General features: G+C 73.1%; 59 protein-coding genes and 1 tRNA gene (2 of these 60 cut by a window edge). 36 read left to right on the top strand and 24 right to left on the bottom strand.

Going from position 1 to position 53428, the window contains the following annotated elements; all coding sequences use genetic code 11:
* The 3 genes from FF100_RS16385 to FF100_RS16375 all read right to left on the bottom strand — a co-directional run.
* Window positions 1-353: the beginning of a methyl-accepting chemotaxis protein gene (locus tag FF100_RS16385; protein ID WP_139036754.1), read on the bottom strand. Its footprint begins 1300 nt before the window's first position; only the first 353 of its 1653 coding nucleotides appear in the window; it begins with the start codon at window positions 351-353; its stop codon lies beyond the left edge, outside the window.
* Window positions 354-378: 25 nt separating this feature from the next.
* On the bottom strand, window positions 379-1380 hold the full coding sequence (locus FF100_RS16380) for a cytochrome-c peroxidase (RefSeq protein ID WP_139036753.1): 1002 nt from the start codon (window positions 1378-1380) through the stop codon (window positions 379-381).
* 238 nt (window positions 1381-1618) lie between these two features.
* Window positions 1619-1855 (bottom strand): DUF6894 family protein, encoded by a 237-nt coding sequence (locus FF100_RS16375; protein WP_171070195.1) that lies wholly within the window; start codon window positions 1853-1855, stop codon window positions 1619-1621.
* A 423-nt stretch (window positions 1856-2278) separates the two neighbouring features.
* Between FF100_RS16375 and FF100_RS16370 the strand changes: the two genes are divergently transcribed.
* A complete protein-coding gene (locus FF100_RS16370; protein ID WP_139036751.1) occupies window positions 2279-2740 on the top strand; it encodes an RrF2 family transcriptional regulator in 462 nt (153 codons plus the stop codon).
* 135 nt (window positions 2741-2875) lie between these two features.
* Here FF100_RS16370 and FF100_RS16365 read toward each other — a convergent pair whose 3' ends face one another.
* Window positions 2876-3496: a cation efflux transmembrane domain-containing protein gene (locus tag FF100_RS16365; RefSeq protein ID WP_246102118.1), complete on the bottom strand. Its 621-nt coding sequence runs from the start codon at window positions 3494-3496 to the stop codon at window positions 2876-2878.
* 227 nt (window positions 3497-3723) lie between these two features.
* Here FF100_RS16365 and FF100_RS16360 point away from each other — a divergent pair, with 227 nt between their 5' ends.
* Window positions 3724-4857 (top strand): alpha/beta hydrolase, encoded by a 1134-nt coding sequence (locus FF100_RS16360; protein ID WP_139036749.1) that lies wholly within the window; start codon window positions 3724-3726, stop codon window positions 4855-4857.
* A 46-nt stretch (window positions 4858-4903) separates the two neighbouring features.
* Here FF100_RS16360 and FF100_RS16355 read toward each other — a convergent pair whose 3' ends face one another.
* Window positions 4904-6574 carry a methyl-accepting chemotaxis protein gene (locus tag FF100_RS16355; protein ID WP_139036748.1) on the bottom strand — a complete coding sequence of 557 codons (1671 nt, stop codon included), beginning with the start codon at window positions 6572-6574 and terminating at the stop codon, window positions 4904-4906.
* A 372-nt stretch (window positions 6575-6946) separates the two neighbouring features.
* Between FF100_RS16355 and croR the strand changes: the two genes are divergently transcribed.
* Together croR and FF100_RS16345 are read left to right on the top strand one after the other, a co-directional pair.
* On the top strand, window positions 6947-7408 hold the full coding sequence (gene croR / locus FF100_RS16350) for a 3-hydroxybutyryl-CoA dehydratase (RefSeq protein ID WP_139036747.1): 462 nt from the start codon (window positions 6947-6949) through the stop codon (window positions 7406-7408).
* 14 nt (window positions 7409-7422) lie between these two features.
* Window positions 7423-8223 carry a TrmH family RNA methyltransferase gene (locus FF100_RS16345; RefSeq protein ID WP_139036858.1) on the top strand — a complete coding sequence of 267 codons (801 nt, stop codon included), beginning with the start codon at window positions 7423-7425 and terminating at the stop codon, window positions 8221-8223.
* Here the strand turns inward: FF100_RS16345 and FF100_RS16340 are convergent.
* Window positions 8220-8519, bottom strand: a complete 300-nt coding sequence (locus tag FF100_RS16340) for a type II toxin-antitoxin system RelE/ParE family toxin (RefSeq protein WP_139036746.1) — start codon at window positions 8517-8519, stop codon at window positions 8220-8222. The genes FF100_RS16345 and FF100_RS16340 overlap by 4 nt on opposite strands.
* Complete coding sequence (locus FF100_RS16335) at window positions 8519-8806, bottom strand: type II toxin-antitoxin system ParD family antitoxin (protein ID WP_139036745.1); 288 nt, start codon at window positions 8804-8806, stop codon at window positions 8519-8521. Before FF100_RS16335 ends, FF100_RS16340 begins: the two co-directional genes overlap by 1 nt.
* Window positions 8807-9142: 336 nt before the next feature.
* Here FF100_RS16335 and FF100_RS16330 point away from each other — a divergent pair, with 336 nt between their 5' ends.
* The 4 genes from FF100_RS16330 (at window position 9143) to FF100_RS16315 (ending at window position 13407) form a co-directional block, all read left to right on the top strand.
* Window positions 9143-10714, top strand: coding sequence for a phytoene desaturase family protein (locus FF100_RS16330; protein WP_139036744.1), 1572 nt, complete (start codon window positions 9143-9145; stop codon window positions 10712-10714).
* A complete protein-coding gene (locus tag FF100_RS16325; protein ID WP_246102117.1) occupies window positions 10711-11157 on the top strand; it encodes a DUF2141 domain-containing protein in 447 nt (148 codons plus the stop codon). The genes FF100_RS16330 and FF100_RS16325 overlap by 4 nt, the downstream gene beginning before the upstream one ends.
* 61 nt (window positions 11158-11218) lie before the next feature.
* On the top strand, window positions 11219-12199 hold the full coding sequence (locus FF100_RS16320; RefSeq protein WP_139036856.1) for an ABC transporter ATP-binding protein: 981 nt from the start codon (window positions 11219-11221) through the stop codon (window positions 12197-12199).
* Entirely contained in the window at window positions 12196-13407 is a 1212-nt protein-coding gene (locus FF100_RS16315; RefSeq protein WP_139036855.1) for an ABC transporter permease, read from the top strand. Before FF100_RS16320 ends, FF100_RS16315 begins: the two co-directional genes overlap by 4 nt.
* A gap of 28 nt (window positions 13408-13435) precedes the next feature.
* Here the strand turns inward: FF100_RS16315 and FF100_RS16310 are convergent, their stop codons facing one another.
* Window positions 13436-13846 (bottom strand): hypothetical protein, encoded by a 411-nt coding sequence (locus tag FF100_RS16310; RefSeq protein WP_139036743.1) that lies wholly within the window; start codon window positions 13844-13846, stop codon window positions 13436-13438.
* A 222-nt stretch (window positions 13847-14068) separates the two neighbouring features.
* Between FF100_RS16310 and FF100_RS16305 the strand changes: the two genes are divergently transcribed.
* Window positions 14069-15340, top strand: a complete 1272-nt coding sequence (locus FF100_RS16305) for an O-antigen ligase family protein (protein WP_139036742.1) — start codon at window positions 14069-14071, stop codon at window positions 15338-15340.
* A gap of 136 nt (window positions 15341-15476) precedes the next feature.
* Here the strand turns inward: FF100_RS16305 and FF100_RS37100 are convergent, their stop codons facing one another.
* Window positions 15477-15647, bottom strand: a complete 171-nt coding sequence (locus tag FF100_RS37100; protein ID WP_165084683.1) for a hypothetical protein — start codon at window positions 15645-15647, stop codon at window positions 15477-15479.
* Between the two features lie 259 nt (window positions 15648-15906).
* On the opposite strand from FF100_RS37100, the gene FF100_RS16300 reads away from it, so the two are divergent.
* The 9 genes from FF100_RS16300 to FF100_RS16260 all read left to right on the top strand — a co-directional run bounded on the left by FF100_RS16300 (window position 15907) and on the right by FF100_RS16260 (window position 25997).
* Window positions 15907-16218, top strand: coding sequence for a polyhydroxyalkanoic acid system family protein (locus FF100_RS16300; RefSeq protein ID WP_139036741.1), 312 nt, complete (start codon window positions 15907-15909; stop codon window positions 16216-16218).
* Between the two features lie 485 nt (window positions 16219-16703).
* Window positions 16704-16973 (top strand): hypothetical protein, encoded by a 270-nt coding sequence (locus tag FF100_RS16295; protein WP_139036740.1) that lies wholly within the window; start codon window positions 16704-16706, stop codon window positions 16971-16973.
* Between the two features lie 249 nt (window positions 16974-17222).
* Window positions 17223-17312 (top strand): K(+)-transporting ATPase subunit F, encoded by a 90-nt coding sequence (locus FF100_RS16290; protein ID WP_099905332.1) that lies wholly within the window; start codon window positions 17223-17225, stop codon window positions 17310-17312.
* A 10-nt stretch (window positions 17313-17322) separates the two neighbouring features.
* A complete protein-coding gene (gene kdpA / locus FF100_RS16285; RefSeq protein ID WP_139036739.1) occupies window positions 17323-19041 on the top strand; it encodes a potassium-transporting ATPase subunit KdpA in 1719 nt (572 codons plus the stop codon).
* A 33-nt stretch (window positions 19042-19074) separates the two neighbouring features.
* Entirely contained in the window at window positions 19075-19263 is a 189-nt protein-coding gene (locus tag FF100_RS16280; protein ID WP_139036738.1) for a hypothetical protein, read from the top strand.
* 297 nt (window positions 19264-19560) lie between these two features.
* A complete protein-coding gene (gene kdpB, locus FF100_RS16275; RefSeq protein ID WP_139036737.1) occupies window positions 19561-21690 on the top strand; it encodes a potassium-transporting ATPase subunit KdpB in 2130 nt (709 codons plus the stop codon).
* Window positions 21691-21704: 14 nt separating this feature from the next.
* On the top strand, window positions 21705-22328 hold the full coding sequence (locus FF100_RS16270; RefSeq protein WP_139036736.1) for a K(+)-transporting ATPase subunit C: 624 nt from the start codon (window positions 21705-21707) through the stop codon (window positions 22326-22328).
* Window positions 22325-25051: a sensor histidine kinase gene (locus FF100_RS16265; protein ID WP_139036735.1), complete on the top strand. Its 2727-nt coding sequence runs from the start codon at window positions 22325-22327 to the stop codon at window positions 25049-25051. The genes FF100_RS16270 and FF100_RS16265 overlap by 4 nt, the downstream gene beginning before the upstream one ends.
* Before the next feature lie 256 nt (window positions 25052-25307).
* Complete coding sequence (locus FF100_RS16260) at window positions 25308-25997, top strand: response regulator transcription factor (protein WP_139036734.1); 690 nt, start codon at window positions 25308-25310, stop codon at window positions 25995-25997.
* Here the strand turns inward: FF100_RS16260 and FF100_RS16255 are convergent.
* Together FF100_RS16255 and FF100_RS16250 are read right to left on the bottom strand one after the other, a co-directional pair.
* Complete coding sequence (locus FF100_RS16255; protein WP_139036733.1) at window positions 25973-26173, bottom strand: hypothetical protein; 201 nt, start codon at window positions 26171-26173, stop codon at window positions 25973-25975. The genes FF100_RS16260 and FF100_RS16255 overlap by 25 nt on opposite strands.
* Window positions 26174-26331: 158 nt before the next feature.
* Window positions 26332-26967: a hypothetical protein gene (locus FF100_RS16250; protein ID WP_139036732.1), complete on the bottom strand. Its 636-nt coding sequence runs from the start codon at window positions 26965-26967 to the stop codon at window positions 26332-26334.
* Window positions 26968-26984: 17 nt separating this feature from the next.
* Between FF100_RS16250 and FF100_RS16245 the strand changes: the two genes are divergently transcribed.
* On the top strand, window positions 26985-27281 hold the full coding sequence (locus FF100_RS16245; protein WP_139036731.1) for a hypothetical protein: 297 nt from the start codon (window positions 26985-26987) through the stop codon (window positions 27279-27281).
* Window positions 27282-27297: 16 nt separating this feature from the next.
* On the opposite strand, the gene FF100_RS16240 is transcribed toward FF100_RS16245, so the two are convergent.
* Window positions 27298-27900: a helix-turn-helix domain-containing protein gene (locus tag FF100_RS16240; protein ID WP_139036730.1), complete on the bottom strand. Its 603-nt coding sequence runs from the start codon at window positions 27898-27900 to the stop codon at window positions 27298-27300.
* A 200-nt stretch (window positions 27901-28100) separates the two neighbouring features.
* Here FF100_RS16240 and FF100_RS16235 point away from each other — a divergent pair, with 200 nt between their 5' ends.
* Window positions 28101-29078 (top strand): hypothetical protein, encoded by a 978-nt coding sequence (locus FF100_RS16235; RefSeq protein WP_246102116.1) that lies wholly within the window; start codon window positions 28101-28103, stop codon window positions 29076-29078.
* 206 nt (window positions 29079-29284) lie between these two features.
* On the opposite strand, the gene FF100_RS16230 is transcribed toward FF100_RS16235, so the two are convergent.
* Window positions 29285-30838: a Do family serine endopeptidase gene (locus FF100_RS16230; protein ID WP_139036728.1), complete on the bottom strand. Its 1554-nt coding sequence runs from the start codon at window positions 30836-30838 to the stop codon at window positions 29285-29287.
* A gap of 216 nt (window positions 30839-31054) precedes the next feature.
* Here FF100_RS16230 and FF100_RS37095 point away from each other — a divergent pair, with 216 nt between their 5' ends.
* From FF100_RS37095 to FF100_RS16220, 3 genes are all read left to right on the top strand, one after another.
* On the top strand, window positions 31055-31225 hold the full coding sequence (locus FF100_RS37095) for a hypothetical protein (RefSeq protein WP_167858657.1): 171 nt from the start codon (window positions 31055-31057) through the stop codon (window positions 31223-31225).
* 8 nt (window positions 31226-31233) lie between these two features.
* Complete coding sequence (locus FF100_RS16225; RefSeq protein ID WP_139036727.1) at window positions 31234-31731, top strand: peptide deformylase; 498 nt, start codon at window positions 31234-31236, stop codon at window positions 31729-31731.
* Between the two features lie 145 nt (window positions 31732-31876).
* On the top strand, window positions 31877-32164 hold the full coding sequence (locus FF100_RS16220) for a hypothetical protein (protein WP_171070207.1): 288 nt from the start codon (window positions 31877-31879) through the stop codon (window positions 32162-32164).
* Window positions 32165-32173: 9 nt separating this feature from the next.
* Here the strand turns inward: FF100_RS16220 and FF100_RS16215 are convergent, their stop codons facing one another.
* A complete protein-coding gene (locus FF100_RS16215) occupies window positions 32174-33004 on the bottom strand; it encodes a hypothetical protein (RefSeq protein ID WP_171070206.1) in 831 nt (276 codons plus the stop codon).
* Window positions 33005-33404: 400 nt separating this feature from the next.
* Between FF100_RS16215 and FF100_RS16210 the strand changes: the two genes are divergently transcribed.
* The 3 genes from FF100_RS16210 to FF100_RS16200 are packed head-to-tail and all read left to right on the top strand — an operon-like array spanning window position 33405 to window position 35490.
* Window positions 33405-34010 carry a LemA family protein gene (locus FF100_RS16210; protein ID WP_139036726.1) on the top strand — a complete coding sequence of 202 codons (606 nt, stop codon included), beginning with the start codon at window positions 33405-33407 and terminating at the stop codon, window positions 34008-34010.
* A 17-nt stretch (window positions 34011-34027) separates the two neighbouring features.
* Window positions 34028-34852, top strand: coding sequence for a TPM domain-containing protein (locus FF100_RS16205; RefSeq protein WP_139036725.1), 825 nt, complete (start codon window positions 34028-34030; stop codon window positions 34850-34852).
* Window positions 34852-35490, top strand: coding sequence for a TPM domain-containing protein (locus tag FF100_RS16200; RefSeq protein WP_246102115.1), 639 nt, complete (start codon window positions 34852-34854; stop codon window positions 35488-35490). The genes FF100_RS16205 and FF100_RS16200 overlap by 1 nt, the downstream gene beginning before the upstream one ends.
* A 316-nt stretch (window positions 35491-35806) precedes the next feature.
* Here FF100_RS16200 and FF100_RS16195 read toward each other — a convergent pair.
* A tRNA-Pro gene (locus tag FF100_RS16195) sits at window positions 35807-35884 on the bottom strand.
* 148 nt (window positions 35885-36032) lie between these two features.
* Here FF100_RS16195 and FF100_RS16190 point away from each other — a divergent pair.
* The 3 genes from FF100_RS16190 (at window position 36033) to FF100_RS16180 (ending at window position 38779) form a co-directional block, all read left to right on the top strand.
* Window positions 36033-36938, top strand: coding sequence for a class I SAM-dependent methyltransferase (locus FF100_RS16190; RefSeq protein ID WP_139036724.1), 906 nt, complete (start codon window positions 36033-36035; stop codon window positions 36936-36938).
* A gap of 110 nt (window positions 36939-37048) precedes the next feature.
* Window positions 37049-37327, top strand: a complete 279-nt coding sequence (locus FF100_RS16185) for a hypothetical protein (RefSeq protein WP_139036723.1) — start codon at window positions 37049-37051, stop codon at window positions 37325-37327.
* A gap of 120 nt (window positions 37328-37447) precedes the next feature.
* The gene (locus tag FF100_RS16180) at window positions 37448-38779 is read left to right on the top strand and encodes a leucine-rich repeat-containing protein kinase family protein (protein ID WP_139036722.1); all 1332 of its coding nucleotides are present in this window, start codon (window positions 37448-37450) and stop codon (window positions 38777-38779) included.
* 121 nt (window positions 38780-38900) lie between these two features.
* Here FF100_RS16180 and FF100_RS16175 read toward each other — a convergent pair whose 3' ends face one another.
* The gene (locus FF100_RS16175) at window positions 38901-39812 is read right to left on the bottom strand and encodes a manganese catalase family protein (protein ID WP_139036721.1); all 912 of its coding nucleotides are present in this window, start codon (window positions 39810-39812) and stop codon (window positions 38901-38903) included.
* A 275-nt stretch (window positions 39813-40087) separates the two neighbouring features.
* Here FF100_RS16175 and FF100_RS16170 point away from each other — a divergent pair, with 275 nt between their 5' ends.
* Window positions 40088-40636 carry a hypothetical protein gene (locus FF100_RS16170; RefSeq protein WP_139036720.1) on the top strand — a complete coding sequence of 183 codons (549 nt, stop codon included), beginning with the start codon at window positions 40088-40090 and terminating at the stop codon, window positions 40634-40636.
* Between the two features lie 25 nt (window positions 40637-40661).
* Here the strand turns inward: FF100_RS16170 and FF100_RS16165 are convergent, their stop codons facing one another.
* The gene (locus tag FF100_RS16165; RefSeq protein ID WP_139036851.1) at window positions 40662-42053 is read right to left on the bottom strand and encodes an MFS transporter; all 1392 of its coding nucleotides are present in this window, start codon (window positions 42051-42053) and stop codon (window positions 40662-40664) included.
* 173 nt (window positions 42054-42226) lie between these two features.
* Here FF100_RS16165 and FF100_RS16160 point away from each other — a divergent pair, with 173 nt between their 5' ends.
* Together FF100_RS16160 and FF100_RS16155 are read left to right on the top strand one after the other, a co-directional pair.
* The gene (locus FF100_RS16160; RefSeq protein ID WP_139036719.1) at window positions 42227-42817 is read left to right on the top strand and encodes an ABC transporter ATP-binding protein; all 591 of its coding nucleotides are present in this window, start codon (window positions 42227-42229) and stop codon (window positions 42815-42817) included.
* Complete coding sequence (locus tag FF100_RS16155; RefSeq protein ID WP_139036718.1) at window positions 42814-43593, top strand: ABC transporter permease; 780 nt, start codon at window positions 42814-42816, stop codon at window positions 43591-43593. The genes FF100_RS16160 and FF100_RS16155 overlap by 4 nt, the downstream gene beginning before the upstream one ends.
* 18 nt (window positions 43594-43611) lie before the next feature.
* Here the strand turns inward: FF100_RS16155 and FF100_RS16150 are convergent, their stop codons facing one another.
* A complete protein-coding gene (locus FF100_RS16150) occupies window positions 43612-44328 on the bottom strand; it encodes a cell wall hydrolase (RefSeq protein WP_139036717.1) in 717 nt (238 codons plus the stop codon).
* Window positions 44329-44579: 251 nt separating this feature from the next.
* Window positions 44580-44876, bottom strand: a complete 297-nt coding sequence (locus tag FF100_RS37090; RefSeq protein WP_171070194.1) for a YjiS-like domain-containing protein — start codon at window positions 44874-44876, stop codon at window positions 44580-44582.
* A 169-nt stretch (window positions 44877-45045) separates the two neighbouring features.
* On the opposite strand from FF100_RS37090, the gene FF100_RS16140 reads away from it, so the two are divergent.
* Window positions 45046-45771 carry an ArsR/SmtB family transcription factor gene (locus FF100_RS16140; RefSeq protein WP_139036715.1) on the top strand — a complete coding sequence of 242 codons (726 nt, stop codon included), beginning with the start codon at window positions 45046-45048 and terminating at the stop codon, window positions 45769-45771.
* A 3-nt stretch (window positions 45772-45774) separates the two neighbouring features.
* Here FF100_RS16140 and FF100_RS16135 read toward each other — a convergent pair whose 3' ends face one another.
* From FF100_RS16135 to FF100_RS16125, 3 genes are all read right to left on the bottom strand, one after another.
* Window positions 45775-46086 (bottom strand): hypothetical protein, encoded by a 312-nt coding sequence (locus FF100_RS16135; protein WP_139036714.1) that lies wholly within the window; start codon window positions 46084-46086, stop codon window positions 45775-45777.
* 47 nt (window positions 46087-46133) lie between these two features.
* Window positions 46134-46757, bottom strand: coding sequence for an acyl-homoserine-lactone synthase (locus FF100_RS16130; protein WP_139036713.1), 624 nt, complete (start codon window positions 46755-46757; stop codon window positions 46134-46136).
* Between the two features lie 251 nt (window positions 46758-47008).
* Entirely contained in the window at window positions 47009-47737 is a 729-nt protein-coding gene (locus tag FF100_RS16125) for an autoinducer binding domain-containing protein (protein ID WP_139036712.1), read from the bottom strand.
* 296 nt (window positions 47738-48033) lie between these two features.
* Between FF100_RS16125 and FF100_RS16120 the strand changes: the two genes are divergently transcribed.
* Window positions 48034-48513, top strand: a complete 480-nt coding sequence (locus FF100_RS16120) for a hypothetical protein (RefSeq protein ID WP_139036711.1) — start codon at window positions 48034-48036, stop codon at window positions 48511-48513.
* A gap of 33 nt (window positions 48514-48546) precedes the next feature.
* Here the strand turns inward: FF100_RS16120 and FF100_RS16115 are convergent, their stop codons facing one another.
* Complete coding sequence (locus FF100_RS16115) at window positions 48547-49266, bottom strand: substrate-binding domain-containing protein (protein WP_139036710.1); 720 nt, start codon at window positions 49264-49266, stop codon at window positions 48547-48549.
* Between the two features lie 166 nt (window positions 49267-49432).
* Here FF100_RS16115 and FF100_RS16110 point away from each other — a divergent pair, with 166 nt between their 5' ends.
* Complete coding sequence (locus FF100_RS16110; RefSeq protein ID WP_139036709.1) at window positions 49433-50731, top strand: solute carrier family 23 protein; 1299 nt, start codon at window positions 49433-49435, stop codon at window positions 50729-50731.
* Between the two features lie 1112 nt (window positions 50732-51843).
* Window positions 51844-52143, top strand: coding sequence for a hypothetical protein (locus tag FF100_RS16105; protein WP_139036708.1), 300 nt, complete (start codon window positions 51844-51846; stop codon window positions 52141-52143).
* A 142-nt stretch (window positions 52144-52285) separates the two neighbouring features.
* On the opposite strand, the gene FF100_RS16100 is transcribed toward FF100_RS16105, so the two are convergent.
* Window positions 52286-53428, bottom strand: the 3' portion of a protein-coding gene (locus FF100_RS16100) for an ABC-F family ATP-binding cassette domain-containing protein (protein WP_139036707.1). It continues 426 nt past the right edge of the window; the window shows 1143 of its 1569 coding nt (coding positions 427-1569); its start codon lies beyond the right edge, outside the window — the gene reads right to left on this strand; its stop codon occupies window positions 52286-52288.

Raw genomic sequence — 53428 nt, 5'->3', positions numbered from 1 at the left:
GCCGTCTCGGCCCGGGCCGCGCGCACCAGGGCGGCGACCTCCTCCGACTGCGCCGTCCCGGCGAGCCGGTCGAAGGCGGCGGCGAGGCCCGCGGTCTCGGCCCGGAAACCGGCCTCGATCGCCCCCTGGTCGAGGAAGTCGGTCATCGCCAGGACCCGGCCGAGGATCCGCTCGGCCTGACCGAAACGGAGCCGCGCCTCCTCGCCGGCGCCGCCCGAGGCGAGGCTGAGGCCGGTCACGGTGCCGAGGCGGCCGACCGCGGCGATGCCCTGCCAGCCGACGAGACCGGCCAGCACGAAGCCGGCGACGAGGAAGCCGAGGAGCGGCAGCAGGAGCTTGGTTCTGATCGACATCGCGGGGGGCCCGGGCGCTTTCTCGTCAGTTCGGCAGGTTGGGCAGGGCCGTCTCGGTCTGCTCGGCCGTCAGGGAGCGCAGGAAGGCCAGAAGGTCCTCGCGCTCGGTTCCGGTCAGGGCGATGCGCCGCATCAGCGGCGACTTCGACGGTCGGTCGACCCCACCGGTCTCGTAGAAGGCCAGGATGCTCTCGAGGTCGGCGAACTGGCCCGCATGCCCGAACGGCGCCCGGTAGGTCAGGTTGCGCAGGCCCGGGGTCTTGAAGGCGTGGCGCGCCCCCGGCTCGTCCGGGGCGATCCCCGCCCGCCCTGGATCCCGGGTCGGGATGCCGAGATCGTGGAACCTGTTGTCGGTGAAGGTCCAGCCGGTATGGCAGTCGGCGCAAGCCGCCTTGCCGGCAAACAGCGCGAAACCGCGCTTGGCCGACGGCGTGATGGCGTCCTCGTTGCCCTCGATCCAGCGGTCGAACGGTGCCCAGCCGGCCACCACGGTGCGCTCGTAAGTGGCGATGGCGGTCAGCACGGCCTCGCGGCTCACCCCGGTGCCGGGAAACAGCCGGCGGAACTGCGCGTCGTAATCCGGGATCGCCTTGAGGCGGGCGACGATCTCGGGGAACTTGCCGTTCATCTCGACGGCGGCGGTGATCGGACCCTGCGCCTGCGATTCGAGGTCCGGCGCGCGCCCGTCCCAGAACAGGACCGGCATCCAGGCGGCGTTGAGGATGGTGGGCGCCTTGCGGGCGAGCGGCGTGTTGGTCGCCCCGATGGCGCCGGGGACCGGCACCTCGTAGCCGAAGGACGGGTTGTGGCAGCTCGCGCAGCTCAGGTTCTGCATCCCGCTCAGGCGCGGGTCGAAGAACAGCATCTTGCCGAGGGTCGCGAGCTGCGGCGAGTAGGGCGCGGCCTCGGGAAACGGGATGCGGGCCGGCCGCCGATAGAGCGACTTGAGCGCGGACAGATCCGGCTCCGCTGCGGAGACGGTGCCGCCGACCAGGAGCGCGGCGAGCGTGAGGAACCTGAGCTTCATCATGATCCAGAGAGGTGCCCGAGATGCCGTCCGCCCGGCGCCCCTCACGACTGATGGATCATCGTGAATATAGGATTAAAAATCTACCGTTCTCTCCGGTCCTCTGGGTCACCTCCAGGATATCCGACCCGAGCCCCTGCGTAAGACGCGGACCAGGGGCGTCGGCGTCTCCGAGCCCCGCTCCGGCCTCATGCGCCCGGATCCGGCCAGGCCAGGTCCGGACGGGGTCCGGCGGGGCTCAATCCAACCACGTGCAGGCGACGGCCAGGGAGGCGACGGCGAGGACGGCGCGCTCCCGGTCGCGGATGGTGACGAACAGGTTCAGCCGGTCCTGGCGGCGGGCCTCGTCGCGGGCGATGTCGGCCAGGATCCGCATGGCATGCGCCCGGGCGGCGTCGCGGCTCGGCCATTCGCTGCCCTCGTCATCGCGGTGGGACAGGTCGTGGTCGTTGATGTCGAAGAAGTAGCGCGGCATGGGTTGCCCCAATGATGTGAGGGGGCGGCCGGACCGAAGCCCTTAGAACCCCCCGTTCAGCCCTGCCGATCGGGGCCGTGACGACGATTTTCTAGGCTGCAGCGGCAGGACTCGCCCTCGCAAATGTTTATCAAAATCCGATTTCTCTCGGGAAACAAACAAGTAATCTATTTACCAGATAGCCGGGATGTTCCGGATGCGCGCGCCCGGCCTGGGCGCCGCACGGATCGATACACCCTGGCCGAATCCCTTCGGTCGCGATACGATCGCGCCTGCGCGCCTCATCGGGGCCCGACTCGTGCCGGTCCATCTCCCAGGCCCATGCCCACGGACGCCGCACCCCGATCGCGCCACCATGGCGGCCGGGGCGGCGCGCATGGTCCTTGCGTAAGGATGGCGCCTGCATAAGGGAAGGACAGCGCCCTGCGGCTCTCGCTCTACACCGACCTGTCGCTGCGCCTGCTGCTCTATCTCGCGGCGCTCGAACCCGACGCCTGGACGACGACCCCTGCCGTCGCCCGGACCTTCGGGGTATCGCTGAACCATCTCCAGAAGGTGGCGCGCGGCCTTGCCGGTGCGGGCTACATCGAGGCGCGGCAGGGCCGGACCGGCGGGGTGCGCCTGGCCCGTCCGCCGGCAGAGGTCCGGCTCGGCGCGGTGGTGGCGGAGCTCGAGGGGCTCGGCTGCCTCGTCGAGTGCGGACGCGGCCCCTGCCCGCTCGCCGGGCGCTGCCTGCTCAAGACCGCCCTCGACGCGGCCGAGCGCGGCTTCATCCGCGAGCTCGACCGCTTCACCCTGGCGGACGTGCTGGCCGGTCCGACCGGGGCGGCCCTGCGCGAGCTCATCGCGCGCGAGGCCGACAGGGCGGATCCGGGGTCGCCCTAGCGCATCGTCCGATCAAGCGGAGACCGGTTCGTCGGAGACGATACGGCGAGATCGAAGACCGAGATCAGGGACCGAGATCGGGGACCTGGAGCAGGGTCCGATTGCGACGCGATCGGGCGATGCTCTCGCCCCGGCTCAGGCCGCCTCGCGAGCGGCGCGGCGCTCGGCCGCGGCCGCCTGCCAGATCTCCAGGGCGGCGTCGGCGTTCATCGCCGCGATGCCGAGGCCGACCACGAGGTCGGGCCAGGGCGCGAAGCCGGGCCAGGTCGACAGGGTCGCGGCGGTGACGAGCCCGGCCGCCACGATGGCGACGTTGGCGACCGCGTCGTTGCGGGCCGACAGGAAGGCCGCCCGGGTCAGGCTGCCGCGCCCCTCGCGGTGGCGGGCCAGCATCGCCGCGCAGGCGACGTTGACCGCGAGCGCGCCGAGCCCCGTGAGCGTCAGCGGCACCGGGTCCGGGGCCGTGAAGGCCCCGATCTTCTGCCAGGCGGTCCACAGGGCGGCGAGCCCCGGCAGCAGCAGGATGCCCGCCATCACGGCACCGAGCCGCGCCCGCGCCGCCGGCCGCCAGCCGAGCCCGGCGACGATCAGGAGGTTCAGCGCCGCATCCTCCAGGAAGTCGACGCTGTCGGCGACGAGCGCCACCGAGCCGATCGCCACCGCCACCACCGCCTCGATCCCGAAATAGCCGAGATTGAGCAGGGCGACGCGCTGCACGGTGGCGCGCAGGCCGGGATCGGTGTCGGAGGAGGTCACGGGCGTCAGGCCTCGCCGCCAGGAAGGGACCGGGCGTCTATGCCCCGGTCGGGCGGATCGGGCCAGAGGATCCGGCCAAGGGGATGCGGCCAAGGGGATGCGAGCAAGGGGATCCGGGCGGGGGAATCCCGCATCCGTGCCATGCCGGGCCGGCGCTTGTGCCGCGCGGCCGCTCCGGCTTGACTGCACGCATCCGCCGACGAACAGGCGGGCGGGAGGACACGACCATGACGGGATCATCACGGACGCCGCCCGGACCGGGGCGGATACCACGCCGAGTCGTGCTCGGCGGGCTCGCCGGCCTCGCGGCGGCCTCCGCCGCCGAGGAGGCCGGAGCCCAGACGGGGAGCGGCGCGCCGGCAGCCCCTCCGCGCCCTGCCCCGGCCCGGCTCGAGACGGAGGAATTCCGCCTGCCCGGCCCGGAGGACGGGGTCACGGTCTACGTCCGCAACAAGCGCCCGGCCGGCACCGCGCGCTTCGCGGCCGACCGCATCCTGCTCTACGTCCACGGCGCGACCTACCCGGCCTCGACCGCCTTCGACCTGCCGCTCGCCGGCCTGTCGATGATGGACTACCTGGCGGGCCTCGGCTTCGACACCTACCTCGTCGACCTGCCGGGCTACGGCCTCTCGGGCCGCCCCGCCGCGATGAACCGCCCGGCCGCCGAGGGGAAGCCCTTCATGCGCACCCGGGACGCCGCCGCGGTGGTCGGGCAGGTCGTCGACTTCATCCGGCAGCGGCGCGGGGTCGATCGGATCGACCTGATGGGCTGGTCCTGGGGCACCTCCACCATGGGGCTCTACACCAGCACCCACGCCGACACGGTCAACCGCCTCGTCCTCTACGCGCCGCAATGGCTCTCGCGCACGCCCTCGCTCATCGGCGCCGATGGCGGGGCCCTCGGGGCCTACCGGAGCGTGAGCCGGGACAGCGCGAAGGCGCGCTGGCTCAAGGGCGTGCCGGAGGACAAGCAGGCGGGGCTGATCCCGCCCGGCTGGTTCGAGCAATGGGCCGACGCCACCTTCGCGACCGACGCCGCCGGCGCCGCGCAATCGCCGCCGGTCTTGCGGGCGCCGAACGGCGTCGTCGCCGATTCGCAGGAACACTGGCAGGCCGGCAAGCCGCTCTACGACCCCGGCGAGATCCGGGTGCCGACGCTGGTCATCCACGCCGAGTGGGACGCCGACCTGCCGAGCTACCAGGCGCAGGACTACTTCGCCCGGCTCACCCGCACGCCCTACAAGCGCTTCGTCGAGCTCGGAGAGGGCACCCACACGGTGATGATGGAGAAGAACCGGATGCAGTTCTTCCGCGAGGTCGCGGCCTTCCTGACCGAGGCGGACCCGCAGGCGCTGAACTGACGGGGAGCCGCCCCGGGGGAGACCGGGGCGGCTTGAGACGCGGCCGTCAGGCAGCCCGCACGCCGTCGAGGAAACGCGCCACCTCCGCCGAGAGGTGCTCGGACTGGCGCGACAGCTCCGAGGCCGAGGCGAACACCTGGGCGGCCGCCGCGCCGGTCTCGTCGGCGGCGCGGGCCACGCCCGCGATGGTCGCCGTCACCTCGCCGGTGCCGACGGCCGCCTGGGAGACGTTGCGGACGATCTCCTGGGTCGCCGCCCCCTGCTCCTCGACCGCCGCGGCGATCGAGGTCGCCACGCCCGAGATCTCCTCGATCCGCGCGGTGATCCCGCTGATCGCGCCGACCGCCTGACCGGTCGAGGCCTGGATCGCCGCGATCTGGCCGGTGATTTCCTCGGTGGCGCGGGCCGTCTGGCCGGCCAGCTCCTTGACCTCGGCGGCGACCACCGCGAAGCCGCGGCCGGCGGCGCCGGCCCGTGCCGCCTCGATGGTGGCGTTCAGCGCCAGCAGGTTGGTCTGGGCCGCGATCGACGAGATCAGCCCGACCACGTCGCCGATGCGGGCGGTCGCCTCGGTCAGCGTATGCACCTGCGCCGCGCTCTCGCCGGCCTCGGCGACGGCGGCGCCGGCGAGCCGGGCCGAGCCGTCGACCTGGCGGCCGATCTCCTGGACCGAGGCGCCGAGCTCCTCGGCCGCCGCCGCCACGGTGCCGACATTCGCGGCGGCCTGGGCCGCGGCGGCGGCGACGCCGCCCGACTGGCCGGCGGTCTGCGTCGCGGTCGCGGTCATGACCTGGGCGGTGGCCTGCAGCTCGGTGGCCGCCGCCGTGACGGCGCCGACGATGCCGCCGACCGCCCGCTCGAAGCCGTCCGCCATCTCGCGCATCGCCTGCCGGCGCTGCGCCTCGGCCCCGGCCCGGGCGAGCGCGGTCTCCTCCTCGAGCCGGCGGGTCCGGAGGAGGTTGTCGCGGAACACCGCCAGCGCGCCCGCCATGGCGCCGAGCTCGTCCCGCCGCGCCGCGCCGGGAATCGCGGTCGCGGCCTCGCCCCCGGCGAGGCGGCGCATCGCGCCGGTCATGGCGCCGAGGGGCCGGGTGACGCGCACGAGGCAGAACAGCACCGCCCCGAGGGTGACGAGGACCGAGACCGCGAGCGCCGCCGCGGTGAGGCGGGTGGCCTCCGCCCCCTCGTCCCGGGCCGCGGCGCCCGCGGCGGTGCCGGCCGCGACGTTGACGGCGACGAGCTTGCCCGCGATGTCGATCGTCGCCCGGTAGGTCGCGTTCATCGGGCCGCGGAAGAAGGCGTCGATCTCAGCCTGGCCCGGCAGCGCCTTGAGGCGGGCCCAGTCGGCCCGGAACGCCGCGAGCGTCGCGCTCAAGGCGTCGAAGGTCTCCCGCTCGGCCGCCGAGCTGATCAGCGCGGGGTAGTGCCCCATCCGCTCGCCCAGGGCGGCGTCCATCTCGCCGAAATTCTTGGCCGACAGCGCCTTCTCGGCCTCGCCGTCGGCCGTGATGAAGCGGAACTGCCAGAGCCGGGCGCGCATCACCAGGGTGTTGATCGCCTGCGCCTCGTTGATCGAGGGCACCGCGTCGTCGGCGAGCTTGGCGATGCGGGTCTCGATCGCGGCGAGCTTCCACAGGGAGGCGCCGCCCTGCGCGAGGGTCAGCACCAGGAGGATCCCGAACAGGCCGGTGAGGCTGCTCTTGAGGGAGAGACGCATGGGAGGGGGCCGCCGATCAGCGTATGGAAACAGACGTCTCTTCTCTGTACCCGTATCGCTAAAATTTCATTAATGATATGACATTTTGAAATACACAAATGACATCCATCGTCTCGTATCGCATCGATGCTTGATGGCGACAGGAGACTTGCAGATCATGTCCTGACTCTGCGGCATCGAAGAGATGTGGGCCGCCTCGGACGAGGACAGACCGGCATCCGCACCGCCCTGCTCCGCCCCCCTTCCGACCTTTCGCCACTGGATTTCCGCCCCCGTCCCGTGCGACCCCGGGGATCCCGGCCGGGGCGACGGCGCCGGGAGCCCCTCGAGCCCCGCGGCCGCGGCACTCAAACGGAAGCGGGAGCGACGCCGATGATGCCCGAACTGCGCGTGCTGTATTTCGAGGACCTGAGCATCGGCCTGTCCGAGACGCTGTCGAAGACCATCGCGGCCTCCGACGTGGTCGGCTTCGCCGAGATCACCGGCGACCGCAACCCGATCCACCTCTCCGAGCACTTCGCCGCCCGCACGCCGTTCGGCACCCGCATCGCCCACGGCCTCTACACCGCCGGGCTGATCTCGGCGGTGCTCGGCACCCGCCTGCCCGGGCCGGGCGCGATCTACATCAGCCAGAGCCTCAACTTCCGCGCGCCCGTGCGCATCGGCGACACGGTCGACGTCACCGTCGAGGTGGCCGAGCTGGTGCCGGAGCGCCGCCGTGCCCGGCTGAGCTGCACCTGCTCCGTCAACGGCGAGACGGTGCTCGACGGCGAGGCCCTGGTGAAGGTGCCGACGAGGGCCGAGGCCGACCCGCTGGCCGCCCGCAAGGCATGACCCGTCGGGGCGAGATGACGCCGATCCCGATCGAGGATCCCGACGACCCACGTCTTGCCGCCTATACCCGGATGCGCGAGCGCGACCTCGTCGGACGCGAGGGCCGGTTCATCGCCGAGGGCGAGGTGGTCTTGCGGGTGCTGCTGTCGCCCCGGGCCCGGTTCCGGGTCGAGTCGGTGCTGCTCTCGCCCGAGCGCCTGCCCGGGCTCGCCCCGGCGCTCACCGGTCTCGACGCCCCGGTCTACCTCGCCGCCAAGGCGGTGATGGGAGCGGTGGCGGGCTTTCCGATTCATCGCGGCGTGCTGGCGGTCGGCCTGCGTGGGCCGGACCCCGCCCCCGACGCCCTGGTGCCGGCGGGCCCGGCCCTGCTCGTCGGCTTGGTGGGGCTGGCCAACCACGACAATGTCGGCGGGCTGTTCCGCAACGCCGCCGCCTTCGGGGCCGACGCGGTGCTGCTCGATGCCGAGACCTGCGATCCGCTCTACCGCAAGGCGATCCGGGTCTCGGCCGGCACGAGCCTGACCGTGCCCTTCGCCCGGCTGCCCACCGGGGACGGCCTGCTGGACCTCTGCGAGCGCCAGGCGCTCGTGCCGGTCGCCCTCTCGCCCCGGGGCGAGGCCATCACGGGGCTGCCGCCCCTGCCCCGCGCGCTCCTGCTTCTCGGCACCGAGGGCCCCGGCCTGCCCGAGGCGCTGATGGCCCGCGCCCGCCGGGTGGCGATCCCGATGGCGCCGGGGGTGGATTCGCTCAACGTCGCGGTGGCGGGAGCGGTGGCGTTGCACCGGCTCGGGGGTGAGCGGCTGGCTCGCCTCTAGTCCGGCGGCAAGACCAGGGACCGTCCGGCATAGAGCAACCGCAGGATGACGACCGCATCCTCGCTCACCGTGAACGCGATCGTCACGCGACGCTCGAAGCCCGTGATGCGCAGGCCGGGCCGGACGTGATCATGGCGGGTGCCCCGCTCGGGAAAGTCACTGAACGAGCGTACGTATCGATCGAGTCGCGCCGTGTAGGCATCCGCGATCGAATGTCCCGCGCTGTCGGCGATGTAGTCGTAGAGGTCGTCGACATCCGCCTGCGCCTGAATCGAGAACAGGACCCGGCGCGGCATCAGGTTTTCGTGATCCCGGCCTTCCGCGCCCGATAACGGCGGGCCGCCCCGCCCAGAACTTCGTCGACGGGCACCAGCGGCTCCGTCCCGGACGCCACCCGGTCGAAGACCGGCGCGACCTCCTCGAGCAGCCACCGCTCGACTGCCGCATCGCGAGCCTGAAGAGCACGCAGGCCGTCACGGATGACCTCGCTCTCCGTGGCGTATTCTCCCGACGCGACCTTATCCTTGACCATTTGCGCCATCTCATGAGGCAGCGTGATGCTGAGGGCTTGGGTGGTCCGCATGGCTTCCATCCTTCGAGCCGAGCGTACTACGGAGTACGATTTAATCCTACACACTTGCTGCTCGATCATGCATCGCGGCCGACGGCCGGCCCAGCCCGGCGGCTCGCCCCACGAGCTCGGCGGAATGTCTTAGGAAGCGGACGGCCGACGTTCGAATCACCGCACGGCCCGACGATCCGAGCTGCCGGTCTCGTCGACGCACCACCCCGCCACACCCCAGCGAAAACACCCCGCCATCCCCACCGCGACAATGCGCAGCCATTGCCGGCTTACCGAAGCGCACCACAACTAGGCCGTACGCACGGGCAACCGGCGGGTCTGGCAGGAGGTGGGGCGTTGTTGCAGCCGCGGGATGGGTACCGCACCCTGTCGGGGCGCCGGGCGGTGGTGGTCGGAGCGGGGCCGGGCGGCCTCGCGGTGGCGTTGATGCTCGCCCGCGACGGCGTGCAGGTGACGGTGATCGAGAAGGAGGAGAGCGTCGGCGGGCGCACCCGGACGGTGACCGCCCCGGGCGGCTACAAGTTCGACATCGGGCCGACCTTCTTCCTCTATCCGCGCATCCTGGCCGACATCTTCGAATCCTGCGGCGAGCGGCTGGAGGACCACCTCACCCTCGAGCGGCTCGATCCGCAATACCACCTCGTCTTCGAGGGCGGGGGCGAGATCCGGGCGACGCCGGACGTCGCGCGGCTCGAGGCCGAGATCGCCCGCATCGCGCCGGACGACGCGAAGAACGTCCGCCGCTTCCTGGACGACAACCGCCGCAAGCTCGCGGCCTTCATCCCGGTGCTGCAGCAGGCCTGCGACTCGATCCGCAGCTTCGCCTCGCCGGCGATGCTGGCGGCCCTGCCGCTCCTGCGCCCGCACGCCACCGTCGACCGCGACCTGACGCGCTACTTCAAGGACCCGCGGGTCCGTCTCGCCTTCTCGTTCCAGACCAAGTACCTTGGGATGTCGCCGTTCCGGTGCCCGAGCCTGTTCACCATCCTGAGCTTCCTCGAATACGAGCACGGGGTGTACCACCCGGTCGGCGGCTGCGGCGCGGTGTCGGAGGCGATGGCGGGCCTTGCCCGCCGCCTCGGCGTCGAGATCAAGCTCGGCACCTCGGTCGACCGGGTGCTGTTCGAGGGCAAGCGGGCCGTCGGGGTCGAGGCCGGCGGCGAGCGCATTGCCGCCGACGCGGTCGTCATCAACGGCGACTTCGCCAAGGTGGTGCCCGAACTCGTGCCCGAGGCGCGCCGGCCGCGCTGGCGGAACGCCAAGGTGGCGAAGGCCCGGCTCTCCTGCTCGACCTACATGCTCTATCTCGGCATCGACGGGACGATGCCGGAGAGCCTCGGCCACCACACCATCCTGCTGTCGGAGGATTACGCCCGCAACATCCGCGAGGTCTCCGACGGGGTGCTGCCGATGCAGCCCTCGATCTACGTCCAGCATGCCGGCTACACCGACGGCGGCATGGCCCCTCCGGGCCAGACCAGCCTCTACGTGCTGGTGCCGGTGCCGAACCTGCGCGCCGGGATCGACTGGGCGGCGGTGGGGCCGTCCTACCGGGCGCTGGTGCTGAAGCGGCTGGAGAAGCTCGGGCTCACCGACCTCGAATCGCGCATCCGCTACGAGCGCGTGGTCGACCCGACCCAGTGGCGCGACGAGTTCGCGGTGCACGAGGGCGCGACCTTCAACCTGTCGCACGATCTCGGGCAGATGCTGTACTTCCGGCCGCACAACCGCTTCGGGCCCGGGCTCTACCTCGTCGGCGGCGGCACCCATCCGGGCTCCGGCCTGCCGGTGATCTACGAGGGCGCCCGCATCACCGCGCGGCTGATGGCCGAGGATCTGGCCCTGCAGCCGAGTCCCGCCCTCGGGATGCCGCTCAGCCCGGCGCCGAGCCTCGGGAAGGTCTCGTGAGGCGCACCCGGATCGCCGGCCTCCTGGCCGCCTCCCTGGCCGCCTCCCTTGCCGCCCTGGCGGGTCCGGCCGCCGCGGCGAGCCTCGCGGTCGAGGTCGACGGGGTCGAGCCGGGGGCCGGCCGGGTCTTCGTCGCGCTCTGCACCGGGTCGCTCGCCGAGGAATCCTGCCGCATCGGCCAGAGCGGCCCGGCCGCGGGCCAAAGCCTGCGCTTCGGCTTCTCCGAGGTGCCGCCGGGCACCTACGCGGTGGCGGCGTTCCAGGATCTCGACGGCGACGGCCGCCTCGGCCGCACGGGTCTCGGCCTGCCGACGGAGCCCTACGGCTTCTCGAACGGCGCCGGCCGCCGCGGCCGGCCGGATTTCGCGGGCGCCGCCATCCGCCTCGCCGAGCCGGGCACCGCCCTGCGGGTCCGGCTCACCCGCGCCCTGCCGGCGCGGTAGCGCGTTCCGGCGGGTGGCGGTCCTTTCGAAAGCCGCAAAGCCCTGCTCTCGTGGCGGGATGATGCCAGCTCCCGCGGCGGAGGTCCGCGACCTCGCCTTCTCGTACCGGAACCAGCCCGTCCTCGACGGGATCGACCTCGCTTTGGCGCGGGGCGAGGCCGTGGCCCTGCTCGGCCCCAACGGCGCCGGCAAGACCTCGCTGATGCGGCTCCTGGCCGGACGCCTCGTCCCGTCCCGCGGCGGCGTGCGGGTGGCGGGGGGCGATCCGGCGCGCGATCCGGCGGTCCGGCGCGCCATCGCCTGGGTGCCGCAGGAGATCGCCCTCTACCCGCGCCTCACCGTGCGGGAGAACCTCGAGGTCTTCGCCCGCCTCCTGGGCCTGCCCCGGGCGGCGCGGGGGCCGGCGGTGGCCCGCGCCCTCGCGCGGGCCGGGCTCGACGCGGTGGCGGGCCGCCTCGTCGGCGTGCTCTCCGGCGGCTACCAGCGCCGGGCCAACATCGCCGCCTCGCTCCTCGGCGAGCCCGCCCTGGTGCTGCTCGACGAACCGACGCAAGGGGTCGACCAGGCGGCCCGGGCGGCGATCCACGCCGTGCTCGAGCGCCTGCCCGAGGCCGGGGCGGCCGTGCTGATCGCCACCCACGACTTCGCCGAGGCCGAGCGCCTGGCCGACCGGGTCCTGGTGCTCCAGGACGGCGGCATCCGCCTCGACGGGCGCCTCGCCGACCTGCTCGCCGGATTGCGGGCCGGCCCGCCCGAGCACGAGGTGGCTTTGTCCGAAGCCGCCGGGCCGGCGGCGGCCTCGGCCCTGCGCCAGGCCGGCTTCCACCCGGCCTCGCCCCTCACCTGGCGGGCCGGGAGCCCCACCGTGGCGGGCGGGCGCGACGGCGCGGCGCTCCTCGCGCATCTGCGCCGCCACGGCGTGCCGGTGCGGGAGATCCGGGTGCGCGAGCCCGGCCTCGACGGGCTCTATCGCGACGTGACCGAGGCGCCCGCTCCCGTCCGCGCCCCGTCGGGAGCCCCGGCATGCAAGGTCCCGACATGATCGCCGCGTCGTTCCGGGTGATGCTGCTGAATCTGTGGCGCGACCGGGCCGCCCTGGTGATGGCCTTCGTGCTGCCGACGGTGATCTTCTGCGTCTTCGCGGCGATCTTCTCCGGCGCCGTCGGCGAGCGCATCCGCATCCAGGTCGGGCTCCTCGACCAGGCCCGCACCGCCACCACCGAGCGCCTCGTCGCCGCCCTCCAGGCCGATCCGGCCCTGCGCACCACGCCGCTGCACGGCGATCCCGTCGCGGCGGTGCGCCGGGGCGAGGTCGACGTCGCCCTGGTGCTGCGCGGCGACCTCGCGGCGGGAAGCAACACGGCGGATGCGCCGATCCTGGTCGTCGAGAGCCCGGCCCGGGCGCTCGCCACCCCGATCGCGCTCGGCCAGGTGCAGCGGGTGCTCAACGAGGCCCTGCCCGACGTGGTGCTGTCGCGGGTCGTCGCCGACGTCGAGCGCACCGGCAAGATCGGCCCGGACGAGCGCGCCTTCCTGGACAAGGCCTTCGCCGAGAGCCGCGAGAAGCGCGAGGCGTTCTCCTTCGCCGCCCTGATCGCCCGGACCTCGACGGCGGAGGGCCAAGGGGGCCAGGGCGGCGGAAACGCCCGGGTCGCGTATTATGCCGGGGCGATCGCCGCGGTGTTCCTGATGTTCGCCGCCATGCAGGGCGCCCTGTCCCTGGTCGAGGAGCGCCAGTCCGGCATCGCCGACCGCCTCGCCGCCGCCCCCGGCGGCCTGCCGGTGGTGGTGCTCGGCAAGTTCCTGTTCCTGGTGCTCCAGGGCACCGCGCAGGGCGCGCTGATCTTCGCGGCGGCGGCGCTGGTCTACGGCGTCTCGATCGGGCCGCACGCCGTGTCCTGGCTGGTCACCGGGGTGCTGGTCGCCGCCATGGCGGCGGGCCTGGGGCTCGCCGCCTGCGCGGCCTCGCGCACCCGCCAGCAGGCCCACCTCGTCTCGACCTTCGGGGTGCTGCTGCTCTCGGCGGTCGGCGGCAGCATGGTGCCGCGCTTCCTGATGCCGCCCTGGCTCCAGAGCCTCGGCTGGCTCACCCCCAATGCCTGGGCGATCGAGGCCTATCAGGCGGCCCTGGCGGAGGGCGCGGCCGCGGCCTGGCCGGCCTGGGCGGTGCTGGCGGGGCTCGCCGCGGCGGGGCTCGGTACGGCGGTCGCGCTCACGGCGCGGCCGGCACCCGGGCCGGCGCGGGGGTGAAGGGACGGCGCGCCCGCGCCGGCCCGCCTCAGCCCTTCAGCCGCTTGTTGCACTCCGAGTAGTAGCCGCCGCCCTTCTCGATCCAGTTCATGCCGCCGTTGCCGGCGCCGCCGGCCGCCTTGTTGGCATTGTACTGGTCGAGGCAGGTATGCTGGCGGGCGTTGCCGGCCGGCTCCTTGGCGTATTTCGGCGAGACGGCGGTGGGGTAGACCGTGCTGCCGGCTGGGGCGCGGGCGGCCGGCGAAGGGCTCGCCTGCGCCGCCGGAGCTGCGGGCTGGGCCGCCGGCTTGGCGGGAATCGCCGGCGGGTTCGGCGGCGGCGCCTGGTTCGGCCTGGCGGCGCCGGGGCCGAACGGGTTCGGGGCCGGGGCGGTCGTCTGGGCGAGGGCCGGGGCGGCGAGCGCGCCGACGAGCAGCAGGGAGGCGAGGGAGAGACGCATCGGTGGTGTCCGAACTCGGGTGGCGCCAGCTTAGCAGCACCGCCGCGCCGGGGCGACACCTGACGCAGCGCGACGTGACGGTGCGGGAGCCGGCGCGGCTTACGCCTTGCGGGTGAGGCCTCTCCCTTTTGCGGTTTTCCGCCCCGGTCGGGGCACGGGTAAGCAGGGTGCCTGCGACGGAGGAGCGGGGCATCCGGCTCCGGTCCGGGAGTGTGACGACCCATGCTGATCGCCGCCGGGGCCCTGCTGATTCTCCTCGCCTGGTTCGTCGGGCCGCGGCGCTTCGTCGAGGGGGTGCTCCTGACCCGGGCCTCCCTCGATCCGGTCTTCACCCTGACGAAGCTCGGCGGCCTCGACGAGATGGGCGTCGGCGCCGCGGTCAACCTGGCGGTGCTGGTGGTGGCGGCGGGCTGCGTGGCGACCCGGCCGCGGGTGAGCCCGGGCCCGGCCCTGGTCCTGTGGCTGCCGCTCCTCGTGGTCTGCTTCGTCTCGACGCGCTTCGCACCCGATCCCGGTGCGGCTGTGCGGCTGCTGATGCTGCTGGCGACGCATGCCGCCTTCTGCCTGCTCGCGGTCTACATGGTGCGCGACCTCGCCGACCTGCGCCGCTTCCTGCTGCTCATCGTCGCCGGGTCGATCGCCCCGACGCTCTATGCCGGCCTGCAGCTCGCCATGGGCTGGGCGATGTTCGAGGACGGCACCCGGGTCTTCAGCAGCTTTCCGCACCCCAACATCTACGCCTTCTACCTGATGACGATCCTGGCCGTCGTCCTGACGCTGACGGCCGGTCCCGCCTTCCGCTTGAGCCCGCGGCTGCGCCGGGCGCTGGTGCTCTACGTGCCCATCCTGCTCGGGCTGCTTCTGCTCACCAAGACCCGCAGCGCCTGGGCCGGCGCCGGCCTGATCCTTCTGACCCACGGGCTCCTCTTCGACCGGCGCACCCTGCTCTACTTCCTGGGCCTGCCGGTGGCCCTGCTGGCGGTGCCGGAACTCGCCGAGCGCCTCGCCGACCTGCAGCAGGGCAACACCGCCGACGCCTACGAGAAGCTGAACTCCTACGCCTTCCGGGTGCTGCTGTGGCAGGGCGCCATGACCTGGTTCTGGGAGCGGCCGCTCTTCGGCTGGGGCCTGTCGAGCTTCGGCCACTACGTCGCGCAGTTCTTCCCGCTGCCGCTCGACAACGACACCATCGATTCGCACAGCGTCTACGTGCAGTTCCTGTTCGAGACCGGGGTGATCGGCCTCGCCGCCTATCTCTGGCTCTATGCGCGGATCGTCGCCGCGACGCTGCGGCTGATCCTGCACGGCGAACGCTGGGCCTGGATGCTGCTGGCGATGATCGCCGGCTACCTTTCGATGGCCTATTCGGACAACATGCTCTACTATCTGGTGCCGACGTGGTACATGTGGTTCGTCCTCGGCGGCGCCTGCGCGGTGTTGCGCCGGCGCCGGGCGGTCCGCCGCCGGGCACCGGTCCTGCCGCTGCCGGCCTGACCCGCGCCTCAGCGCAGGTGGAAGGCGATCCAGAGCACCGCGAACCCGACGAGGCCGGCGACGAGCCAGCGCACCAGGCGCAGGACCACCAGGCGCAGGACGAGGGATCGGGCGACCGGTGACACCGGCCCGCCTCTCACCCGGCCGAGCGCCGGACGGCCGCGCCCGCGATGATGGTGGCGAGCGCCGCCGCGCCCAGGCCGTCCTGCAACGCCCGCACCGGCTCGTCCGGCATCGCCAGCCACCACAGGGCGGCCGTGGCCGCGATGCACACGGCGACGGCGCCGAGGATTCCCCGCTCGATCACGCTGAAGACCGGCCTCCGCTCGCGGGGCCCGCCGCCCCGCGCGACGCCCGCTCTACGCCAAGCCGGGCGGCTTGGACAGCGCAGGGATGCCACGGTCGGGCCGGCGACGATCGCCGGCGCCGATCCGTCACTCTCCGCACCCGCCGCCGATTGAATTCCCATGCGTCATGGTGGCATTCAATCGCGGATGATTCGGCAGGGCCGGAGCATCGTGCCTGGAGCCGGCCCGGAGGGGGCGCGGCGGGCCGCGGAGACGGTGATGGCAAACCCCCTGGTCGTCGAGATCCCCCATCAGCTCGGCCGGGCCGAGGCGCGCCGGCGCATCGAGTCCCGCCTCGGCCAGGGCCGGGACCTGGTGCAGAAAGCCGGCCTCACGATGCAGGACCCGGTCTGGACCGGCGATACCCTCGCCTTCGTGGTCGGCGCCATGGGCCAGACGGTCAGCGGCACCATCGCGGTCGAGGACACGACCGCCCGCGTCGAGGTCCAGCTGCCGATGCTGCTCGGCGTGTTCTCGGGCAAGGTGCGGCAGGTCATCGCCGAGAAGGGCGGCGAGCTGCTGGCGGCCTGAGCCGATCGGCGGGACGTCGAGCGCGACCGGCCCGCCTCGCCGCGACGCCGCTCATGCCCTCCCTCGTGCGTCCGGGGCCCGCCGCAGGCGCGAGCCCGGAATTCAGAAGCGCAGGCGGTGCAGGACGAGGCGGCGCATGGTCACCGCCGTCTGGGCAACCGGTGCGTCCGGATCCCGGGCTCCGCTGCGCGGCCCCGGGATGACCCCGTGAGGTGGGAACGGCGGCTCGACCGGTCGTCGCTCTGCGATCGAGCGGGGTCCGGCAGGCGGCCGTTCGGCCGACCCGCCCAGCTTTGATACCCTCGCGCCCTGGCATCGACACGTCGATGCCAGGGCGTCCGGCGCATCGGCGCCGGCGCCCGTTCGGGCTTGCCTTGCGCCGTCGAACCGATCCGTTCGACGGCGCGGCGGTATAATGGAACCTTGATGCCGCGGCCCGGCCGGCCGCATCGTTTCCCTCCTGCCTTCGGCGACACCGCCGGCTCGTGCGCCTTGCGGCGACCGGAGGGTCCCGCCGCCCGGACGGGGCGCAGCGGACGGCCCTCGCCCACCCGGCCCTCGCGCATGTGCGCGCCGCCTGCCGGCTCTGCGGCGTCCCGGTCCACGGCTTCCTGAACGGCACGACCTGCGTGCTGCAGGTCGACGGCCGGGCGCTGCAGGCCAGCTGCCGCGGCGAGGCGCAGGCCTGCCCCGGCCTGCGGGAGGCGGTCCGGGCCGCCAGGACAAGCCGGCAGAAATCCCGGCAGAGACCCTGACGCCCCCGAAACCCGCCGGTCTTTATGCGGCCTTTATGGCGCAGGCCTCCGCCCCCTCTCGAATCCCTATGCGTTCGGGAGGATGTCCCGGTGTCGGGACCGCGACGCGGTCCGATCCGATGCGGCGCCGGTCCGGCGCCCGATGGGGACACCCATGTTCGATTTCCTGATGCTGGCGGGGGGCTTGAGCTTCTTCGCCCTGTCGCTCGGCTACGTCGCCCTCTGCGAACGCCTGTGAGGAGGCCCGCGATGACCCTCGATTACGGGCTCGGCGGCCTGATGACCCTCGGGCTGCTCGCCTACCTCGCCTACGCCCTCGTGCGGCCCGAGCGGTTCTGAGGAGCGTATCATGACCCTCGCCGGCTGGATCCAGATCGCGCTGTTCTGCGCGATCGTCCTCGCCCTGGTGAAGCCCCTCGGTCTCTACATGACCCGGGTCTTCACCGGTGCGCCCACCCCGCTCTCGCCCGTGCTGCGCCCGATCGAGCGCGGCCTCTACCGCCTCGCCGGCCTCGACGAGGCCCACGAGCAGCACTGGCTCGCTTATGCCGGCGCCATGCTGGTCTTCCACGCCGCCGGCTTCGTGCTGCTCTACGGCATCCTGCGGCTGCAAGGCTTCCTGCCGCTCAACCCCGCCGACCAGGGCGCGGTGGCGCCGGACCTCGCCTTCAACACGGCGGCGAGCTTCGTCACCAACACCAACTGGCAGAATTACGGCGGCGAGAGCACGCTCTCGTACCTGTCGCAGATGCTGGGGCTGACGCACCAGAACTTCCTCTCGGCGGCGACCGGCATCGCGCTCGCCGTGGCGCTGATCCGGGGCTTCGCCCGGGCCTCGGCCCGCACGGTCGGCTCGTTCTGGGTCGATCTCACCCGCTGCACCCTCTACGTGCTGCTGCCGCTCTGCATCGTCTACACCCTGTTCCTGGTCTGGCAGGGCGTGCCGCAGACGCTCGGCCCCTATGCCGAGGCGACGACGCTCGAAGGCGCCAAGCAGACCATCGCGCTCGGCCCCGTGGCGAGCCAGGTCGCGATCAAGATGCTCGGCACCAATGGCGGCGGCTTCTTCAACGCCAACGCCGCCCACCCGTTCGAGAACCCGACCGCCTGGTCGAACCTGATCCAGATGGTGTCGATCTTCGCCCTCGGTGCCGCGCTCACCAACGTGTTCGGCCGCATGGTCGGGGACGAGCGCCAGGGCTGGGCGATCCTCGCCGCGATGGGGGTGCTGTTCCTCGCCGGCACGATCATCACCTACGGGGCGGAGGGCGCCGGCAACCCGCTGCTCAACGCCCTCGGACTCCAGGGCGGCAACCTCGAGGGCAAGGAGCTGCGCTTCGGCATCCCCGGCTCGGCGCTGTTCGCGGTGGTGACCACCGCCGCCTCCTGCGGCGCGGTCAATGCCATGCACGACGCCTTCACGGCGATCGGCGGCCTGATCCCGCTCGTCAACATGCAGCTCGGCGAGATCATCGTCGGCGGCGTCGGCGCCGGGCTCTACGGGATGCTGGTCTTCGTCGTGGTGGCGATCTTCGTCGCCGGCCTGATGGTCGGGCGCACGCCCGAATATCTCGGCAAGAAGATCGAGGCCCGGGAGGTCAAGATGGCGATGCTCGCCATCCTCTGCCTGCCCTTGATGATGCTCGGCCTCACCGCCCTCGCCACCGTGCTGCCGGCGGGGCTGGCAGGCCCCGCCAATGCCGGCCCGCACGGCTTCACGGAGATCCTCTACGCCTTCACCTCGGCGGCGGCCAATAACGGCTCGACCTTCGCGGGTCTCACCGGCAACACCCCGTTCTACAACCTGACGCTGGGGGCCGGGATGCTGGTCGGGCGGTTCTTCGTCATCATCCCGGCGCTCGCCATCGCCGGCTCGCTCGCCGCGAAGAAGACGGTGCCGGCCTCGGCGGGCACCTTCCCGACCGATGGCGGCCTGTTCGTCGGCCTCCTGGTCGGGGTGATCCTGATCGTCGGCGGCCTGACCTTCTTCCCGTCCCTGGCGCTCGGACCGATCGTCGAGCACCTGGCCGCCGGCGCCGGCCAGACCTTCGCGGCGGCGGGGAACTGAGCCGTGGGGCACTCAGCCATGGGGAACTCAGCCATGAGTACCGCTCACGCCACCCGCCTCCGTCGCGGCCTGTCCCGGCACCGGCCGCGCTCCGGCCCGCGCCCCGACCGGTCCGCCTTGCGGCCCTGCGACATCGTCCTGGCGCTCACCGGCCTCGCGCTGCTCGGCTCCGGCGCGATCTGGGCGGCGATCATGCTCGGCGGCGCGGCGCTCGCGCCGTGACGGCACCGGCAAGGACGACCCGCGCACGGTCCTGACACCCACCCCGTCATCCCGGGGCTCGCCGAAGGCGAGGTCCCGGGATCCAGAAGAACAGGCGGAGGAGGATGAAGCGGAATGCTGTCCGCTCCGTCCTGAACGACCTGCGGCTCTGGATTCCGGGCTCCGCTTCGCGGCCCCGGAACGACGCGGAGGGTAGAAAGTCCGCCGTTCAGCCTGGATCGACCCCGACACATCCGGGCGCGGCCGCCGGCCTCGCCCTCCCCCCTGAAATCTTCGCCTCATCCGGATCCCAGGATCATGGCCCAGTCCCAAAAACCTTCCCTTCTCGGCGCCGGCCTGATCGGGCCCGCCTGCTTGAGCGCGGTCACGAAGCTCGACCCGCGCCAGATGGTGAAGAACCCCGTGATGTTCGTGGTCGAGGTCGTGGCGGCCTTCACCACCCTGCTGTTCGTCCGCGACCTCGTCACCGGCGGCCAAGCCTTGTCATTCAAGGATCTCGCGTTCACCGGCCAGATCATCCTCTGGCTGTGGTTCACCGTGCTGTTTGCCAACTTCGCCGAGGCGGTGGCGGAAGGGCGCGGCAAGGCGCAGGCCGAGTCGCTCCGGCGCACCCGCACCGAGACGACCGCGAAGCTCCTGACCGGCCCGGGCGCCGCGATCGGGGGCCTGCGGACAGGCTACGAGACCGTACCGGGCGCCGGCCTCAAGGTCGGCGACGTGGTGCTGGTCGAGGCCGGCGACGTGATCCCGTCGGACGGCGAGGTGATCGAGGGCATCGCCTCGGTCAACGAGGCGGCGATCACCGGCGAATCCGCCCCCGTGATCCGCGAATCCGGCGGCGACCGCTCGGCGGTGACCGGCGGCACGCAGGTGCTCTCCGACTGGATCCGGGTGCGGATCACGGCCGCCGCCGGCTCGACCTTCATCGACCGGATGATCGCGCTGGTCGAGGGCGCCGCCCGGCAGAAGACCCCCAACGAGATCGCGCTGAACATCCTGCTCGCCGGCCTCACCATCGTGTTCGTGTTCGCGGTCGGCTCGATCCCGAGCTTCGCGTCGTACGCCGGCGGCGCGATCCCGCTCGCGGTGCTGGTGGCTTTGTTCGTCACCCTGATCCCGACCACGATCGGCGCGCTGCTCTCGGCGATCGGCATCGCCGGCATGGACCGTCTGGTGCGCTTCAACGTGCTCGCCATGTCGGGCCGGGCCGTCGAGGCGGCGGGCGACGTCGACACGCTGCTCCTCGACAAGACCGGCACCATCACCCTCGGCAACCGCCAGGCGACCGAGTTCCGCCCGGTGCGCGGCGTCACCGCCGGCACGCTGGCGGATGCGGCCCAGCTCGCCTCGCTGGCCGACGAGACCCCGGAGGGCCGCTCGATCGTGGTTTTGGCCAAGGAGGCGCACGGCCTGCGCGCCCGCGACATGGGAAGCCTCAACGCCACCTTCGTGCCGTTCACCGCGCAGTCGCGGATGTCGGGGATCGATCTCGACGGCTCCTCGATCCGCAAAGGCGCGGTCGAGGCGGTGATCGCGAGCCTCGACGCCGCCCCGGCGCTCGTCGGCGCGGGCGCCGCCGCCCGGGTGCTGCAACCCCGCCTCGATCCGGCGGCGGCGCAGGAGGTGCGGAGCATCGCCGAGGAGATCGCCAAGGCCGGCGGCACGCCGCTGGCGGTGGCCCGCGACGGCAAGCTCCTTGGCGTCGTCCACCTCAAGGACATCGTCAAGGGCGGCATCCGGGAGCGCTTCGCGGAGCTGCGCCGGATGGGCATCCGCACGGTGATGATCACCGGCGACAACCCGATGACCGCGGCGGCGATCGCCGCGGAGGCCGGCGTCGACGATTTCCTCGCCCAGGCCACGCCCGAGGACAAGCTGGCGCTGATCCGCAAGGAGCAGGCGCAAGGCAAGCTCGTGGCGATGTGCGGCGACGGCACCAACGACGCGCCGGCCCTCGCCCAGGCCGATGTCGGCGTGGCGATGAACACCGGCACGGTGGCGGCCCGCGAGGCCGGCAACATGGTCGACCTCGATTCCGACCCGACCAAGCTCATCGAGATCGTCGAGATCGGCAAGCAGCTGCTGATGACCCGCGGCGCCCTCACCACCTTCTCGATCGCCAACGACGTGGCGAAGTACTTCGCCATCATCCCGGCGATGTTCGTCGGGCTCTACCCGCAGCTCCAGGCCCTCAACGTGATGGGGCTGGCGTCGCCCCAGAGCGCGATCCTGTCGGCGATCATCTTCAACGCGCTGATCATCGTGGCGCTGATCCCGCTCGCCTTGCGCGGGGTGAGCTACCGCGCCGTCGGCGCCGCCGCGTTGCTGCGGCGCAACCTCCTGATCTATGGTCTCGGCGGGATCCTGGTGCCGTTCGCCGGCATCAAGCTGATCGACCTCGCCGTGAGCGCCCTCCATCTGGCCTGAACGAGACGACAGCCATGCTCCGGCACCTCCGCCCCACCCTCGTGCTCCTCACCGGCCTGACCCTGGTCACGGGACTGGCCTACCCGCTCGCGATGACCGGCCTCGCCGGCGCGCTGTTCCCGGCCCAGGCCGAGGGCAGCCTCGTCCGCAACGCCGACGGCACGCTGGTCGGCTCCGCGCTCATCGGCCAGAGCTTCACCAGCCCGCGCTACTTCCACGGCCGCCCCTCGGCGACCGTGGCGCCCGATCCGGCCGATTCCACGAAGACCGTGCCCGCGCCCTACAACGCCGCCAATTCCGGCGGCGCCAACCTGGGCCCGACCAACCCGGCGCTGATCGACCGGGTGAAGGCCGATCTCGCCACCCTCAAAGCGGACAATCCCGCCGACCCGGTGCCGCAGGACCTCGTCACCACCTCGGGCTCGGGGCTCGACCCGGATGTCTCGCCCGAGGCCGCCCTGTTCCAGGTGCCCCGGGTGGCGAAGGCTCGCGGCCTGTCCGAGGATGCCTTGCGCGCCCTCGTCGCCGGGCAGATCCGGGAGCCGAGCCTCGGCATCGTCGGCGAGCGGCGGGTCAACGTGCTCGCCCTCAACCGCGCCCTGGATCTTGCCCCGATGCCGGCGCAACAGGCCCGATGAGAGAGGGCTTACGGCCCTCGCCCGACGCCCTCCTGGCGCAGGCGCGCCGGGAGGCGCCCGGGCGCGGGCGCCTCAAGATCTTCCTCGGGGCGGCGCCGGGGGTCGGCAAGACCTACGAGATGCTGACGAGCGCCCATGCCCGCCGGCGCGAGGGCGTCGACGTGGTGGTGGGCGTGGTCGAGACCCATGGCCGGCCCGAGACCGAGGCGCTGGTCGCCGGGCTCGAGGTGCTGGCGCGCCGCATCGTCGCCTATGGCGGCGGCACCTTCGACGAGATGGACCTCGACGGGCTGCTGGCGCGACAGCCGAAGCTGGCGCTCGTCGACGAGCTCGCCCACACCAACGCTCCGGGCTCGCGCCACCCGAAGCGCTACCTCGACGTCGAGGAACTGCTCCAGGCCGGCATCGACGTCCACACCACCCTCAACATCCAGCACGTCGAGAGCCTGAACGACGTGGTGGCGCAGATCACCCGGATCCGGGTGCGCGAGACGGTGCCGGATTCGATCCTCGACCGGGCCGACGACATCGAGGTGATCGACCTCTCCCCCGGCGATTTGATCCAGCGCCTGCGCGAGGGCAAGGTCTACCTGCCGCGCCAGGCCGAGCGGGCGCTCAAGCACTACTTCTCCCCCGGCAACCTGACGGCGCTCCGCGAGCTGGCGCTCCGCCGCACCGCCCAGCAGGTCGACGACCAGCTCGTCACCCACATGCGCGCCCACGCGATCCCGGGCCCCTGGGCGGCGGGCGAGCGGGTGCTGGTCTGCGTCAGCGAGGATCCGCGCTCGGCCGGGCTGGTGCGCACCGCCAAGCGCCTCGCCGACCGGCTGCGGGCGCCGTTCACCGCGCTCACCATCGAGAGCCGCCGCAGCGCCGCCTTGAGCGAGGCCGAGCGCGACCGCATCGCCGACACCCTGCGGCTCGCCGAGCGCCTCGGGGGCGAGACCGCGACCCTGCCGAGCCAGGGCCGCATCGCCGACGACGTGATCGGGTTTGCCCGCGAGCACAACGTCACCCACGTGGTGATCGGCAAGTCGACCCGCTCGCGCTGGTTCGAGCTGTTGCACGGCTCGGTGGTGCACGACCTCCTGCGCCGCTCCGGCTCGATCAGCGTCCACGTCGTGGCGGGCGAGGAGATCGCCGGCGCACCGGCCCCCCACAAGGGCGTGCGCACCGCCGCCCCGCCCACGCCCAGCGCCCTGCCCTATGCCGCGGCGCTCGCCGCGGTCGCCGGCGCCTTGGGGCTCGGCCTCGTGCTGCAATCGTCTCTCGGCCACGAGAGCACCGATCTCGTCTTCCTCACCGCCGTGGTGGCGGTGGCGGTGCGCTTCGGGCTCTATCCGTCGCTCGCCGCGGTTTTGGCCTCGTCGCTCGCCTACAACTTCTTCTTCCTGCCGCCGCTCTACACCTTCACCATCGCCGACCCGACCAACGTCGTCGCCCTGTTCTTCTTCACCCTGGTGGCGGTGGTGGTCTCGAACCTCGCCGGACGGGTGCGCGCCGAGGCGATGATCTCGCGCACCCGCAGCAAGGCGACGGAGGCGCTCTACGGCTTCTCGCGCAAGCTCGCGGGCTGCGGCACCCTCGACGACGTGTTGTGGGCCACCGCCTACCAGATCGCCCTGATGCTGCGCCTGCGGGTGGTGCTGCTGCTGCCGCAAGGAGAGACCGGTACCGTGGCGGTGATGGCGGGCTACCCGCCGGAGGATTTCCTCGACGAGGCCGACCTCGCGGCGGCGCGGTGGAGCTTCGACCACGGCCGTCCGGCGGGCCGCGGCGCCGATACCCTGCCGGGGGCCAAGCGCCTGTTCCTGCCCTTGCGCACCGGCCGCGGCATGGTCGGGGTGGTCGGGCTCGACGGCGACAAGCCGGGGCCGCTCCTCACCCCCGACCAGCGCCGGCTCCTCGACGCGCTCGCCGACCAGGGGGCGCTCGCCATCGAGCGGGTCCACCTCGTCGAGGATCTCGACCGGGCCCGGCGCTCGGCCGAGACCGACCGCCTGCGCCAGGCCCTGCTGTCGTCGCTCTCGCACGACCTCAAGACGCCGCTCGCCGCGGTGCTCGGCGCGGCGACGACCTTGCGCGACCTGAGGGACGCCCTCGACCCGGAGGCGCAGGGCGAGCTCTTGGCGACGATGATCGACGAGGCCGAGCGCCTGAACCGCTTCATCGCCAACCTGCTCGACATGACGAAACTCGAATCCGGCGCGCTCGCGCCGAACCTCGCTCCCCACGACATGGCCGAGATCGTCGGCACGGCGCTCGCGCGCGTGGCCAAGATCCTCGGCCGTCACCGGGTCGAGGTTGCGCTGCGGCCCGGCCTGCCCGCCTTGAGCCTCGATGCGGTGCTGATGGAGCAGGTACTGTTCAACCTCCTCGACAACGCCGCCAAATACGCCCCCGAGGGCAGCCTGGTGCGGATCGAGGGCTGGCAGGAAACCCGGCAAGAAACCCACCATGAGGGCGACGCGGTGTGCCTGCGGATCCTCGACGAGGGCGAGGGCATCCCGGAGGGCGACGAGGAGCGGATCTTCGATACCTTCTACCGGGTGAGGAAGAGCGACCGGGTCCGGGCCGGGACCGGCCTGGGCCTTGCCATCTCGCGCGGCTTCGTCGAGGCGATGGGCGGGCGGATCACCGCCCGCAACCGGAGCGACCGGTCCGGTGCCGCCTTCACCCTGACCCTGCCGGTGCCCCGCGCCGCCCTGGAGGACGCTGCGTGATGGCTTCTCGTCGATCTCCGCCCTTTCCCGGACGACTGAAGCGTCAGCGGAAGGAGATCCGGGATCCAGCACAAGACGTGCCGCGAAGCGGCTCTGTACGCTGCACCGTTGCAGACACACGGACGCTTCGCGACTTATTGTGCTGGATCCCGGATCTCCTTCCCCTGCGTTGCAGTCGTCCGGGAAAGGGGCGGGTGCGCCGTCGTGAAGGCGTGTCGCCGTCGAGGTCGCGATGCCGGGGCGCGAGGAGCCGAGCGTGAGCAACGAACCCCGCATCCTGGTGATCGACGACGAGCCGCCGATCCGCAAGCTCCTGCGGGTGGGCCTCGGCAGCCAGGGCTACGCGGTGGCGGAGGCGCATAACGGCCGCACCGCCCTCGACCTGCTGGAGCGGGAGGCCTTCGCCCTCGCCATCCTCGATCTCGGCCTGCCGGACATCGCCGGCCACGCGCTCCTGGCGCAGATCCGCGCCCGCCGGCCCGACCTGCCGGTGATCGTGCTGTCGAGCCGCGACGACGAGGCCGGCAAGGTCGAGGCCCTGGATCTCGGGGCGGACGACTACGTCACCAAGCCGTTCGGGATGAACGAGCTGCTCGCCCGGATGCGTACGGCGCTCCGCCACCAGCTCGCGGTCGGCGGCGAGCGGCCGGTCTTCCGGGCCGGCGAGCTCTCGGTCGATCTCGTGCGCCGCATCGTCCGGGTGGCTGAGCGCGAGGTGAAGCTGTCGCCCAAGGAATACGACGTGCTGCGCCTGCTGGTGCACCATGCCGGCAAGGTGCTGACCCACGCTCACCTGCTGCGCGAGGTCTGGGGCAATGCGGCCGACCCGCAATACCTGCGGGTCTACGTGCGCCAGCTGCGCCAGAAGCTCGAGCCCGAGCCCGAGCGCCCGCGCTACATCCTGACCGAGACGGGAGTCGGCTACCGGATGCGGGCGCCGGATTGAGGCGCCTCGGGCACCGGTTCCGGGCCGGGCGGCGCGGCCGCGGCGTCGGGGGCGCGCCGGACCCAGGCGTCGAGCGCCCAGCCGATGCCGCGGCCGGCGATCGCCACGAAGGCCAGCGACCCGGCGAGGTGGAGGAAGAGCGGCGCGTTGGACGCGGAGGGCAGCATGGCGGGCAAGGGCGCGGTTCCTGGTCTCGAATCCCGGGCTCGTGGCGGACGAGAAGACCGCCGGATCCGGCCCCGCCGCCAGTGCTGCCGCGCCACAGCGGCCGGGCCCGCATCGGCCGCCCGAGGGGAGCGGCGGCGGATGGACGGGCCTCTGTGGCGGCGGCGCCTCAGGCGCGGGACGCGGCCTGCGCGGCGGCCGGGGCACCTCGCGAATCGGCGGGGTCCGCGGGCAGGCGGGCGGACGGCCGGTGCGACCACGGCGTCAGGGTGGCCGCCAGGGCCTGGCAGCAACGGATCGGCAGCGGGCAATCCTCCCCGGCGCCGCGGTGGCAGGCCCGCCGGGCGGGGAGCGCGCGCCGGCACTCCGCGGCCTCGCCGGTCAGGAGGGACAGAAGCCTCTCCTCGTGGTGATATTCGAGGCCGAGGGACACCCGCATGCCGCGCAGGACGTTCCGCTCGTGCTCGGTCGGCAGACCGCCGCGCTCGCGGGCCTCGATCAATGATGCCTGCCGAATCGCGCGGTCACACGTCGCCCCGATATTGGACTGAACTTGGGTGAACAACGCCCACGGGTCCATCGTGCCCTCTCGCACTGTCGCATCCGCGGATCTTGATTCGTCCGCATTGGTGCCAGCTTGGTCGAGATCGATGCGGCCGAGGAAGGGTTTGACGGTTAGATGCGCGTCCCCCCAGGCCCGGGTGTGGCGGAAGCGCAACCCCCGGCCGCCGAATCGCGGCCGGCCCGCGCCGCCCCACAAAAAGCCATGCTCGCCTGTCTGTGTGCCGGCCGGACGAATCGTCAAGCCGCGAGCGCAACCCGATGATGCAGATTGCCGCCTTCCTGGTGTTCCTGACCATGGGCGTGACCAACCTCCTGGCGGTGCAGGCCGGGCTGACGGCGGTGCTGGGCGTGCCGGTCGTGGTCGCCCTGGTGGTCGCGGTGCCGGTCTTCTACTTCCGCTTCGTCGGCTCGGCGGCCGGCATCGTCGGGGCGATCGTCGGCTGGCAGATGTCGGTGCCGCTGGCGGTGCTGCTGTTCTGCTGGCCGGTGCTGATCTACGGCGTCCTGCGCGGCGGCGCCGAGGCCCGGACCTTCCTCGCCCGGCGCGCCGCCTGATCCCCGACGTCAACGTTCAGCGCTGCCGCACCACGGCGACGAGGTAGCGGCACGGACGCCCGCTCCGGTTGGCGAAGGCGCAGTCGACGGGAGCGCCGAGCGCCAGGCAGTCGCCGGCTTCGAGCACGTGGGTCGCCTCGCCCTCCCGGAAGGTCAGGGTGCCGTCGAGCATCCAGATCATCTGGCGCAGGAAGGCGTAGGAGGCCGCCGGATAGGCGATCTCGGCCCCCGCCGGCAGCTCCACCTCGGTCAGGTCGAGGGGGTTCTCGGCCAGCAGCGGAGACACCTGCCGCCGGCGATAGCCCGTCGCCGGATCGATCCAGACCGGCTGCGCGGCGGCACGCCGGACCTGGCCGGTCTCGCCCTCCGCCCGCGCCAGCAGGGTCGAGAGGGTCAGCCCGAAGGCCCCCGAGAGCCGGCCGAGCAGGAGAGCCGTCGGGCTCGCCTCGGCGCGCTCGACCTTGCTGATCATCGCCTTCGACACGCCGGATCGGGCCGCGAGGTCGCCGAGCGACCAGCCCCGCGCCTCCCGCTCGAGCCTGAGCCGGCGCGCGAGGCCGTCGGTGGGATCGGGCGCCGGAATCGACGGGGGACGGGCAGTCTCGGAACCGGACGTCATGGCGCCAGCATAGGGCATCCGGGCGGGACGGGCACCCGTCCCGGAGCATGGGCCGATGCCGCAACGGCACCGCGCAAGGGCTCACGGTGGCCATCCCCAGGAATTTTCATCTAAGTCTTTGTCGCGGACGCACTTTCCGCAAGAATGGAGGCATACTGGCCCGATCGCGCCAGGGGATGCGCGCAACGGGGCGGTGGCGCGTGCGGGACAGCGACGGACGATGGGGGCTCGGCTTGGCGGCGCTCGCGGCCGTTGCGATCCCGTTCGCCGTGATCGCGGCCCTCGATCCGCGCATCGGCCTGTTGCGCCCACGCCCGGCGGACGATGCGGTCCAAAGATCGGGTCCGGGCGCGGTCCAGGCGCCGGCCTCACGGCCGGTCGAGATGCCCGCCCGCTTGTCGGACCGCGTGTCGGCCCCCTCGCCGGCCCCCTTGCCGGCCCCCTTGCCGGCCCCCTTGCCGGATCAGCCGCCGGGCGAGGCCCGGCCCCCGGCCCCCGAGCGCCCCTGCCCCGTCTGCGCCGCTCCCGCCATCACCGATGCCCCGCTCCTGATCCGGGGCACGCTCCCGGATGCGGAGATCCAGATCCCCGACGTCTCGGCCGAGCGCGCCGCCCAGCGCGAGCGGCTGATCGGCTGGACCGCCCATCCCGACCGGGTCCCGGGCTCGGCCGCGACGATCGACCTGATCGGCCTGGTCTTCACCGCGCCGCGGGCGGACGGCACCGGCTACCGGCCGCTGGCGATCGACCTCGCCGGGGCGCCCGACCGCGCCGTGGTGGTGATGACCGAGCAGCCCGTGACCCTCGCCCTGACCACCCTCCCCCCCGACCGCGCCGGGGCGCTGGGCGTCGAATCGACCGCCGCCTTCGGCCTCGCGGATGGACGGCCGGGCCTGCTTGCAGGCTTCCGCGCCCTGCCCTACGGCGCCGCCGAGGTCGCGCCGGTGCTCGACCCGCTGCGCTTCGGACCCAAGATCTCGGGCCCCGAGACCCTGCGCGAGTTCTGCGCCGCCCTGCGGCTCTGGGCGGTGCAGTTCGGCCTGCCGCCCGGGCGCACCCGCTACACCCTGATCGAGAACCCGACCCGGATCGCCCTGGCCGGCGAGGCGGTGCAGACCGACGGCACCGCCCGCGGCCGGGTCGCCGGGCGGCGGCTCGCCCGGCTGTGCCGGGTGTGACGCTTTCTTCGACGGACCGGCCCCCCTCCATCGTCATCCCGGGGCCGCGCACGCGGAACTCCGGAATCCCGCGCGCGACGCCGCGCAGCATCCATGTGTCCGCAACGGTGCAGAGAGGGAGCCGCTGGGCGGCACTGCTCCCGCCGGTCGGACGCGGAAGACGCCGGCCCCTCGCGGGGCCGGCGTCTCGTTGCGGTCCGGGCCGATCAGCCGTTCTTCGTCGTCTGCAGGCCGATCGCCACGAAGCGGGTGCCCTTGTCGTTCTTGATCCGCATCAGCACCGCCTTGCGGCCGTCGGTCTCCGCGGCGCGGATGCGGGTGGCGACGTCGGACAGGTTCGAGACCGGCTGGCCGCCGACATCGAGGATGACGTCGCCCTCCTGGATCCCCTTGGCCGCCGCCGGACCGTCCGGATCGACGGCCACCACCGCGACGCCTTCCTGGCCGGCGCCGACCTGGCCCGCCGGGGCGAGGCTCAGGCCCAGCCGCGGCTGGCTGTCGCCGCGGCGCCCGCCATTGTCGTTGGCGCTCGCCACCTTGGTGTCGTTCGGCAGGGTGCCGAGGGTCACCTGGGCGTTCTCGGTCTTCGTGCCGCGGACGAAGGTGAGGTCCACCTTGGTGCCGGGCTTCAGCGAGGCGATCTTGCGGGACAGCTCGCGGGCATCGGTCACCGGCTCGCCGTTCACCGCCTGGACCACGTCGCCGGACTTCAGCCCCGCCTTGGCGGCGGGCGTGCCGTCCTGGGCGCTGTTGACGAGGGCACCCTTGGCCTTGTCGAGGCCGAGGCTGTCGGCGATGTCCTTCGTCACCGGCTGGATCTGCAGGCCGAGATAGCCGCGGGCGACCTTGCCGTCGGCGCGCAGCTGGTCGACCACCGCCTGCACCGTCTCGGACGGGATCGCGAAGGCCAGGCCGACATTGCCGCCGGACGGCGAGGCGATCGCGGTGTTGACGCCCACCACCTCGCCGTTGACGTTGAAGGTCGGCCCGCCCGAATTGCCCTTGTTGATCGGCGCGTCGATCTGCAGGAAGTCGTCGTAGGGGCCGGCGCCGATGTCGCGGCCGCGGGCCGAGACGATGCCGGCGGTGACCGTGCCCCCTAAGCCGAACGGGTTGCCGATCGCCACCACCCAGTCGCCGACCTGCGGCGCGCCGTGCGACAGCTTCACGTAGGGGAACGGGCCGCCATCGGTGACCTTGAGCAGCGCGAGATCGGTCTTCGGATCGGTGCCGATGATCTTGGCCGGCAGGGTGCGGCCGTCATCGAGGGTGACCTCGACCGACTTGGCGTTGTTCACCACGTGGTTGTTGGTCACCACGTAGCCGTCGCCGGAGATGAAGAAGCCCGAGCCTTGGGCCGCGCCGCCGCCGTGGCGCTGCTGGCGCTGCATGCCGCCGGGACCGCCCTCGCCGAAGCGGCGGAAGAAGTCGCGCAGCTGCGGCGGCACGTTCTGCAGGTTCTGCTGGCCGCCGCCGTCCTCGTCGTCCGAGGCGTCGTCCTTCAGCTTCACCTTCACCGAGACGACGCCCGGCTTCACCCGGTTGACGATCGGGGCGAAGCTGCCCGGCGGGTGCTCGGGGGCGGTGATCGGGGTCTGCGGCAGGGCCTGGGCGTAGGCCGCGGTGGTGGGCGGCAGGAAGGCGGTGCCCAGCGCACCGGTCGCCACCAGGGTCACGGCCGCCACGGAGGCGAGGGCCTTGCGGTGGAAGCGGCGGGTCTCGAGGGAGGTCTCGCGGGGGGTCTGGGTCGTCTGCGTCATCGGGTGTCTCTGGGCTCCGTCTTACGAGGACCGCGCCAGCGGCCGTTCGATGGGGCCATTATGGCCAGCGGCCCTGACCGCCCCGTGGCGCGCAGATTACGGTTTGGTCAGGCACCGGACCGTCCAGCCCCCCTCGCCGGAACGGCGGCCGTGATCCGCGCTTGACGAAGGGCCGTGTTCTGCCGCCACGCTCGCAACCGCCCGGAAGGATCCCCCATGGACGTCGTCGTCTCGGTCATCTCCCTGCTGCTGGTGCTGGTGCTGATCGCCCGGGGCGTGCCGGGCCGCAACCTGCTGGTCGTGCTCGCGGTGGCGCTCGCCGTCGTGGTGCTGGTCGTCGGGATCGAGCGGGCCGGGCTGTGGCCCGACTCCTTCCACACCCGTTGAGGCGCCGGATGCCCGTCCGCCCCCTGGTGCTCTACCCGGACCCGCGCCTGCGCCTCCCCGCGCCCCCGGTCGCCGCCTTCGACGACGCCCTGCGGGCCTTCGCGGGCGATCTCCTCGACACGCTGCTGTCGGTCTCGGCGCTCGGCCTCACCGGCCCGCATGTCGGCGCGCCGGTGCGGCTGACGATCATCCGGGCGGCGCTCGACCTCGCGCCGCGGACCTACGTCAACCCGGAGCTGGTCTGGGCCTCGCCCGAGACCGCCCGGCACCGCGAGGGCAGCGTCTCGATGCCCGGCGTCGACGAGGAGGTCGAGCGCCCGGCCCGGGTGCGGGTGCGCTTCCACGACCTCGACGGGACCGCGCACGAGGTCGAGGAGGACGGCTTCTCCGCCGCCTGCCTGCAGCACGAGATCGACCAGCTCGACGGCGTGTTCTGGATCGAGCGGCTGTCGCGGCTCAAGCGCGAGCGGGTGCTCAAGCGCTACGCCAAGCTGCGGCGGAGCTGACGAGCAGGAGCCCTTAACCGGCCCGGCCGCAGGGTGGCCCGCCCGGCGGTGCCGGAACGTCAGGCCCGGCCTGGCCGTTGTCCCGGCAATCGGGCCGCCCCCGGCGGTCCTCACGCCTCTTTCCGAAAGGATGCCGATGCGCCCCCTGCGGACCCTCCTGATCCCGGCCGCCCTGCTGGCGACCACGGTCCTCGCTCCGTTCGCGGCCTCCGCCCAGTCGGGCCCGGCCTACCGCTACGCCCCGCGCGACATCGACGCCACCGGCACCGTCGGCGGCCGCGCGCCGTGGTCCGCGCCCTGGGTCTACGATACCGGCGGCGACAACGACCGCCGCCCCGAGCTGCCCGCCTACCAGCAGGGCGGGGGCCAGCAGACCGGCGGCCCGGCCCGTAACCTGCTGCCGGATGACGGGCTGCACATCTTTCCGCGGTAGCGGAACCGCTCACTCGGCGCCGGCGGCGGGGTCGCCGGCCTCCGGGCCGCCCGCCTGCCGCCGCACGCTCGCCCGCTCGCCGGCCTCGGCGGCGCACTTGTCGGCGTGGATCGCCCGGTTGACCACCTGCAGGTTCGGCAGGCCCCAATAGCCCAGGAGTTCGGGCCAGGGCCGCCCGCGCTCCTCGCGCCAGATCCGGTAGAGCGGCACCCGGTGGTCGACCTCGGCCGTCTTCAGCAGGCGCTTGCCGGACTGGGCGCAGCGATGGTTCTGGCGGCGCTTCAGCTCCTTCACGTGGTCGGCCGGGGCGATCCAGAATTTCCAGGCCGCGACGCAGGCGGCATGCCACGCGGCGTTGCGGTTGGGCGCACCCGCCCGCCACAGGTCGCGGTGCCAGCCGAAGCGGTAGACCGGCTGGCCGCAGATGCAGCAATGCCCCTTTCCCAAGGCGTGCGGCGCCTCGCGGAACGGCGCCGGCGGCACCCGGAAGCTGAACGGCAAGCCCTTCCCGGACGGATCGTCCAAGGCCGGGTCGGGACGCCGCATCTCGGGATTCCCGGTCCCGAGGCGCCAGGTCCAGCCCTCGGGCTGGCCCGAGCGCGCTGCGAGCGCCCGCGCCAGCCGGTCGGCCCGCAGGATATGGTGGCGCCAGTAACTCTCGACGGCGAGCCGCGGCGTCGGCGGCACCAGGGGCCGCGACAGGGCGTGGCGCAGCACCGGGATCGGGAACAACGCCGGCAGGGACTTTTCCAGCCGCGCCCGGGCGGCGGCGTTGCGCGTCTCCCGCCACCGGGAGGCCGCCGAGGGCGGCTCGCCCGCCGGCGCCGTCCCGGCCGCCATCGCCGGCAGCCGCTCCGCCAAGGTCGCCTTGGCGGCCTTCGCCCCGGCCGTCCTCGTCTTCGCCACCACGGTCTTGGCCACCACGGTCTTGGCCACCGCCGTCTCGGCTGCCGGTGTCTCGGCCGCCGGTGTCTCGGCCGCCGGTGTCCTGCCCGTCTCTGCCTTGGCCGCTCGCTTCGCCATGCCGGTCCCGAATCGGCCCGCCCTGGCCGCGGCCAGGGCATAACGCCGGAGCGCCGCGGGACCAACCGGCGGCGGGCGCTCCTCGGCCTCGCACGAACCCGATCGCCTCCCCGCTGGTCCGCGGCGGAATGCCGCCTATGTGACGACGGCAACGCTCGCGGCGCCGGGAGGCGCCGCCCGAGACCCCGACCAAGCACCAGGAGCCTCGCCGCCCGCCATGACCGCTTCCCTGATCGGCCGCCTGCGGCTCGCCGTCCTGGCGCTCGGCCTCGCCACCACCCTCACGGCCTGCGACGCGGTCAACCGGGTGCCGACCCTGGAGGAGGCCGCCAAGTCGCGCTGGGGCGAGGTGCAGAACCAGTACCAGCGCCGGGCCGACCTGATCCCCAACCTCGTCGAGACCGTGAAGGGCTACGCCCAGCAGGAGAAGGACGTGCTGGTGCAGGTGACCGAGGCCCGCGCCAAGGCGACCTCGGTCAAGGTCGACGCCGCGACGGTGAGCGACCCGCAGAAGTTCCGCGAGTTCCAAGACGCCCAGAACCAGCTCTCCGGCGCGCTCGGCCGGCTCCTCGTCACCGTCGAGCGCTATCCCGACCTGAAGTCGAACGCCAACTTCCTCGCCCTGCAATCGCAGCTCGAGGGCACCGAGAACCGCATCGCGGTGGCGCGGCGCGACTACATCCAGGCGGTGCAGGCCTACAATACCGAGATCCGCACGATCCCGGGCCGCTGGATCGCCTCCACCCTCTACCCGGAGGCCAAGCCCATGGAGGCCTTCACCGCCACCCCCGACGCCAGCCGCCCGCCGAACGTGAAGTTCTAGGCCCGGATCCCGGGACCATGCGCAGCGCAGCTGCCGCCCTCGTCCGTCCCATGGCCCTCCTCCTCTGGGCGGCTCTCCTCTGGGCAGGCCTCCCGGGAGCAGGGGCGGCGGCCCTCGACCTGCCGCCGCTCACCGGCCGGGTGGTCGACGGGGCCGGCCTGCTGCGGCCGGAGGAGCGGGCGGCGCTCGCCGCGACCCTGAAGGCGCACGCGGACAAGACCACCGACCAGGTCGTGGTCGCCACGTTGCCCTCGCTCCAGGGCACCTCGGTCGAGGACTTCGCCAACCGCCTGTTCCGCGCCTGGGGCCTCGGCGCCGGGGCCAAGAACAACGGCGTCCTGTTCCTCGTGGCGCCGAACGAGCGCAAGGTGCGGATCGAGGTCGGCTACGGCCTCGAAGGCGCCCTGACCGACGCCCTGTCGAAGGTGATCATCGCGAGCGCGGTGGCGCCGAAATTCAAGGCCGGGGACTTTCCCGGCGGCATCCGGGCGGGGGTCGACGGCATCCTCGGCATCCTCTCCGGGGACGCCGCCGAGTGGCAGCGCCGGGCCGAGGTGCGCGAGGATGCGGCGGGCGGCCTCGACCCGATCCTGGTGGTGATCCTGCTCGTGGTGATCGGGTTCGTGCTGCTGCGGCTCCTCGCCGGGGGCCGCGGTGGTCCCGGCCGGCCGCATCGCCGCCCGGGCGGCGGCTGGATCGTCGTGCCGGGCCCTTCGGGCGGGGGCTTCGGCGGCGGCTTCGGCGGGGGAATGGGCGGGGGAATGGGCGGCGGCTTCGGCGATGGCGGCTTCTCGGGCGGGGGCGGCTCGTCGGGCGGCGGCGGCGCCTCGGGAGAGTGGTGATGCCGGGAACGGCGATGCTTGGCATCCTGAGCGAAGCGGAGCGCGCCCGCATCGCGGCGGCGATCACGGCGGCCGAGCGCGGCACGGCGGGCGAGATCGTCGTGATGGTGGCGGCCCGCTCGGGGGCCTATCGCAGCCTGCCCCCGGCGCTGGCCCTGGCGGGCGCCCTGCTGGTGCCCTGGCCGCTGATCCTGCTGACCGGGCTCTCCGCCACCCGGATCTTCCTGGTCCAGCTCGTCGTCGCCCTGGCGCTGCTCCTCGGCCTTGCGGCGGCCCCGAGCCTCGCTGGCCTGCCCCGCACCCTGCCCCGCTTCGTCCGCCGCGCCCGCGCCCGCGCCGCCGCCCAGCACGCGTTCCGGTCCCGCGGCCTGTCCCACACCCGCGGGCGCACCGGCGTGCTGATCTACGTCGCCCTGGCCGAGCGCTACGCCGACGTGGTCACCGACACCGGAATCGGTACCGCCCCCGAGGCCTGGCAGGCGGTGCTCGCCGACCTGGTGACGGCCTTGCGCCGCGACGCCCTGGCCGACGGGCTGGTGCGGGCGGTGGAGGCCACCGGCATGATCCTGGCCGAGGCCGCCCCGCCCCATCCGGGCGACACCGACGAGCTGCCGAACCGGGTGATCGTGACCGAGTAGGCGCCCCTCGGTAGGCGCCCCTTACTTGGGCCAGGGGCGCGGCACCGACCGCCGCTTCGCCTGCCCGCTCGGCTCCCGACCACCACCGGCGGCGAGGCTCGCCGCGACGAGGACGGGCTCGTGCGGGCGTAGTCGGAGGCTTGCGCCTTCGGCCCGCGTACAGCGCGACGCGCCAAGACAAGCGCCTCAAGACAAGCGCCTCAGGCCGGGGCGACCGATTGGCCCAACACGCCCTCGCGGACCCGCCCCCCCAGAAACGACGAAGGCGGCCCGAGGGCCGCCTGTCGTAGGTCTCTGTCTGACCAGAGGTTTTGAATGGTCGGAGCGAGAGGATTCGAACCTCCGACCCCTAGTCCCCCAGACTAGTGCGCTAACCGGGCTGCGCTACGCTCCGACGCCCCAAGAGGCGAGCGGGGTATTAGCGCCGCGCTCCTCGTCGCGCAAGCCCCTTCGTGCCGCGCCGGCCCAGGGCTGCGCCCGGGACGAGGCCGCAAGCGTCACCGGGCTCGCTGCGTCACGCGGTTCATGCGACAACCCAAGCCATGAGACCCGGCTCCCTCACCCTCGACGCGTTCCTCGGCCGCCGCGCCGCCGACCGGCGGCTGGCGCGGCTGACCCACGACGTGCCTCTGCCGGAGGCGCGCGGGCTCGAATTCGGGCCCGGCGACAACCCGACCCCCCTGCCCGAGGGCGTGCGCGTCGCGACCGTCGACCGCGCCCTCGATGCGGGGAGCGGCCTGCCCGACGCGGCGCCGATCGATCACGCCTGGGCCGGATCGGGGTCGCTCGCCGCGGCGCTCGGCCGGGACGATCACGAACCCGGGTACGACTTCGCCATCGCCGCACAGGTGGCGCAGTACGTGCCCAACCTACTCGGCTGGCTGCGCGGCATCCACGGGGTGCTGCGCGCCGGCGGCGTGCTCAACCTGTCGCTGCCCGACAAGCGCTTCATGTTCGACGCCGCCCGCCCGGCGAGCACCCTGGCCGAGCTGGTGGAGGCGGACCTGCTCGGCCTCACGCGGCCGAGCCCGCGCCAGCTCTTCGCCCATGCCAGCGAGGCACGGGCGATCGGCCCGGAGCGGATCTGGGCCGGGGAGGATCCGGCGGCGGCGCCGCGCCTGGCCGGCGCGGAGGCCCTGGCGCATGCCCATGCCGAGGCCGCGGCCGCCCTCGCCTCCGGACGCTACGTGGCATGCCATTGCTGGGTGTTCACGCCGGAGAGCTTCCTCGGCCTCGTCGCCGGGGCGGCGCGGCTCGGCCTGTTCCCGTTCGTGCTGAACCGGATCGGCGCGACGGAGGTCGGCGGGTTCGAGTTCTACGTCTCGATGCGGCGCGACGCGGAGGAGGATCCGGAGGCCCTGCGCCGGCTGCAGGACGGGGCGGTCGACCATCTCGGGCGCGTGCTCGCGCAGCAGCGCCGGACCGCGACGCTGCTGGCCGGGCGTTAGACGCCTCGACCCGCCGGGCGCCGAAAGGCCGCGCCCGGAGCGCCGGAACCGCGACCGCCGCGCGCCCGTTTCGCCCCACTCGGAACGATCCCACCATCAGGAGGTCTCCCATGCGGGCTCTCACGATCCAGGCCGCCGTCGCGGCGGCCCTGATCCTTGGGACGGCCGGCACGGCTCTCGCCCGCAACAGCGATGCCGGCAGCGGCCTGTCGCCCTACGCGGCGCTGAACGGCAACGATCGCTCGGCCGGCGTCAACAACGGCAATTACCGCAAGCCGCGCTACGACCCCTACCTGCGGACCTATGGCCGGCCGCCGGTCGACGACGGGTACGGGTACGGGTACGGTTACCGGCCAGCGCCGCCCGCCTATTACGGCTACCCGTACTGACGCGTTCCCGCCGCGCGGCCCCTTGATCCGGCCGCGTTTCCCGGCGACCACGGCCCGGCGGCGGAGGCGCCGCCGGGAGACGACGATGCCGACACCCCGCCGCGCCCCGGGCGCGCGAGCATGACCGTGCCGTCCGCGACCGCCGCCGTCGCGGCCCTGCGCCGGGGCGACCTCGCCGGGGCCCGGGAGCTGCGGCTCCTCGGCGGGCCGGAGGGACGCCTCAGCGAGGTGCCGCCGGAGATCCTCGGCCTCGCCGACACGCTCGAAGTCCTCGATCTCGGCCAGAACGACCTCACCGCCCTGCCCGATTGGTTCGGCCGCCTGCGCCGCTTGCGGGTGCTGTTCTGCTCCGGCAACCGCTTCGACCGGCTGCCGCCGGTCCTCGGCGATTGCGCGTCCCTGAGCCAGGTCGGCTTTCGCGGCTCCGGCCTCGTCGAGGTGCCGGGCGACGCGCTGCCGCCGGCCCTGCGCTGGCTCACCCTCACCGACAACCGCATCGCGTCCCTGCCGGCTTCGCTCGGCGAGCGGCCGAGACTGCAGAAGCTGATGCTGGCCGGCAACCGCCTGCGGGCGCTGCCGGAGCGCTTGAGTGACGCGGGCAATCTCGAACTCCTGCGCATCGCCGCCAACGGGTTCGAGGCGCTGCCGGCCGGCCTGACCGCCCTGCCCCGGCTCGCCTGGCTGTCCTGGGCCGGCAACCCGTTCGAGGACCGCGCAGGCCCGGCCCCGGCCGCCGCGGCGGCGGTCGCCTGGAGCGACCTCGCCGTCGGCTCGCTCCTCGGCGAGGGGGCGTCCGGGCGGGTGATGCGGGCGGCGTGGCGCCGGGACGGCGTCGCGGAGCCGGCCGCCCTCAAGCTGTTCAAGGGCGCGATGACCAGCGACGGCCTGCCCGAGCGCGAGATGGCGGCCTGCCTGGCGGCCGGCGCGCACCCGCACCTGATCGGCGGACTCGGCCGCCTCGCCGATCATCCGGACGGGACGCAGGGGCTGCTGATGCCGCTGCTGCCGGCGGATTGGCGGGTGCTGGCCGGGCCGCCGAGCCTGGAGAGCTGCAGCCGCGACGTCTACGATTCAGGCCTGCGCCTGACGCGGGACGCCGCGTTGCGGCTCCTCCGGGGCGTCGCCGCCGGGGCCGCCCACCTGCATGCGCGGGGCTTCGGCCACGGCGACCTCTACGGCCACAACGTGCTGTGGGACGGGATCCATGGCGAGGCGGTGCTGAGCGATCTCGGCGCGGCTTCCGCCTTGCCGCCGGGGCGCGAGGGGGCGATCCTGCAACGGCTCGACGTGCGGGCCTTCGGGCTCCTGGTCGAGGAGGTACGGGCGCTCGCCCCCCTCGACGATCCGGCCCTGGATGCCCTGGCCGCGGCCTGCACCGGGCCCGATCCGGCGGTGCGGCCGGCGATGGCCGAGGTGATTCAAGTCCTCGACGCGGCGGCGGGGCCGGCCTGACCGGCCCCGCCTCCTGGAGCATCGCCCGATCCCCTGGCAATCGGACGATGCTCCCGGTCCTCGGTTGTGCCGCATGGCCTTCGACGGAGCGGGACCCGCTCCGCCGGACAAGGCGCCGGCCTCAGCGGCTCTTCTTGTAGAGCTTGCTGGCGATCTCGAAGATCTCCTCCGGCTTGTAGTTCGGCGCAAAGGCGCCGTAATTGCCGTCGAGCTCCGGGATCTTGCCGCCCTCGGGCGCACCGTCGACCACTTCGAGGCGACCCGGCGGATCGCCCGGCAGCGCGACCTCGTCGTTCGACCACACGCCGGCCGATTCCGGGTAATCCTGCGAGAAGGTGTAGAGCCGGCGGTGGCTGCCCTCCTGCAGGTACTTCTGGCACTCGGGGATGCGGTCGAGGTTGATGTTGGGGGTCGGCAGCATCTGCTCGATCGCCACGCCGGTGAGCTTCTTCAAGGCCAGCGCGTAGGCGTGGGCGTGGACCGAGCCGCGCACCAGCAGGTAGCCGCAGACCTCGCGCCCGGTCGGGTCCTTCAGGGTCTCGTAGACCCGGAGCTTATGGAGGCGCGCGCCGCATTCAAGGTGGAAGTTGTGCAGCAGGTCGATGATGATGTTCCCGGTCGTGGTGACCATGTCCATGTTCCACGACGCGGCGTTCGAATTCATCGGCATCGCGCCGCCGCCGTTGCTGAGGAAGCTGCCGGCGAGGCGGATGTCCTGCATGTCGTGGAACGGCGCCTTCGACACGTCGACGTCCGGCGTCGGGTCGCCCGGGCCGTTGTTGAGCATCGCGATGCCGGTCGAGACCAGCTCGACATGGCCGAGCTCCTCCGTGAAGATGCTCGAGACCAGGCTGTAGAACGGCCGCAGCTTGGACTTGTCGCGAAAATTGAAGCTCTGGAACATGTAGTTGCCGAGCGTCGACATCTCGCCGTACTTGCCCCCGAGCAGCTCCTGCAGGGCGGCGGCAGCGTTCGGGTCGGGCCTCTTGGGCTGCGGCAGCTCGGCCTGCAGGCGGTCGATCCTCATGAACATGGGCGCGGCACCTTTCCGTCAGGGATACTCCCCGAACCTATCGGGATAGTCCCGGGGAGCATCGATTTGCTCCATGTTAGGTTCCCGGCCCGGGGGCTTTTCGCGCGCATCGGTCGCAGGGCGGCAACCGCGGGGTGGGGCGTCCAGGCCGCAGCGGCCCGGCGAGTGTGGGAAGCCGCGCGATGGCGCTTGACCGCGGCCTGCCGGCGGGCACCCCTAGGGGATCGCCGCCCGCCTCACGGATCCGAGACCCCGGATCCCAGACCCCGGACCCCATGCCCACCGCGATCGACACCGGCACCATCCTGACCCTTCTGCGGCGCGCGACCGAGAAGGTGCGCGCCTCCACCGCCCGCGCCGTGGCGGCCGAGGCCCGGGCCGACCGGCTCGGCCGCGAGGTCGGCGCCCTGCTCGGCCGGGTCGAGGAAGCGTTGCGGGCCGCCGCCGCCGAAGCGGCCGAGGCGCGCCAGGCCGCCGCCGAGGCGCGCAAGGCCGCCGCCGAGGCAGACAGCGCCGCCGCCGAGGCAGACAGGGCCGCCGCCGCGGCCGGCAACGCCGCCGCCGAGGCCAATCAGGCCACCGCCGAGGCCCAGGCCCAGGCCGGGGCGGCCGAGGCCCGGCTCTCCGCCGAGCGGGCCCGGGTGCGCCGGCTGGAGGAGCGCCTGGCCGAGGTGTTGGCCGACACCGCCGCCGCCCGCGAGGCCGCCGCCGCGGCGCAGGCCGGCCGCGAGGCGGCGGAACTCCGCCTGGTGCGCATCCGCGCGGCGCTCCTCGACGAGGCGGCCGTGACGGCCGAGGCGGAGCGGCCGACGGCGCTGCACTGATCCCGGTACGGACGCCCTGCGCGCCTCACCCCGCCTTCGACAGCGGATCGGCGATGCTCTCCAGCGACTTGCCCTCCGCATCGACGCCGAGCCGCCACTCGGTCACCGCGGCGATCACCAGCAGCACCGCCGCCCCCGCATAGCCCCCGGCCAAAGCCCAGTGCCGGCCGGATTCGATCAGGTGGGTGAACAACCACGGCGCCATCACGCCGCCGGCGCCGGTGCCGAGCGCGTAAAACACCGCGATGGCGAGCGCCCGTGTCTCCAGCGGGAAGATCTCGCTCGCCGTGAGATAGGCGGACGACGCCGCCGCGGAGGCGACGAAGAAGATCGCGATCCAGGCGACGGTCTGGGTCCAGGCGGTGAACAGGTCGAGGCCGAACACGATCGCGGTCGCCAGCAGCAGCAGGCCGCTCACCGCGAAGGTGCCGGCGATCATCCGGCGCCGGCCGATCGTGTCGAAGAAGTGGCCGAGCAGCAGCGGCCCCAAGAAGTTGCCGATGGCGAGCGGCACCAGGAACACCCCGGCCTTGTTCTCCGGCACGCCGTAGAACTTCGCCAGCACCAGCCCGTAGGTGAAGAACACCGCGTTGAACAGGAAGGCCTGGGCGATCATCAGCACCAAGGCGAGGATGCTGCGGCCGCGGTGCTTGTGCACCATCGAGGCGAAGATCTCGCCGAAGCCGAAGCTCTTCTTCGGATGCACCTCGAGGATGCCCTCGGCCCTCGGCAGGGCCTTGCCCGTCTCGGCCTCGACCGTGCGCTCGATCTGCGCCACCGTGCGCTCGGCTTCGTCCTCGCGGCCGTGGGTGACGAGCCAGCGCGGGCTCTCGGGCACGTAGCGGCGCAAGACCAGGATGCCGAGGCCGAGCACGCCGCCGATGCCGAAGCCGAGGCGCCAGCCGAAATCCGGGTCGAGGAGGTTCGGGTCGAGGAGCAGCAGCGAGGCCCCGGCGCCGGCCGCGGCGCCGAGCCAGAAGCTGCCGTTGACGATGAGGTCGACCCGGCCGCGATACTTGGCCGGGATCAGCTCGTCGATCGCCGAGTTGATCGCCGCGTACTCGCCGCCGATGCCGAGCCCGGTGACGAGGCGGAACAGCGCGAAGCTCCAGAAATCCCAGGCGAGCGCGCTGGCGATGACGCCGCCGACATAGATCATCAGCGTGGCGTAGAAGACCAGGCGGCGGCCGAACCGGTCGGTGAGCCAGCCGAAGACCAGGGCGCCGATCACCGCGCCGACGACGTAGAACGAGGCCGAGGCGCCGATCTGCTGGAGGGTCAGGCCGAGCGCCCGCTTGTCCTGCAGCACCGGGCCGATCGCCCCGACGATGGTGACCTCGAGCCCGTCGAGGACCCAGGTGATGCCGAGCGCGATCACCAGCAGCAGGTGGAAGCGGCTCCACGGCAGCCGGTCCATCCGGGCCGGCACGTCGGTGCGGACCACCCCCGTCCCGGCGCTCCGCGTCGCTCCCGCTGCTGCCGAGTCTGCTGATGCCACGTCGCATCCTCCCGTTTCATCCGTGCCAGACGCGAAACCGCAGCGGAGCGGTTGCGTTCCGCGCTCCCCTCCCGCACGCTCCGGGGCCTCCCATGCTCCGCATCGACTCCCTCCGCCGCGGCCGCTTCGGCCCCTTCGACCTCGCGCTGGCGCCGGGCGAGGCCTGCGCGGTCACCGGGCCGTCGGGGGCCGGCAAGAGCGTGCTCCTGCGCATGGTCGCCGATCTCGACCCGTCCGAGGGCCGGGTCAGCCTCGACGGGACCGACCGGGAGGCGATGCCCGCCCCCCTCTGGCGCCGGCAGGTGACCTATCTCGCCGCCGAGCCCGGCTGGTGGGCCGAGACCGTGGCCGAGCACTTCCCCGCCGACGCGCCGTCCCGGCTCGCGCCCGAGCGGGAGGCCCTGAGGCTGCCGCCGGAGGTGTTCGGCTGGCCGGTGGCGCGGCTCTCCACCGGCGAGCGCCAGCGCCTGGCGCTCCTGCGGGCGCTGGCCGGCGGGCCGCGGGTGCTGCTCCTCGACGAGCCGACCGCCTCCCTCGACCCCGATTCCGTGCGGGGCGCCGAGGCGGTGATCGCGCGCCGCCGCGCCGCCGGGCTGATCGTGCTCCTCGTCTCGCACGATCCCGCCCAGGTGGCCCGCCTCGCCGCGCGCCGGCTCGCGGTGGCGGATGGGCGTCCCGCATGACCCCCGGCCCGCTCGACCTCGCCCTCGGGGCAGGCTTCGTGCTCCTCAATGCCGGCCTGTCGGCGCTGCTGGGCTTGGGCCTCGCCCGCACGATCCTGGTGGCGGCCTGCCGGCTGGTGGCGCAGCTCACCCTGGTCGGGCTGGTGCTCCGCACCGTCTTCGGCCTCGGGGCGCCGGGGCCGGTGGTCGGGGTGGTGGCCGTGATGGCCCTCGCCGCCGCCTACGAGATCGGCGCCCGGCAGGAGCGCCCCCTGCGGGGTCCGTGGCGCTACGCCCTCGGCGGGGTCGTCACCGCGGGGGCGACCGTCATCGCCGTCGCGGTCGGCCTCGCGGCCTTGCGCCCGCAGCCGTGGTGGAACCCGCACGCGCTGATCCCGCTCTCCGGCATCGTGCTCGGCTCGGTGATGAGCGGGATCGCGATCGGGCTCAACGGCTTCACCGCGGCGGTGCGGGGTGAGCGGGCGGGGATCGAGGCGCGGCTGGCGCTCGGCGCCACCCGGGACGAGGCCCTGGCGCCGCTCGTCCGCAGCGCGATCCGGGCCGGGCTGATCCCGGTGCTCAACCAGATGGCGGCGGCGGGGCTGATCACCCTGCCGGGGATGATGACCGGCCAGATCCTCGCCGGGCAGGACCCTGAAGGGGCGGCCTCATCGCAGATCCTGATCCTGTTCCTGCTGGCGGGGGCGAGCGGCCTCGGGGTGACCGGGGCGGTCCTCGCCGCGTCGCGCCGGCTCACCGATGCCCGGCACCGCCTGCGGCTCGACCGGCTGGCGTGACGGCAGGCCTCCGGCGGCTCAGCCCGGGCTGCGGCCGGTCTCGACGGCGGCGACGCGGCAGATGTTGCGGGCGGGGCCGAGCTCGGCGAGCGGGGTCTGCTGGGTATTGCGCGCGACACGGACCGGGTGCGCGGTCCACCGGGCGGCGCCGGCCGAGCCGGACGGGGCCTGAGCGAGCTGGATCGCGGCGGTCGGCGCCCGGCGGGCGGTCGTGCCCTCGCGGTCGTACCACGGGCGCTTCTCGTAGAAGGCGTTGCCGCCGGCGAGCGCGACGTAGTGCATATTGCGGTAGGAGAAGGTGTAGCCGGCGGTGTGGAAGAACATCGCGCCGCCGACCTTCTCGTGGCGCTCGCCGGCCAGGATCGCGTCGGCGACCTGCTGGGCCTTCTCGCGCTCACGATCGCGCATCGGCTTGTGCAGCACGCCGGCGGCGAACTGGCGCTTCTGGCCGACCACGCCGCAGATCGAGTTCGGGTAGGCGGGCGCCTCGAGCCGGTTCATGACCACGGTGCCGACCGCGAGCAGGCCCTCCTCGCTCGAGCGGTTGGACTCGAAGTACATCGCGCGGGCGAGGCAGTCCCGGTCGGCGCTGGTGACGGCGGCGAGCTGCTTGCGGTCCGGAAGGCTTCCCGTCGTCTCGACCGCGCCCGGCATCATTCCGCAGGCGCCGAGCTGGGGCGCCGTGGCAAGAACCGCGAGGGCGGCTGTGATGGGGAAAGTCCGGTTCCGCGTCATGCAGGCCCCTCTCGTTGCATTGGCCGGGCCCGGCCGGAACGGCCGCGCTCGTGGCCCAGCTTGGGGCGGAATGTGGCGAAGACGGGGCACGGATACGGTTCGTAAACCAAACCGTGAGCGTGGCAGTAAGATAGGACAGGCCTGGTGCAAACGGGAAACACCGCCGGCTCACGGCCGCGATCTCGCGCCACCTGGGCGGAGACGGCGGCACGATGACGGCCCGATCATGGCCGGTCGACGGCACCGTGGCCTCATGACGAGGCCGCGGCGGATCCGGCTTCGGGACGGCTCCGGCAGTCGTCGGATGACGGCGCGAACTTTGCCGTGGCGGCCGGATCGGCCGAGGACAGGGGCACGAAGTCGAAGCCGGCCGCGGAGACCTCGCGCCGCAAGCCGATGTCCCGCAACAACCTGTCGTCCAGGCCGGCCAACCTGGTGCGGTCGCGGGCCTGCCGCAGCTGTCGCGCCCACGCGCCCTCCCCGGGCGGGCCTCCCCGGGGCGCGGGCGGGCGGCAGAGCGCGCGGAGGAGGCGAATCAGCGACGGCATGGCAGGTCGTCCGGTTGCGGTGGGGACGACCCTCGCCCGGGCTCCGGACCTCGTGCTTCGGACCCGGCCGAAGCGGCGCGCCGCACGCTTCGGCGCAGGCCGAAGCGTCGAACGGCATCCCGGCCTATGCTGCGCGGCCGGGGGGAGACTCGCCCGAGAGGAGACCGCCATGGTGACCGTCACCGCGCTCGCCCGCACCGCCGCCCTGGTGGGCGATCCGGCCCGCGCCGGCATGCTGGCCGTGCTGATGGACGGTCGCGCCTTGACCGCGTCGGAACTCGCCCGCGCCGCCGGGGTGACGCCGCAGACCGCGAGCGGCCACCTCGCGCAGCTGACGGAGGCCGGCCTCCTGGCGGTGGCGCGGCAGGGGCGCCACCGCTACCACCGCCTGGCCTCCCCGGCGGTGGCGCGGATGCTGGAGGGCGTGATGGCGGTGGCGGCCGGCCCAGGGCCCGTCCCGGCCGCACCGCGCCGCGGCCCCCGCGATGCCGCCCTGCGCGAGGCCCGCACCTGCTACGACCACCTCGCCGGCCGCCTCGCCGTCGCGATGGCGGACGCGCTCGTCGCGCGGGGCGCGGTCGAGCTCGAGGCCGATGGCGGCGCCGTGACCCCGGCCGGCGAGGATTTCCTGCGCGGGCTCGGGGTCGATCTCGCGGCGGCCGCACGGACCGGCCCGGCCCGCCGGCGGGTGTTCTGCCGCCCCTGCCTCGACTGGAGCGAGCGCCGGCCCCACATCGCCGGCACCCTCGGGGCGGCCCTGCTGGCGACCTGCCTCGACCACGGCTGGCTGCGCCGGATCGAGGGCAGCCGGGCGGTGGCGGTGACGCCCGGCGGTCGCCTCGCCCTCGTCCGGGCCTTCGGCGACGGGCTCGGCGGCCCCTGCGGGGACGCCTGACCCTCAGGCCGCCGGCAGGGCCTCGCCCGCGACGCCCTCCGCTAGCCCGTCCTCCTGCCCGGGGGACGGCAGGGGCACGCTGCCGCAGCCGGTGCGGCGGCGCGCGGTCGCCTCCTGCATCATCGCGTGGGCGTACTCGGTCAGGGTGTGGCCGAGATCGGCCAGGGTGTCGGCGGTGCTCTCCTGGACGTTGGTGGCGTGGCAGGCCACCTCGACCAGGCCATCCATCATGTCGACGATCTCGCCGAGCGCGCGGACCAGGGGCGGCAGGATGTCGGCCATCTCGTCGATCGTCGGCGGGGGGCGGCGGCTCATGATCTCTCTCATCGTTCTCTCGCAGGACTGTTTCGGGGGCGGCCGGCTCAAGCCATCAGGTAGGTCGGCGAGGTCGGGGCCAGGACCGTCGCGTCGGTGCCCCGGATCTCCCGCAGCTTGCGCAGGGTGCGGGCATCGAAGCGGGCCTGCACGGCGATGATGCGCTCGCCGTCGATCTCCGCCGGCACGCCGAGCGGCACCGCCCGGAAATGCAGCTGGAGGACGTGCAGCAGGTAGACGATCGGCATCTGGGCGAGGAAGCAGGTCACCCCGTTCTCCAGGCCCCACTCGACGATGCCGGTCATCACCTCGAGGGAGACCGGGTGGCTCTTGCCGCGGGTGCGGCGGCTCGGCGCCACCGCCTGGCGGGTCCATTCCCAGATCTGCGGGCCGGCCGGCCGGTCGCCCTCGCACAGCTCCGGCAGCACGTCGGAGAGCAGGTGCGGCCGGGTCGTCGGCAGGAGCCGGCTGTAGCCGATCACCTGGCCGTCCTCGATCGCCAGGAAATGGGCGGCGTGGGCGGTGTCGAACTGGTCGATCTCGCGCCCGTCCGGGCGGCGCAGGGCGTTCCACCCCTTCTCCTCGACGAAGACGCGGTGGCGCAGGCGCCAGACCTCCTCCATCTCGGCGGCGTAGCGGTCCTGGTTGGCGGCGGTGACGACGTGGATCATGGGAAAAGGCTCCTGTGTCGAAGCCCTTTCTCCATGCTCTGACGCCGCCGCCGTACTGGGGAATTCCCTAGCCCGGACCGTCCGGTGTGAGACTTTGTGCCGACGGTCCGGAACGCCGACGCGTCGCTCCGATCCCGGGCGGGCCCGAGACCGGCGGACCGCGGGCCCGTCCCGGATCCGCGATTGTCAGGCCAAGCGCTGGCGGCCGGCTCGGGAGCGGAACCAGGGGTCGGTCTCGACGACCGGCGACCCTACGAGATCAGCCCGCGCCGGAGCGCCACTGCCACCGACTGGGCGCTGTTGAGCGTGCCGAGCTTGGTCCTGGCCGAGCGCAGGTGGTGCTCGACGCCCTTGGAGGAGATCGCCAGGATCTCGCCGACCTCCCAGTTCGTCTTGCCCTCGGCCACCCATTGCAGCACCTCGCGCTCGCGCGGCGACAGCCGGATCTCGGCGCCGGCCTCGGAGCGCAGCAGCACGAGCTGGGCGAAGGCGTAGGTCGCCACGAGCTGCAGCGTGCCGAGATCCTCCGGCGAGACCTCGATCCGCGCGCCCGAGAAGCTGAACCCGGCGAGCTGCCCGTCCAGGGTCAGGAGCGGCACGGTGACCCCGTGGCGCAGGCCGTGCTCTCCGGCCTCGTTCATCACCTGCAGGGCCGCCGGATCCTCGCGGTAGCGCTCCGCGACCTCGGACCAGGCGAAGGGCGCGCTCGTCCCGGGGAGGTGGCGCACCGTGGCATCGCGGAACAGGTAGCCGCGGGACAGGTAGCGGGTCTTCCAGTCCGTCGGCATCGCGTCGAGGAGGGCGTGCTCGTATTGCTGGCGCGGCTTGGCGCCGAGGACCGGCAGCGTTCCGGCCAGCGCATGCTCGATCCCGAAACGGCCCAGGAGCTTCAGCAGCAGCTCGGACACGTCCTGCGGGCTCGCCGTCCGGTCGAGGGAGCGCAGGAAGGCGAGGGTCAGGTCGAGGCGCTTGCGGCTCATGCAACCTGACTAGCGGGTGGTGGCATTCAATGACATCTAAGGTTGCGGTCGTCGACCGGGAGACACAGTGTCGCGGATCCTGGAGCGGGGGGCAAGGTCCGGCCCGGCGGTCTCCCGGTGCCCGGGATCGGCCCTTCCGCGGGCGGGCGTCGACGGCCTCCTTGCGTCGACCGGTCCGCCCGGCCGCGAAGAATTCCGGCCGCCTCGAAGCGACCTTGCGGCATTCCCTTGAAGATCCGGTGCAGGCCCGCCATCTCCGGACCGCGCCTGCGGTTGGGCGCTCTTCGGAGAAGATCATGCCGCACCACGACACGACCGCCCTTTCGGGCACGATTCAGCACGTCTTCGCGCATCGCTTCACCCTGGAGGCGGACGGCGCGGTCCACCTCGCCGATCTCGGGCCCAAGGGGGCGGAGGCCTTCCCCCTCGCCGCCGGCCTGCAGGTGACCCTCGAGGGCGAACGCCGCCCGTCGGAGATCAAGGTCGCGCGGATCGCCGCCCCGGGACGCGAGCCGGTCGAGATCCACCACAAGAAGCCGAACCATCCGGGCAAGAAGCCTCGCACGGACGCGCCGGTCGATCCCGCCGCCGCCCTCGCCGCCGTGACGGCGGCAGGCTGGACGCCGACGGGCGAGCCGCAGCGCAAGCCCAAGCACGTCGAGGTGCTGGCGCGCCGGGGCGGCGGGGCGTGGACCGAGCTCCACGTCGATGCCGCCGGCACGATCTACAAGGAGAAGGCGCCGGACGCGGCCAAGTGGGGCGCGGCCCTCGCCTGATCCTGTCGGGGTCGCGCGCCGGCGTGCGGCCCCTCACCCGCGTCCGGCGGGCTCCATCCCGGTCCGCCGGATCGCGGCCTCGTCCGAGACGAGATGGGCGATCAGCCGCCGCGCCGGCGCGGGCGCGCCCGCGCCCGCGACGATCGCCGCCGCGAAGGTCTGGACCAGCTGGACCGCGTCCGGCAGCGGCCCGACCACCTCGATCCCCGGCACGTCGACGAGTTCGCTCACCGGCCCGAGGGCGAGGTCGGCCTCGCCCGCGGCCAGGGCGGCGGCGGAGTCGGTGCCGCGGGGCAGCATCGTCACCCGCACGCCTCCGGCGAGGCCGAGCCGCGGCAACACCGTGTCCCGGATGAACAGGCCGCTGGTGCTGCCCGGCATCACGACGCGGTGGGCCTCGGCCAGGGTGCGGGCGAGCGCCGCGACGGTGTCGATCGGGGGCTTTCGCGCGCCCGTCCGCACCGCGGCGGCGAGCGGCGCGGTGGCGAGCGCCACCGCGGATCCCTCGACGATCCGCCCGTCCTGGATCAGCTCGTGCAGGCCCTCGTTCGAGAGGATCACCAGGTCGACGCGGGTGCCGTGGGCGAGCTGGTGGCGGATGGTGCGCGGCCCCTGCCCCTGCGAGGCGCCGGACAGGGTCCGGACCGCCAGCCCCGTCGCGCGCTCGAAATCCGGCAGCGCCGCCGCGTAGGCGAGCGCGAAGCCGCCCGAGATCATGACGGTGAGGTCGGCCGTCTCGTCCGAAGGGGTCATGGCTGTCGCTCCCGCTCAGAGCCGGATCCTTTGACGGATCCTTGGACGGACCCTCTGGCCGGGACCGTAGGCCGGCGCAAGCCCGGCCACGATCTGTAAGACCTTTCCGGACCCGCACCCGATCCTCTAAGGCCCTCCCGAACCAGACGGATCGGGGGGAGACAGGATGGAACCGGCGGAACGGACGGAGGCGCGGGGCTTTCCCCGCTGGCGGCTCGCCCGGGGGGCGGTGGTGCTGCCGGACGAGCGGCCGCCGCTCGGCCAGACGGTCGTGCTGGCGCTCCAGCACGTGGTGGCGATGTTCGGCTCGACCGCGCTGGCGCCCCTGCTGATGGGCTTCGACCCCAACCTCGCGATCCTGTTCTCCGGGATCGCCACGCTGCTGTTCTTCGTCGTGGTCGGCGGCCGGGTGCCGAGCTATCTCGGCTCCAGCTTCGCCTTCATCGCGGTGGTGATCGCGGCGACCGGCTATTCGGGCAGCGGCCCGAACCCGAACCTGCCCGTCGCCCTCGGGGGCATCGTGGCGGCGGGCGCGGTCTACGCCCTGATCGGGATCGTGGTGATGCGGGCGGGCGATGCCTGGATCGGCCGGCTGATGCCGCCCGCCGTCACCGGCGCGATCGTCGCGGCGATCGGCCTCAACCTCGCGCCGATCGGCGTGAAGGGCATCTCGGGCTCCGGCCTCGATGTCGGGATCGGGCTGTTCACGATCCTGGCGGTGGGCCTGTCCGCCTCCTACCTGCCGGGCGCGGCCCGGCGCCTGCCGCTCCTCATCGGGGCCGTGGCCGCCACCCTGCTCTACGGCGTGCTGGCGAACGGCTTCGGGTTGGCAAGGCCGCTGGATCTCGGGCGGATCGCCGACGCGCCGTGGTTCGGCTGGCCGCACATGACGACGCCGGTCTTCGAGCCGGCCGCGATCTGGCTGATCGCCCCCGTCGCCCTGGTGCTGGTCGCCGAGAATCTCGGCCACGTGAAGGCGATCGGGGCGATGACCGGGCGCACCCTCGACCCCTGGCTCGGCCGCGCCTTTCTCGGCGACGGGCTCGCCACGATGCTGTCGGGCTCCTTCGGCGGCACCGGCGTGACGACCTATGCCGAGAACATGGGCGTGATGGCGGTGACCCGGATCTACTCGACCCTGGTCTTCGCCGTCGCCGGCATCGTGGCGATCCTGTTCGGGCTGTCGCCGAAATTCGGCGCCGCGATCCTGGTGATCCCGGGCCCGGTGATCGGCGGCCTGTCGGTGGTGGTGTTCGGGCTCATCACCGCCGCGGCGGGGCGGATCTTCGTCGAGAACCGGGTCGATTTCTCGCGCATCCGGGTCCTGCTCACCGTCGGCACCGCGCTCGTCCTCGGCGCCGGCGACTTCACGGTCGGCCTCGGCCGCTTCACGCTCGGCGGGATCGGCACCGCGACCGCGGCGGCGATCCTGCTCTACCACCTCCTGCGCGACGAGCCGGCCTGAGGCGGCCGGGCGATCTCCTGTCGCACCCGCATCCTCGCCCGCCTGCGCCGTCGGCACGGTCCTTGCGGCCTCGTCGGCGGCGAGGAGCGGAGGAGGTCACGGTGCCGGACCGACCCTGACGAGGAAGGCCCCGCGCCGGCGGGGCCTTCGGTGTCGCCGGGCGGTCGATCAATCGCGCCCGGGGCGCAGCCGCACCGCCTGGGCCAGGCGGATCAGCTCGCGCGCGGTCAGGCCGCGGCTGTCCTGCTCGGACCAGATCTCCCGCACGGGCTCGCCCGTTCCCCTGTCCGTGGCCTGTCCCCGACCCTGCGCCGCACCGCGCCGCATCTCGCAGGATCGGTCGGGCCGGCGGGCCTCGGCGCCCGAAAACCCGCCCACGAACCGGTCGGCTCTCGCTGCCGTTCTCATGCGTGCTCCCATGGAATCCCACGTCCCATGGGATCCCCGATTCCCATGGGATCCCCCTCGGCGAACGCCTCGGCGGACCGGCACATGGTTAGCGAAGCGTGGCTGTTTCCGGAATTCTTGAAGTGGCGCGGCGGCGCGCTACCCGGCCCGGCTCCCGCGGGAGATGCCCCCGGGCGGGGATGAATGTGTGGGCCATCAGCCGGCGACGCGGTTCCTGTTCCCCGCTGCGCCGACCCTCCCGCGACCACCCGGCCCACTGAGCCTCACAGGCTGGCGGGGAGAACTGGTCCACCGCCAACTCGTCGTCACGAGCTCCCTCACGGTCCAGCCTGTCGGCGGAGCCGGAGCGCCACAGGGTACGTCCACGAGGGAGACGTGTCGTCTAACAGGTCGTCGGACGGGAACAAGAGGCGGTTTGCCGCCCCGGCCAGCCGTCGCCCCGCACCGCCATGCGCCGCAAGCATGGCCGTCGCGCGGGGCGCCCGGTTGCTATGTGCGCTGCAACATGAGACAAGGTTTGTGCATCGCAGCGATGGCGTCGCGGCGATGCAGCCCTCTTTGGGCGTTTCCTCCCTAGACTTCGGGCCGCCTCGCAAGGGCGGCCTTTTTTCTTGCCCGCGTGTTTCCGGTTGCGTCCCGGTCGGGTCCGGCGGCACTGTCCGGTGCGGGCGGTCTGGCGGCCCGGGCTGAACGGGATCACCACGATGGAGCGTCCACGGAGCGTCGGCATCGCCTGGTACGAGCCGGGCGACTATCCCCGCCTCCGCGCGGTGATGGCCGATGCCGGCCTGCCCGAGAGCTACGCGACCTGGCAGATGTCGGCGATCCAAGTCGAGCGCGAGGTCTCGCGCAGCGGCGTCGCGGTCGCCCGCGTGCGGATCGAGCCGGAGGCCTTCCTGGCCTGGTGCGGCGAGCGGGGCGTCCCGCCCGACGCGAAGGCGCGGGCCGCCTTCGTGCGCGAGGCGCACGAGGCGCAAGGGTCGGACGCCGGTTCGCGTGGCTGACCATGCGGGGTCGTGCCTGCGGACCCGTCGCGGGCCACGGGAACGTCCGTTCCTCGGCGGCCGGTGAGGCGGACGCCGACGCCCGATCCCCGGGAGATCAGGCTTGGGGAAATCAGTCTTAGGGAAATCAGACCTGGGGAGATCAGACCTGGAACACGCGATCCAGCCTGATCCGCGCCAAGAAGGATGGATCGTGGCTTACGACGAGGAGCGCGCCGTCGAAGCCCCGCAGGGCGTCCTCCAGAAGCGCGAGGGACTCGACGTCGAGATGGTTGGTCGGTTCATCCAGAATGACGAGCCAGGGTGGGGTGGAACGGGACAGGGTCGCCGCGAGCCCCGCCCGTAGACGCTCGCCGCCGGACAGCGTGCCGACGACCCGGTTCGCATCCCGGCTGCGGAAGGCGAACCGGGCGCAGATGGCGTGGGCCTCTTCGTCGCTCGCATGCGGGTTCAGACGGCGGATGTTGTCGAGGATGCTGCGGCCGGAATCCAGCACGGCGACGTGCTGATCGAGCATGACGATGCGCCCTTCGGCGCGGTGCACCGTGCCGGCAACGGGAGCGAGCAAACCGGCGGCGACGCGCAGGAGGGTCGTCTTCCCGGCCCCGTTCGCTCCCCCGAGCGCGATCCGTTCCGGCCCGTCGATGTGCAGCGTCCACGGGCCAAGGCGCCGATCGCCGGTCGCGGCCAGAACGCCGTCCATGGCAAGGACCCTGGCGCCGGACGGCATTCCGCTCGGCGGCAGCCTGATCGTCAGGGGCGACAGGACCTCCACGCGCGAACGCGCCTCGTCCGCCTCGGCACGGGCAGCGCTCGCCCGCCGCTCGTTGATCGCCTGCGCCCGCCCGCCACTGTTCTGCGCGCGCTCGGCTTGCGCATCCAGAAGGATCTTGGGTCCGGACCCCGTGGCGGCGAAAGCGCGTCCCGCCCTGTCGCGCCTGTCCTTCGCCTCGCGCTGGGCTTGCGCGGCCTGACGCGCGGCGCGAACGGCCGCCTCGGCGCGCTCGAGATCGGCGCTGGCGCGCCGTCGATCCTCGTCGCGCGCAGCGGCGAAGGCCGACCAGCCCCCGCCGAAACTGCGCATGCCGATCGTCGTCAGTTCGAGGATGCGGCCCACATCCTCCAGGAGCTCCCGGTCATGGCTCGCGACGAGGATGCCCCCGCGCCAATCCCGCACCAGGGCTCGCACCGCGCTGCGGCCGGCGGCGTCGAGATCGTTCGTCGGTTCGTCGAGAAGCAGAAGGTCCGGAGCCTCGACGATGAGGCGAGCGATCCCGACCCGCAT

Source organism: Methylobacterium terricola (assembly GCF_006151805.1).
In the GTDB taxonomy this organism is placed as follows: Bacteria; Pseudomonadota; Alphaproteobacteria; order Rhizobiales; family Beijerinckiaceae; genus Methylobacterium; species Methylobacterium terricola.
Note: the sequence above shows the minus strand (reverse complement) of the source record. Positions and strands in the feature narration are given on the sequence as shown.

Excerpts from the sequence above, each read along its gene's own strand:
- FF100_RS16380 (WP_139036753.1), bottom strand. The coding sequence starts at position 1,380 with ATGAAGCTCAGGTTCCTCACGCTCGCCGCGCTCCTGGTCGGCGGCACC.
- FF100_RS16375 (WP_171070195.1), bottom strand. The coding sequence starts at position 1,855 with ATGCCGCGCTACTTCTTCGACATCAACGACCACGACCTGTCCCACCGC.
- FF100_RS16360 (WP_139036749.1), top strand. The coding sequence starts at position 3,724 with ATGACGGGATCATCACGGACGCCGCCCGGACCGGGGCGGATACCACGC.
- FF100_RS16355 (WP_139036748.1), bottom strand. The coding sequence starts at position 6,574 with ATGCGTCTCTCCCTCAAGAGCAGCCTCACCGGCCTGTTCGGGATCCTC.
- croR (WP_139036747.1), top strand. The coding sequence starts at position 6,947 with ATGATGCCCGAACTGCGCGTGCTGTATTTCGAGGACCTGAGCATCGGC.
- FF100_RS16345 (WP_139036858.1), top strand. The coding sequence starts at position 7,423 with ATGACGCCGATCCCGATCGAGGATCCCGACGACCCACGTCTTGCCGCC.
- FF100_RS16340 (WP_139036746.1), bottom strand. The coding sequence starts at position 8,519 with ATGCCGCGCCGGGTCCTGTTCTCGATTCAGGCGCAGGCGGATGTCGAC.
- FF100_RS16335 (WP_139036745.1), bottom strand. The coding sequence starts at position 8,806 with ATGCGGACCACCCAAGCCCTCAGCATCACGCTGCCTCATGAGATGGCG.
- FF100_RS16320 (WP_139036856.1), top strand. The coding sequence starts at position 11,219 with ATGCCAGCTCCCGCGGCGGAGGTCCGCGACCTCGCCTTCTCGTACCGG.
- FF100_RS16315 (WP_139036855.1), top strand. The coding sequence starts at position 12,196 with ATGATCGCCGCGTCGTTCCGGGTGATGCTGCTGAATCTGTGGCGCGAC.
- FF100_RS16310 (WP_139036743.1), bottom strand. The coding sequence starts at position 13,846 with ATGCGTCTCTCCCTCGCCTCCCTGCTGCTCGTCGGCGCGCTCGCCGCC.
- FF100_RS16305 (WP_139036742.1), top strand. The coding sequence starts at position 14,069 with ATGCTGATCGCCGCCGGGGCCCTGCTGATTCTCCTCGCCTGGTTCGTC.
- FF100_RS16300 (WP_139036741.1), top strand. The coding sequence starts at position 15,907 with ATGGCAAACCCCCTGGTCGTCGAGATCCCCCATCAGCTCGGCCGGGCC.
- FF100_RS16290 (WP_099905332.1), top strand. The coding sequence starts at position 17,223 with ATGACCCTCGATTACGGGCTCGGCGGCCTGATGACCCTCGGGCTGCTC.
- kdpA (WP_139036739.1), top strand. The coding sequence starts at position 17,323 with ATGACCCTCGCCGGCTGGATCCAGATCGCGCTGTTCTGCGCGATCGTC.
- FF100_RS16280 (WP_139036738.1), top strand. The coding sequence starts at position 19,075 with ATGAGTACCGCTCACGCCACCCGCCTCCGTCGCGGCCTGTCCCGGCAC.
- kdpB (WP_139036737.1), top strand. The coding sequence starts at position 19,561 with ATGGCCCAGTCCCAAAAACCTTCCCTTCTCGGCGCCGGCCTGATCGGG.
- FF100_RS16270 (WP_139036736.1), top strand. The coding sequence starts at position 21,705 with ATGCTCCGGCACCTCCGCCCCACCCTCGTGCTCCTCACCGGCCTGACC.
- FF100_RS16265 (WP_139036735.1), top strand. The coding sequence starts at position 22,325 with ATGAGAGAGGGCTTACGGCCCTCGCCCGACGCCCTCCTGGCGCAGGCG.
- FF100_RS16245 (WP_139036731.1), top strand. The coding sequence starts at position 26,985 with ATGATGCAGATTGCCGCCTTCCTGGTGTTCCTGACCATGGGCGTGACC.
- FF100_RS16240 (WP_139036730.1), bottom strand. The coding sequence starts at position 27,900 with ATGACGTCCGGTTCCGAGACTGCCCGTCCCCCGTCGATTCCGGCGCCC.
- FF100_RS16230 (WP_139036728.1), bottom strand. The coding sequence starts at position 30,838 with ATGACGCAGACGACCCAGACCCCCCGCGAGACCTCCCTCGAGACCCGC.
- FF100_RS37095 (WP_167858657.1), top strand. The coding sequence starts at position 31,055 with ATGGACGTCGTCGTCTCGGTCATCTCCCTGCTGCTGGTGCTGGTGCTG.
- FF100_RS16225 (WP_139036727.1), top strand. The coding sequence starts at position 31,234 with ATGCCCGTCCGCCCCCTGGTGCTCTACCCGGACCCGCGCCTGCGCCTC.
- FF100_RS16215 (WP_171070206.1), bottom strand. The coding sequence starts at position 33,004 with ATGGCGGCCGGGACGGCGCCGGCGGGCGAGCCGCCCTCGGCGGCCTCC.
- FF100_RS16210 (WP_139036726.1), top strand. The coding sequence starts at position 33,405 with ATGACCGCTTCCCTGATCGGCCGCCTGCGGCTCGCCGTCCTGGCGCTC.
- FF100_RS16205 (WP_139036725.1), top strand. The coding sequence starts at position 34,028 with ATGCGCAGCGCAGCTGCCGCCCTCGTCCGTCCCATGGCCCTCCTCCTC.
- FF100_RS16200 (WP_246102115.1), top strand. The coding sequence starts at position 34,852 with ATGCCGGGAACGGCGATGCTTGGCATCCTGAGCGAAGCGGAGCGCGCC.
- FF100_RS16190 (WP_139036724.1), top strand. The coding sequence starts at position 36,033 with ATGAGACCCGGCTCCCTCACCCTCGACGCGTTCCTCGGCCGCCGCGCC.
- FF100_RS16185 (WP_139036723.1), top strand. The coding sequence starts at position 37,049 with ATGCGGGCTCTCACGATCCAGGCCGCCGTCGCGGCGGCCCTGATCCTT.
- FF100_RS16180 (WP_139036722.1), top strand. The coding sequence starts at position 37,448 with ATGACCGTGCCGTCCGCGACCGCCGCCGTCGCGGCCCTGCGCCGGGGC.
- FF100_RS16175 (WP_139036721.1), bottom strand. The coding sequence starts at position 39,812 with ATGTTCATGAGGATCGACCGCCTGCAGGCCGAGCTGCCGCAGCCCAAG.
- FF100_RS16170 (WP_139036720.1), top strand. The coding sequence starts at position 40,088 with ATGCCCACCGCGATCGACACCGGCACCATCCTGACCCTTCTGCGGCGC.
- FF100_RS16165 (WP_139036851.1), bottom strand. The coding sequence starts at position 42,053 with ATGGACCGGCTGCCGTGGAGCCGCTTCCACCTGCTGCTGGTGATCGCG.
- FF100_RS16160 (WP_139036719.1), top strand. The coding sequence starts at position 42,227 with ATGCTCCGCATCGACTCCCTCCGCCGCGGCCGCTTCGGCCCCTTCGAC.
- FF100_RS16155 (WP_139036718.1), top strand. The coding sequence starts at position 42,814 with ATGACCCCCGGCCCGCTCGACCTCGCCCTCGGGGCAGGCTTCGTGCTC.
- FF100_RS16150 (WP_139036717.1), bottom strand. The coding sequence starts at position 44,328 with ATGACGCGGAACCGGACTTTCCCCATCACAGCCGCCCTCGCGGTTCTT.
- FF100_RS37090 (WP_171070194.1), bottom strand. The coding sequence starts at position 44,876 with ATGCCGTCGCTGATTCGCCTCCTCCGCGCGCTCTGCCGCCCGCCCGCG.
- FF100_RS16140 (WP_139036715.1), top strand. The coding sequence starts at position 45,046 with ATGGTGACCGTCACCGCGCTCGCCCGCACCGCCGCCCTGGTGGGCGAT.
- FF100_RS16135 (WP_139036714.1), bottom strand. The coding sequence starts at position 46,086 with ATGAGCCGCCGCCCCCCGCCGACGATCGACGAGATGGCCGACATCCTG.
- FF100_RS16130 (WP_139036713.1), bottom strand. The coding sequence starts at position 46,757 with ATGATCCACGTCGTCACCGCCGCCAACCAGGACCGCTACGCCGCCGAG.
- FF100_RS16125 (WP_139036712.1), bottom strand. The coding sequence starts at position 47,737 with ATGAGCCGCAAGCGCCTCGACCTGACCCTCGCCTTCCTGCGCTCCCTC.
- FF100_RS16120 (WP_139036711.1), top strand. The coding sequence starts at position 48,034 with ATGCCGCACCACGACACGACCGCCCTTTCGGGCACGATTCAGCACGTC.
- FF100_RS16115 (WP_139036710.1), bottom strand. The coding sequence starts at position 49,266 with ATGACCCCTTCGGACGAGACGGCCGACCTCACCGTCATGATCTCGGGC.
- FF100_RS16110 (WP_139036709.1), top strand. The coding sequence starts at position 49,433 with ATGGAACCGGCGGAACGGACGGAGGCGCGGGGCTTTCCCCGCTGGCGG.
- FF100_RS16105 (WP_139036708.1), top strand. The coding sequence starts at position 51,844 with ATGGAGCGTCCACGGAGCGTCGGCATCGCCTGGTACGAGCCGGGCGAC.